This is a genomic window from Microbacterium sp. Ld4 (assembly GCF_045066555.1).
Classification (GTDB): Bacteria; Actinomycetota; Actinomycetes; order Actinomycetales; family Microbacteriaceae; genus Microbacterium.
In genome coordinates this window covers 172288-223122 of the sequence record NZ_JBISHE010000010.1, presented here as the reverse complement: position 1 = coordinate 223122, position 50835 = coordinate 172288, and the positions used below count along the sequence as shown (strand labels likewise).

General features: G+C 68.4%; 76 protein-coding genes and 1 riboswitch (2 of these 77 cut by a window edge). Of the genes, 16 read left to right on the top strand and 60 right to left on the bottom strand.

The annotated features are described in order from the left end of the window. The 44 genes from ACJJV7_RS06925 to ACJJV7_RS06710 form a co-directional block, all read right to left on the bottom strand. Positions 1-587: the beginning of a hypothetical protein gene (locus ACJJV7_RS06925; protein WP_405373436.1), read on the bottom strand. The gene continues 607 nt to the left of window position 1, outside the view; 587 of the gene's 1194 nt are visible here — the first part of the coding sequence; its start codon is at positions 585-587; the stop codon falls past the left edge of the window. A 56-nt stretch (positions 588-643) separates the two neighbouring features. Continuing rightward, positions 644-1726, bottom strand: a complete 1083-nt coding sequence (locus tag ACJJV7_RS06920; protein WP_405373434.1) for a hypothetical protein — start codon at positions 1724-1726, stop codon at positions 644-646. An 8-nt stretch (positions 1727-1734) separates the two neighbouring features. Continuing rightward, entirely contained in the window at positions 1735-2541 is an 807-nt protein-coding gene (locus tag ACJJV7_RS06915; protein ID WP_405373432.1) for a hypothetical protein, read from the bottom strand. Continuing rightward, on the bottom strand, positions 2541-5807 hold the full coding sequence (locus ACJJV7_RS06910) for a tape measure protein (RefSeq protein ID WP_405373430.1): 3267 nt from the start codon (positions 5805-5807) through the stop codon (positions 2541-2543). The genes ACJJV7_RS06915 and ACJJV7_RS06910 overlap by 1 nt, the downstream gene beginning before the upstream one ends. A gap of 40 nt (positions 5808-5847) precedes the next feature. Continuing rightward, complete coding sequence (locus ACJJV7_RS06905) at positions 5848-6210, bottom strand: endonuclease domain-containing protein (RefSeq protein ID WP_405373428.1); 363 nt, start codon at positions 6208-6210, stop codon at positions 5848-5850. 637 nt (positions 6211-6847) lie between these two features. Beyond that, positions 6848-7123, bottom strand: a complete 276-nt coding sequence (locus ACJJV7_RS06900) for a hypothetical protein (RefSeq protein ID WP_405373426.1) — start codon at positions 7121-7123, stop codon at positions 6848-6850. Positions 7124-7227: 104 nt separating this feature from the next. Further along, the gene (locus tag ACJJV7_RS06895; RefSeq protein WP_405373424.1) at positions 7228-7539 is read right to left on the bottom strand and encodes a hypothetical protein; all 312 of its coding nucleotides are present in this window, start codon (positions 7537-7539) and stop codon (positions 7228-7230) included. Positions 7540-7623: 84 nt separating this feature from the next. Continuing rightward, a complete protein-coding gene (locus ACJJV7_RS06890) occupies positions 7624-8166 on the bottom strand; it encodes a hypothetical protein (RefSeq protein ID WP_405373422.1) in 543 nt (180 codons plus the stop codon). Between the two features lie 85 nt (positions 8167-8251). Beyond that, entirely contained in the window at positions 8252-8662 is a 411-nt protein-coding gene (locus ACJJV7_RS06885) for a hypothetical protein (RefSeq protein ID WP_405373420.1), read from the bottom strand. Further along, a complete protein-coding gene (locus ACJJV7_RS06880) occupies positions 8659-8997 on the bottom strand; it encodes a hypothetical protein (protein ID WP_405373418.1) in 339 nt (112 codons plus the stop codon). The genes ACJJV7_RS06885 and ACJJV7_RS06880 overlap by 4 nt, the downstream gene beginning before the upstream one ends. After that, entirely contained in the window at positions 8990-9358 is a 369-nt protein-coding gene (locus tag ACJJV7_RS06875; protein WP_405373416.1) for a hypothetical protein, read from the bottom strand. The genes ACJJV7_RS06880 and ACJJV7_RS06875 overlap by 8 nt, the downstream gene beginning before the upstream one ends. Continuing rightward, a complete protein-coding gene (locus ACJJV7_RS06870) occupies positions 9358-9780 on the bottom strand; it encodes a Gp19/Gp15/Gp42 family protein (RefSeq protein ID WP_405373415.1) in 423 nt (140 codons plus the stop codon). Before ACJJV7_RS06870 ends, ACJJV7_RS06875 begins: the two co-directional genes overlap by 1 nt. Positions 9781-9850: 70 nt before the next feature. Further along, on the bottom strand, positions 9851-10171 hold the full coding sequence (locus tag ACJJV7_RS06865; protein ID WP_405373413.1) for a hypothetical protein: 321 nt from the start codon (positions 10169-10171) through the stop codon (positions 9851-9853). A gap of 17 nt (positions 10172-10188) precedes the next feature. Next, positions 10189-11133 (bottom strand): major capsid protein, encoded by a 945-nt coding sequence (locus ACJJV7_RS06860; protein ID WP_405373411.1) that lies wholly within the window; start codon positions 11131-11133, stop codon positions 10189-10191. A 2-nt stretch (positions 11134-11135) separates the two neighbouring features. Further along, on the bottom strand, positions 11136-11645 hold the full coding sequence (locus ACJJV7_RS06855) for a hypothetical protein (protein ID WP_405373409.1): 510 nt from the start codon (positions 11643-11645) through the stop codon (positions 11136-11138). 91 nt (positions 11646-11736) lie between these two features. Beyond that, positions 11737-12366, bottom strand: coding sequence for a hypothetical protein (locus ACJJV7_RS06850; protein WP_405373407.1), 630 nt, complete (start codon positions 12364-12366; stop codon positions 11737-11739). Further along, a complete protein-coding gene (locus ACJJV7_RS06845; protein ID WP_405373405.1) occupies positions 12347-13798 on the bottom strand; it encodes a hypothetical protein in 1452 nt (483 codons plus the stop codon). Before ACJJV7_RS06845 ends, ACJJV7_RS06850 begins: the two co-directional genes overlap by 20 nt. Then, the gene (locus ACJJV7_RS06840) at positions 13795-15105 is read right to left on the bottom strand and encodes a hypothetical protein (protein WP_405373403.1); all 1311 of its coding nucleotides are present in this window, start codon (positions 15103-15105) and stop codon (positions 13795-13797) included. Before ACJJV7_RS06840 ends, ACJJV7_RS06845 begins: the two co-directional genes overlap by 4 nt. A gap of 127 nt (positions 15106-15232) precedes the next feature. Next, on the bottom strand, positions 15233-15598 hold the full coding sequence (locus tag ACJJV7_RS06835; protein WP_405373401.1) for a hypothetical protein: 366 nt from the start codon (positions 15596-15598) through the stop codon (positions 15233-15235). A gap of 112 nt (positions 15599-15710) precedes the next feature. Continuing rightward, entirely contained in the window at positions 15711-16004 is a 294-nt protein-coding gene (locus ACJJV7_RS06830) for an HNH endonuclease (RefSeq protein WP_405373400.1), read from the bottom strand. Between the two features lie 7 nt (positions 16005-16011). After that, a complete protein-coding gene (locus tag ACJJV7_RS06825) occupies positions 16012-16245 on the bottom strand; it encodes a hypothetical protein (RefSeq protein ID WP_405373398.1) in 234 nt (77 codons plus the stop codon). Then, positions 16242-16451 (bottom strand): hypothetical protein, encoded by a 210-nt coding sequence (locus ACJJV7_RS06820; RefSeq protein ID WP_405373396.1) that lies wholly within the window; start codon positions 16449-16451, stop codon positions 16242-16244. The genes ACJJV7_RS06825 and ACJJV7_RS06820 overlap by 4 nt, the downstream gene beginning before the upstream one ends. Before the next feature lie 10 nt (positions 16452-16461). Beyond that, positions 16462-16734, bottom strand: coding sequence for a hypothetical protein (locus ACJJV7_RS06815; protein WP_405373394.1), 273 nt, complete (start codon positions 16732-16734; stop codon positions 16462-16464). A 372-nt stretch (positions 16735-17106) separates the two neighbouring features. Next, on the bottom strand, positions 17107-17472 hold the full coding sequence (locus tag ACJJV7_RS06810; RefSeq protein WP_405373392.1) for a hypothetical protein: 366 nt from the start codon (positions 17470-17472) through the stop codon (positions 17107-17109). A 199-nt stretch (positions 17473-17671) separates the two neighbouring features. Next, complete coding sequence (locus ACJJV7_RS06805; RefSeq protein ID WP_405373390.1) at positions 17672-17827, bottom strand: hypothetical protein; 156 nt, start codon at positions 17825-17827, stop codon at positions 17672-17674. Continuing rightward, entirely contained in the window at positions 17824-18582 is a 759-nt protein-coding gene (locus tag ACJJV7_RS06800; protein WP_405467836.1) for a hypothetical protein, read from the bottom strand. Before ACJJV7_RS06800 ends, ACJJV7_RS06805 begins: the two co-directional genes overlap by 4 nt. Next, positions 18575-19087: a hypothetical protein gene (locus ACJJV7_RS06795; protein WP_405373386.1), complete on the bottom strand. Its 513-nt coding sequence runs from the start codon at positions 19085-19087 to the stop codon at positions 18575-18577. The genes ACJJV7_RS06800 and ACJJV7_RS06795 overlap by 8 nt, the downstream gene beginning before the upstream one ends. Next, on the bottom strand, positions 19065-19472 hold the full coding sequence (locus ACJJV7_RS06790; protein WP_405373384.1) for a single-stranded DNA-binding protein: 408 nt from the start codon (positions 19470-19472) through the stop codon (positions 19065-19067). The genes ACJJV7_RS06795 and ACJJV7_RS06790 overlap by 23 nt, the downstream gene beginning before the upstream one ends. Beyond that, complete coding sequence (locus ACJJV7_RS06785; RefSeq protein ID WP_405373382.1) at positions 19472-19723, bottom strand: glutaredoxin domain-containing protein; 252 nt, start codon at positions 19721-19723, stop codon at positions 19472-19474. The genes ACJJV7_RS06790 and ACJJV7_RS06785 overlap by 1 nt, the downstream gene beginning before the upstream one ends. Then, positions 19720-20073: a hypothetical protein gene (locus ACJJV7_RS06780; RefSeq protein WP_405373380.1), complete on the bottom strand. Its 354-nt coding sequence runs from the start codon at positions 20071-20073 to the stop codon at positions 19720-19722. The genes ACJJV7_RS06785 and ACJJV7_RS06780 overlap by 4 nt, the downstream gene beginning before the upstream one ends. Beyond that, complete coding sequence (locus ACJJV7_RS06775) at positions 20070-20309, bottom strand: hypothetical protein (RefSeq protein WP_405373378.1); 240 nt, start codon at positions 20307-20309, stop codon at positions 20070-20072. Before ACJJV7_RS06775 ends, ACJJV7_RS06780 begins: the two co-directional genes overlap by 4 nt. Before the next feature lie 1257 nt (positions 20310-21566). Further along, the gene (locus tag ACJJV7_RS06770; RefSeq protein ID WP_405467834.1) at positions 21567-21905 is read right to left on the bottom strand and encodes a RusA family crossover junction endodeoxyribonuclease; all 339 of its coding nucleotides are present in this window, start codon (positions 21903-21905) and stop codon (positions 21567-21569) included. 59 nt (positions 21906-21964) lie between these two features. Further along, complete coding sequence (locus ACJJV7_RS06765) at positions 21965-22477, bottom strand: HNH endonuclease signature motif containing protein (protein ID WP_405373373.1); 513 nt, start codon at positions 22475-22477, stop codon at positions 21965-21967. Then, positions 22474-22608: a hypothetical protein gene (locus tag ACJJV7_RS06760; RefSeq protein ID WP_405373372.1), complete on the bottom strand. Its 135-nt coding sequence runs from the start codon at positions 22606-22608 to the stop codon at positions 22474-22476. Before ACJJV7_RS06760 ends, ACJJV7_RS06765 begins: the two co-directional genes overlap by 4 nt. Beyond that, complete coding sequence (locus ACJJV7_RS06755) at positions 22605-22949, bottom strand: hypothetical protein (protein ID WP_405373370.1); 345 nt, start codon at positions 22947-22949, stop codon at positions 22605-22607. Before ACJJV7_RS06755 ends, ACJJV7_RS06760 begins: the two co-directional genes overlap by 4 nt. A gap of 83 nt (positions 22950-23032) precedes the next feature. Then, entirely contained in the window at positions 23033-23596 is a 564-nt protein-coding gene (locus ACJJV7_RS06750; RefSeq protein ID WP_405373368.1) for a hypothetical protein, read from the bottom strand. Continuing rightward, positions 23593-23814 carry a hypothetical protein gene (locus ACJJV7_RS06745; RefSeq protein ID WP_405373366.1) on the bottom strand — a complete coding sequence of 74 codons (222 nt, stop codon included), beginning with the start codon at positions 23812-23814 and terminating at the stop codon, positions 23593-23595. The genes ACJJV7_RS06750 and ACJJV7_RS06745 overlap by 4 nt, the downstream gene beginning before the upstream one ends. After that, a complete protein-coding gene (locus ACJJV7_RS06740; RefSeq protein ID WP_405373364.1) occupies positions 23814-24626 on the bottom strand; it encodes a PD-(D/E)XK nuclease-like domain-containing protein in 813 nt (270 codons plus the stop codon). Before ACJJV7_RS06740 ends, ACJJV7_RS06745 begins: the two co-directional genes overlap by 1 nt. Beyond that, on the bottom strand, positions 24623-24829 hold the full coding sequence (locus ACJJV7_RS06735; protein ID WP_405373362.1) for a hypothetical protein: 207 nt from the start codon (positions 24827-24829) through the stop codon (positions 24623-24625). Before ACJJV7_RS06735 ends, ACJJV7_RS06740 begins: the two co-directional genes overlap by 4 nt. Beyond that, entirely contained in the window at positions 24826-24963 is a 138-nt protein-coding gene (locus ACJJV7_RS06730) for a hypothetical protein (protein ID WP_405373360.1), read from the bottom strand. Before ACJJV7_RS06730 ends, ACJJV7_RS06735 begins: the two co-directional genes overlap by 4 nt. A gap of 350 nt (positions 24964-25313) precedes the next feature. After that, positions 25314-25847, bottom strand: a complete 534-nt coding sequence (locus ACJJV7_RS06725) for a hypothetical protein (protein WP_405373358.1) — start codon at positions 25845-25847, stop codon at positions 25314-25316. Then, positions 25844-26092 carry a hypothetical protein gene (locus ACJJV7_RS06720; protein ID WP_405373356.1) on the bottom strand — a complete coding sequence of 83 codons (249 nt, stop codon included), beginning with the start codon at positions 26090-26092 and terminating at the stop codon, positions 25844-25846. The genes ACJJV7_RS06725 and ACJJV7_RS06720 overlap by 4 nt, the downstream gene beginning before the upstream one ends. Positions 26093-26157: 65 nt before the next feature. Next, on the bottom strand, positions 26158-26343 hold the full coding sequence (locus ACJJV7_RS06715; RefSeq protein ID WP_405373354.1) for a hypothetical protein: 186 nt from the start codon (positions 26341-26343) through the stop codon (positions 26158-26160). Next, entirely contained in the window at positions 26340-26564 is a 225-nt protein-coding gene (locus ACJJV7_RS06710; RefSeq protein WP_405373352.1) for a hypothetical protein, read from the bottom strand. The genes ACJJV7_RS06715 and ACJJV7_RS06710 overlap by 4 nt, the downstream gene beginning before the upstream one ends. Positions 26565-26656: 92 nt before the next feature. Here ACJJV7_RS06710 and ACJJV7_RS06705 point away from each other — a divergent pair, with 92 nt between their 5' ends. Together ACJJV7_RS06705 and ACJJV7_RS06700 are read left to right on the top strand one after the other, a co-directional pair. Further along, positions 26657-27037: a helix-turn-helix domain-containing protein gene (locus ACJJV7_RS06705; protein ID WP_405373350.1), complete on the top strand. Its 381-nt coding sequence runs from the start codon at positions 26657-26659 to the stop codon at positions 27035-27037. Beyond that, positions 26961-27398, top strand: coding sequence for an ImmA/IrrE family metallo-endopeptidase (locus ACJJV7_RS06700; RefSeq protein WP_405373348.1), 438 nt, complete (start codon positions 26961-26963; stop codon positions 27396-27398). Before ACJJV7_RS06705 ends, ACJJV7_RS06700 begins: the two co-directional genes overlap by 77 nt. On the opposite strand, the gene ACJJV7_RS06695 is transcribed toward ACJJV7_RS06700, so the two are convergent. From ACJJV7_RS06695 to ACJJV7_RS06670, 6 genes are all read right to left on the bottom strand, one after another. Beyond that, positions 27358-28635 carry a tyrosine-type recombinase/integrase gene (locus ACJJV7_RS06695; protein WP_405373346.1) on the bottom strand — a complete coding sequence of 426 codons (1278 nt, stop codon included), beginning with the start codon at positions 28633-28635 and terminating at the stop codon, positions 27358-27360. The two genes, ACJJV7_RS06700 and ACJJV7_RS06695, sit on opposite strands and share 41 nt — an antisense overlap. Before the next feature lie 147 nt (positions 28636-28782). Beyond that, complete coding sequence (locus ACJJV7_RS06690; protein ID WP_405373344.1) at positions 28783-29121, bottom strand: hypothetical protein; 339 nt, start codon at positions 29119-29121, stop codon at positions 28783-28785. Beyond that, on the bottom strand, positions 29118-29618 hold the full coding sequence (locus tag ACJJV7_RS06685; RefSeq protein ID WP_405373342.1) for a hypothetical protein: 501 nt from the start codon (positions 29616-29618) through the stop codon (positions 29118-29120). The genes ACJJV7_RS06690 and ACJJV7_RS06685 overlap by 4 nt, the downstream gene beginning before the upstream one ends. Positions 29619-29859: 241 nt before the next feature. Continuing rightward, on the bottom strand, positions 29860-30702 hold the full coding sequence (locus ACJJV7_RS06680) for an SDR family oxidoreductase (RefSeq protein WP_405373340.1): 843 nt from the start codon (positions 30700-30702) through the stop codon (positions 29860-29862). A 138-nt stretch (positions 30703-30840) separates the two neighbouring features. Continuing rightward, complete coding sequence (locus tag ACJJV7_RS06675) at positions 30841-31047, bottom strand: hypothetical protein (RefSeq protein ID WP_405373338.1); 207 nt, start codon at positions 31045-31047, stop codon at positions 30841-30843. A 147-nt stretch (positions 31048-31194) separates the two neighbouring features. After that, positions 31195-31512: a DMT family transporter gene (locus ACJJV7_RS06670; RefSeq protein ID WP_405373533.1), complete on the bottom strand. Its 318-nt coding sequence runs from the start codon at positions 31510-31512 to the stop codon at positions 31195-31197. Positions 31513-31524: 12 nt separating this feature from the next. Continuing rightward, positions 31525-31589, bottom strand: a riboswitch (guanidine-III (ykkC-III) riboswitch). 108 nt (positions 31590-31697) lie between these two features. On the opposite strand from ACJJV7_RS06670, the gene ACJJV7_RS06665 reads away from it, so the two are divergent. After that, complete coding sequence (locus ACJJV7_RS06665) at positions 31698-31856, top strand: hypothetical protein (protein WP_405373336.1); 159 nt, start codon at positions 31698-31700, stop codon at positions 31854-31856. Positions 31857-31874: 18 nt separating this feature from the next. Here ACJJV7_RS06665 and ACJJV7_RS06660 read toward each other — a convergent pair whose 3' ends face one another. From ACJJV7_RS06660 to ACJJV7_RS06640, 5 genes are all read right to left on the bottom strand, one after another. Further along, positions 31875-32357, bottom strand: a complete 483-nt coding sequence (locus ACJJV7_RS06660) for a pyridoxamine 5'-phosphate oxidase family protein (protein ID WP_405373334.1) — start codon at positions 32355-32357, stop codon at positions 31875-31877. Between the two features lie 145 nt (positions 32358-32502). Beyond that, positions 32503-32652, bottom strand: a complete 150-nt coding sequence (locus ACJJV7_RS06655) for a hypothetical protein (RefSeq protein ID WP_405373332.1) — start codon at positions 32650-32652, stop codon at positions 32503-32505. 101 nt (positions 32653-32753) lie between these two features. Further along, positions 32754-33605, bottom strand: coding sequence for a CPBP family intramembrane glutamic endopeptidase (locus ACJJV7_RS06650; RefSeq protein ID WP_405373330.1), 852 nt, complete (start codon positions 33603-33605; stop codon positions 32754-32756). After that, the gene (gene trmB, locus ACJJV7_RS06645) at positions 33605-34357 is read right to left on the bottom strand and encodes a tRNA (guanosine(46)-N7)-methyltransferase TrmB (protein ID WP_405373328.1); all 753 of its coding nucleotides are present in this window, start codon (positions 34355-34357) and stop codon (positions 33605-33607) included. Before trmB ends, ACJJV7_RS06650 begins: the two co-directional genes overlap by 1 nt. Positions 34358-34405: 48 nt before the next feature. Further along, positions 34406-35239: a DUF3097 family protein gene (locus ACJJV7_RS06640; protein WP_405373326.1), complete on the bottom strand. Its 834-nt coding sequence runs from the start codon at positions 35237-35239 to the stop codon at positions 34406-34408. A 183-nt stretch (positions 35240-35422) separates the two neighbouring features. Between ACJJV7_RS06640 and ACJJV7_RS06635 the strand changes: the two genes are divergently transcribed. The 4 genes from ACJJV7_RS06635 to ACJJV7_RS06620 all read left to right on the top strand — a co-directional run bounded on the left by ACJJV7_RS06635 (position 35423) and on the right by ACJJV7_RS06620 (position 39522). After that, positions 35423-37384, top strand: a complete 1962-nt coding sequence (locus tag ACJJV7_RS06635; protein ID WP_405373324.1) for a TPM domain-containing protein — start codon at positions 35423-35425, stop codon at positions 37382-37384. A gap of 65 nt (positions 37385-37449) precedes the next feature. Beyond that, on the top strand, positions 37450-38184 hold the full coding sequence (locus ACJJV7_RS06630) for a PspA/IM30 family protein (protein ID WP_405373322.1): 735 nt from the start codon (positions 37450-37452) through the stop codon (positions 38182-38184). Positions 38185-38254: 70 nt separating this feature from the next. Beyond that, complete coding sequence (locus ACJJV7_RS06625; protein WP_405373320.1) at positions 38255-39076, top strand: arginase family protein; 822 nt, start codon at positions 38255-38257, stop codon at positions 39074-39076. Further along, the gene (locus tag ACJJV7_RS06620) at positions 39073-39522 is read left to right on the top strand and encodes a Fe-S oxidoreductase (RefSeq protein WP_405373318.1); all 450 of its coding nucleotides are present in this window, start codon (positions 39073-39075) and stop codon (positions 39520-39522) included. The genes ACJJV7_RS06625 and ACJJV7_RS06620 overlap by 4 nt, the downstream gene beginning before the upstream one ends. 31 nt (positions 39523-39553) lie before the next feature. Here ACJJV7_RS06620 and ACJJV7_RS06615 read toward each other — a convergent pair whose 3' ends face one another. Both ACJJV7_RS06615 and ACJJV7_RS06610 read right to left on the bottom strand, forming a co-directional pair. Continuing rightward, complete coding sequence (locus tag ACJJV7_RS06615) at positions 39554-40267, bottom strand: tyrosine-protein phosphatase (protein WP_405373316.1); 714 nt, start codon at positions 40265-40267, stop codon at positions 39554-39556. Continuing rightward, positions 40264-40746, bottom strand: coding sequence for a carboxymuconolactone decarboxylase family protein (locus ACJJV7_RS06610; RefSeq protein ID WP_405373314.1), 483 nt, complete (start codon positions 40744-40746; stop codon positions 40264-40266). The genes ACJJV7_RS06615 and ACJJV7_RS06610 overlap by 4 nt, the downstream gene beginning before the upstream one ends. Positions 40747-40795: 49 nt before the next feature. On the opposite strand from ACJJV7_RS06610, the gene ACJJV7_RS06605 reads away from it, so the two are divergent. From ACJJV7_RS06605 to ACJJV7_RS06570, 8 genes are all read left to right on the top strand, one after another. Next, positions 40796-41764: an alpha/beta fold hydrolase gene (locus tag ACJJV7_RS06605; protein ID WP_405373531.1), complete on the top strand. Its 969-nt coding sequence runs from the start codon at positions 40796-40798 to the stop codon at positions 41762-41764. A 97-nt stretch (positions 41765-41861) separates the two neighbouring features. Next, the gene (locus tag ACJJV7_RS06600) at positions 41862-43370 is read left to right on the top strand and encodes an ABC transporter substrate-binding protein (RefSeq protein ID WP_405373312.1); all 1509 of its coding nucleotides are present in this window, start codon (positions 41862-41864) and stop codon (positions 43368-43370) included. Further along, positions 43367-44317: an ABC transporter permease gene (locus ACJJV7_RS06595; protein ID WP_405373310.1), complete on the top strand. Its 951-nt coding sequence runs from the start codon at positions 43367-43369 to the stop codon at positions 44315-44317. The genes ACJJV7_RS06600 and ACJJV7_RS06595 overlap by 4 nt, the downstream gene beginning before the upstream one ends. Then, positions 44317-45195 carry an ABC transporter permease gene (locus tag ACJJV7_RS06590; RefSeq protein ID WP_405373529.1) on the top strand — a complete coding sequence of 293 codons (879 nt, stop codon included), beginning with the start codon at positions 44317-44319 and terminating at the stop codon, positions 45193-45195. Before ACJJV7_RS06595 ends, ACJJV7_RS06590 begins: the two co-directional genes overlap by 1 nt. After that, positions 45192-45983: an ABC transporter ATP-binding protein gene (locus tag ACJJV7_RS06585; protein WP_405373308.1), complete on the top strand. Its 792-nt coding sequence runs from the start codon at positions 45192-45194 to the stop codon at positions 45981-45983. Before ACJJV7_RS06590 ends, ACJJV7_RS06585 begins: the two co-directional genes overlap by 4 nt. Then, on the top strand, positions 45980-46774 hold the full coding sequence (locus tag ACJJV7_RS06580) for an ABC transporter ATP-binding protein (RefSeq protein WP_405373306.1): 795 nt from the start codon (positions 45980-45982) through the stop codon (positions 46772-46774). The genes ACJJV7_RS06585 and ACJJV7_RS06580 overlap by 4 nt, the downstream gene beginning before the upstream one ends. A gap of 42 nt (positions 46775-46816) precedes the next feature. Beyond that, entirely contained in the window at positions 46817-47875 is a 1059-nt protein-coding gene (locus ACJJV7_RS06575; RefSeq protein WP_405373304.1) for a M4 family metallopeptidase, read from the top strand. Further along, positions 47859-48185, top strand: a complete 327-nt coding sequence (locus ACJJV7_RS06570) for a protealysin inhibitor emfourin (RefSeq protein ID WP_405373302.1) — start codon at positions 47859-47861, stop codon at positions 48183-48185. Before ACJJV7_RS06575 ends, ACJJV7_RS06570 begins: the two co-directional genes overlap by 17 nt. A 36-nt stretch (positions 48186-48221) precedes the next feature. Here ACJJV7_RS06570 and ACJJV7_RS06565 read toward each other — a convergent pair whose 3' ends face one another. From ACJJV7_RS06565 to ACJJV7_RS06555, 3 genes are read right to left on the bottom strand one after another with little or no spacing between them, the layout of a single operon-like run. After that, positions 48222-48845, bottom strand: a complete 624-nt coding sequence (locus tag ACJJV7_RS06565) for a GNAT family N-acetyltransferase (RefSeq protein ID WP_405373300.1) — start codon at positions 48843-48845, stop codon at positions 48222-48224. 10 nt (positions 48846-48855) lie between these two features. Further along, the gene (locus ACJJV7_RS06560; protein WP_405373298.1) at positions 48856-49554 is read right to left on the bottom strand and encodes a uracil-DNA glycosylase; all 699 of its coding nucleotides are present in this window, start codon (positions 49552-49554) and stop codon (positions 48856-48858) included. Continuing rightward, complete coding sequence (locus tag ACJJV7_RS06555) at positions 49554-50054, bottom strand: phosphoribosyltransferase (RefSeq protein ID WP_405373527.1); 501 nt, start codon at positions 50052-50054, stop codon at positions 49554-49556. Before ACJJV7_RS06555 ends, ACJJV7_RS06560 begins: the two co-directional genes overlap by 1 nt. 60 nt (positions 50055-50114) lie before the next feature. Between ACJJV7_RS06555 and ACJJV7_RS06550 the strand changes: the two genes are divergently transcribed. Next, on the top strand, positions 50115-50835 hold the beginning of the coding sequence (locus ACJJV7_RS06550) for an MFS transporter (RefSeq protein ID WP_405373296.1). Its footprint extends 731 nt past the window's final position; the window shows 721 of its 1452 coding nt (coding positions 1-721); it begins with the start codon at positions 50115-50117; its stop codon lies off the right edge, out of view.

The window sequence follows — 50835 nt, the reverse complement described above, 5'->3', positions numbered from 1 at the left end:
CCCTGCTGGATCGGGACGTGAGCGGTCGTGCCAGTGAGACCACGGCGGGTCTTCCACGCGCCGTCGTTGACCGAGTATCGGACAGTTGACGCGGTGGAACCATCCGAGCGAGCCCAGGACACGACAACATCCGAACCCGCACGCGACGCGGCCACATCACCGGGGACGGCAGGGGCGGACGGGGGCGCTGGGGTGCCGGTCTGCCCGAGCACCCACGGGTCCGCGGGTGTCGGCCAGTACAGCAGGACCGTGTCACCCGGAACGGGCACGTAATCCCACAGGTTGTTGCAGATGAACGAACGCCCGTTCGCGGTCACCGTCAACGGAACATCGGTAGACACGTACCCCACAGACGGGAGAGTGACGTCATCCTGATCGTCTTCAGGTGCTGTTGCCGCGCCGGCGAGGCCGAGGCAGAGGAGCGCCTGACCAGTGATCGGGTCCCGCAGCACCCACACCGGGGAGCCGAGATATTTCGACCAGTCCGTGTCCGACAGGGTGTCCATCCACGCACCGTCACCACCAGCGATCGACACCTGCACCGTCCGCGACGCGGCATCCGCCCCGAGGAGCACACCGAGCGCCACAGGGCGAGTGTCAGCGCCCGGGGGCGGCCCCTGAGGGAGGAACGCATCATCCGAGATCATGCGACACCCACTTCGAACGTCATCGGACCGTCAGCGACGGTGAGGGGCAGGACGAAACTGTTCACCCATCCCCACGCGAGGCGCTCCCCGTTGCGGCGGATCTCGACCGGGTCATCGATCTCGACCCGCGGGTCCGGGGCGCACTCCACCTGGTAGGTGCGCGCACCGCGGAGAAGGTCGGTGAGTTTCGCTTCCGCGGCGGCGCGGACTTCCTGCTCCGTCTTCAACGCCGCCGACGAGAACCGGTGCGACACGACCCCGTACGGGCCGTCAACGCGCATCGGGCCGGACAGTTTCGCGACCGTCACCGTCACCGGGTTCTGATTCCCCGACGATTCTGCGGTCACCTGATTCGCAGCCGTCGCGCGGGAGTCCGCTCGAGGCGCGGACACCAGCGTGCCCTTCACCCCGTCCTCGAATACGAGAACCGGTGTCGGGACCTCCGGGAGCGGTGGGAGCATCCACACAACACCGTCAACGTCGGTGCGCACCCGGGCGGGCCACGCATCCGCGATCTCGTACACCGCGCCCAAACGGTCCTCAGACCAGTTGAACGTGTCCGGGCACACCCGGTCGGTCAGCGCCGGCGACACAGCGCCCTGCACCACCGTGGGCAGCAGCTTCCGGAACTCCTGCCCCAGGGTGCCCGTGGGTGACACGGGGGATGTCAAACGGTCGTCGGCTGCGAACTGCAGCACCCCGAGACCGGAGACGGCTACGGACCCGTCGTCGTTCTCCTGCCAGTCCTGAACCGCGAACACACCGATCTGCGTCTGATAGTCCGCGCTGGTGCGGGCTGACGTGACCGTGATCGTCACCGTGAGGCGCTGCCCGAACCGGGCGAGAGGGTGCAACGGGTCCCCACCAGGGAGCCAGTCGAACTGACGCCCATCGACGGTCGAATACCGCGCGACGGTCAGCGTGACCCGTTCCGGGACCTGCTGTGACCGCTCCCCCAACACCTGCCCGCGGATCACAGGGATGTTGTCGGCGAGCATGTCCCCGTCGAGCCAGGACGACACGTTCGGATACCAGCGGGAAGCTACCTCGAGAACCTCAGCGGGTGCACCCTCGCGCATGGGAACTCCTACTCGTCAGTCCACTCGTGCCGATCGAACTCATCCCAGGTACGCCCGGCCCACTCGGAGTCGAACACCGCCCAGGTTTCGTCCTCGTGGACGGCGTCGAAGTCGTCCCACGTGTAGACGACCGCCGCGACACCGGGCTCCGGGTTGTCGGTGAGTATGTACGCCAGATCCCACGACCGCAGATCATCGATCAGGCTCGTGGATTTGATGCTGCTGAACAGCACCACCTCCACCAATGGGAGATCGCGAATGCCGTTCTGCCGGTACACGACCGGAGCGCCCGACTCGAGAACGTCGATCAGCGCTTCCGACTGTGCGGCGTCTGTCGTGAGGGACAGCGAACCGGTGCCGTCCGTGAGGGAGTCGTAACGCACCACGGGGCGTGCACGACCGGGGATCGAGAACGTCGCCTGCCTGATGCCGTAGTCCCGTTCGAACCCACCATCGGCGACCGTCAACGGCACGACCGTCAGGTCCGCGTCGAGCGTCTGCAAGATGAAGTCACCCAACACCTCGACGATGACGGGGTTCGACTGGTACGTCTCACCCGCGACCGTCAGCGTGTAGATGACCTCCGTGTTGATCGGGGGAACGAGGTCGATGAGTACGACCTGTTCCCCCGTCGACACTCCGGTGCCCGCGTTCACGGGCCACACGAACCCGCCCGCGGTGCCCTCCACCACGTACTCAGCACCGACAGGCATGTTCGTCAGAACGACCTGCACGGGTGCCGGATACCGGGAGAGGAGCGTCGCGGTGATCTGCACACCTGCGGGAGCTTCGCTCAGAACGATGGGGAACGCCATCAGCGCCTCCCCCCACGTCGAGCGGCCATACGCGCGGACGCGGCACCAGCCATCTGATGCTCAACGATCGCGCGGACCGGTTCACCGTCGATCAGCAACCAGACCTCCCCCGCACCAAGCCCGGATGCTCCCGAGGTCTCCCCCACACCCGGGACCGAAACGGCCGGCGTGATGGGGTCGAGGTGCAGGTTCTGGTTCCACCCATCGGACGTGTAGCCCGCGAGCTCAGCCATCTTCCGTGACGGGGACTTGATCCCCAGATCCTTCTTGATCGTCGACAGCAACCGCGCCGCCATGTCCTTGTACTGCTGGTTGAGTGCCTTATCCCGCGACTGCAGCCCCTTCAGGAACCCGTCCGCCGCGTCGACACCCGCACCGAACAAGTCCTGCGCGAGATCCTTCGCCCACCCCGACTTGTCCGTACCCGTCAGATCCCCGAGCTGCTTCGTGAGCTCGTTGACCTCACCGATCGCAGTCTTCCCACCAGCGGCGAGGTTCTTCGCGATCGACGCATCACCGGTCGACACGAACTGCCCCAGCAGGTCCTGCAGGGACGTGTCGTTCAGGCCCAGCTTCCGCAGATCATCGATCGCCGCCTTGAACGATCGCGCCTCAGCGACCTGCTTCCGCAGCCCACCGATCAGATCCTCAGCCGACGACATCGACGACACCCGCTTCGTGACCGTGAACAACCGGTCACCCTGCTGGTACATCTCCGTGACGGTCTTCTCCGTCTCCTTCGCGAACCGTGTCAGGTCGCCAAGGTCACGGAACCCGTCGATGATCGACTGTCGGAACGATGACCGCGCCTCAATCGCATCCTGCAACGTCGAGTTCGCGTCCTCGATCTGCTCCGCGATCCGCTCCCGCTCCGTCGCGATCTTCTGCATCGCAACGTCACGGTCCTTGACCGTTTTCAGCATCCGATCCCGAGTCGCCTTAGTGATCGCCTTCTCGGAGTAGGTGTCGTTGATCCGCTCGATGAGGCTCGTCGCCTCCGACGAGAACGGGGACGGTGCCAACCATTCCCGGGCGGTCGCGTACAGCTCAGCCCGCAACGCGGCATAGTCCGCCGCGGTCTTCTTCGCCGCACTCCCCGCCGCAGTCGTGGCCTTCGTCGCCCCGCCCGCAGCTTTCGACACGCCCTTGAACGTGGACGCCACGTACGAGTTCGACGATGCCGCCGCCCGCACGGCTGCGTCGTACTGCGCCAGATACCCGACGACACCACCACGCAACGCACCAGCAGCGAGCCCCAAGCCCGTGTTGTTCGCGACCTTCGCCGCAGCCACCAGAGACCGGTACGCCGCGATGACACGCTGCGCCTCAGCGATCGGCTGCGACCCGTCGAAGAACATCGCCCAACGCCGCCCAGCGACGTTCTGCACCGCCGCGCGCACCGCGCCCATGATGTTCTGCGTGTCGACGCCCTTCGCGTCCAACACCGCCAAAAGATCGAACAGGCGACCGGTGAACAACCCGTAGTCGTCACCCGCGGCCTGAGCCATCGCCGCGATCGTGCCCTGCAGCGCGTTCAGGTTCGAGATACCACCCGCAGTGGACGAGTCGATCGCGGTCCCGTTGTCGATGATCGACTGAGCGAGATCACGGATCGAGTTCGCTTCGTTCCCCGCGGCCGACATCGACGAGAAAGCCGAGTTCACGGCATCCTCGATCGAGTTGAAAACCGGGGGGACCTTCTCCGCCTCACGGGTCGTCGCGGACAACGCCTGCTGCGCGCTCTTCTGCGCCGCCGTCAACGTGCCCGACACCGAGTCAAGCTGACGCAACGCCTCAACCGCAGACTTCGCCACCGAGAGACCCGAGAGCTGACGCTCCTGCTTCTGCTTGTCGATGATGCCCTGCAGCTCACCGCGGACCGCTGCGAGCTTCCCCGTGGGGTCGCCGCTCGCGATCGCCGTGGTCAGGCCGCGGTAGTCGACACCCGCCTGCTCGAGAAGAGGGAACGTCTCCTTGAGCTGATCGTTCAGCACCGAGATCGTGTTCTCAGTGACCGCGCCCGTGTTCGTATCGAACGACCCGGAGAGGGTATCAACGGCTGCCTTCTGGGCGTCCGCGGCAGCCTTGCCTTCTTCCCAGAGCGAGATGAGACCACCGAGCGCAAGGCTCACGCCACCAATGGCCAGACCGACCGGCCCACCGAACGCACCGAGCATGGCCGATCCGGTCGCGCGGGCAGTAGACGCCACCGAAGCGAGGCCGACACGGACACCAGGCATAGCCGCGCCCGCGAGCTGGGCCTCAAGTCGCAGAGTACGGAACGATGCCGCCGAACCAGCGATACCCACACGAGCCGCGTTGAACGCGTTACTCCGCATGGCGACGCTGAGAGCGATAGCCGCGATCGCGGCAGCCTTGACCGGGCCGGGGACCGCGTTGATGACGGACAGGACGCCGCCCAGACCATCGCCCAAAGCTGTGGCCGCGGGGGTCAGCCCGTCGATGGCCTCTGTGAGCTCGGACAGGACGTCCTTGCCCTGGGTGAGGGCCCCACCCGCGAGACCCGCACCCAAGCGCCCGACTGCAGCGAGCATGTTATCGACACGACCCTGGATCGTGGTGCCCATCTCAGCGGCGACAGTTCCGGAGGCGGACGTCATCGCCTGAGCGAAGTCCGCGAAACCGATCTTTCCTGCCGACGCGAGTTTGAAGACCTCGTCGGCTGTCACACCCATCTGATCTGCGAGTGCCTGATAGATGGGCAAGCCACGGTCAGCGACCTGCTGCAGCGAGTCGTTCTGTGCCTTGTTGAGGGACGCGACCTTCGCGTAGATGGAACCCATTTCACCGAGCGAGGAGCCGGACGCGGCTGCCGCGTTCGCAACGGACTTGAGGGTCTGCTCGAGCTGCGCGCCGGCCGGGATCTGCGCGGCAGTGAGCTGCGCAGCAACGGTGACAGCGTCTCCGAGCCCGAAGGCTGTGCCCTTCACTGACGCAAGAGCGTTGCCCATGATCGTGTCGACGCGGGCAGCGTCATTACCAAGGCCACGGAGCTTGGCCTGAGCTGTGTCGATCGCTTTGACGCGGTCGATGCCAGCGAACAGGATCGAACCGATACCACCAGCCGCGACGAGAGACTTCACCGCAGGCGAACTCATCAGTGCGCCCGCGAACGAGTCACCATACTGGCGGCCACCCGTCGCACCGGCACGATCGAGCGCCGGCCCCATGGCCTGTTCGATCTTCTTCGCACCCCCACCGAAGGTGGGTAGGAGGGACACGCTCGCGCTTGCGACTTCCGCCACGATGACTCCTCTCGGTCATAGCGACGGATAGCCGTCGAGGTCAGGTCTGGAGATACTCGATCGCGTTGACGAGTCGATCGGGGTCATCCCGGAACGCGCCTAGGCCGCGGTTGCAGAGCCCGCAGAGGAATCCGCGGACGCAACGCCCGCAGGTGATGTGGCCAGGGCAACAGGAGTGGTCGTGGTCCACGTGGAGTTCGACATCGGTCGTCCTGCAGATTTGGCAGCCTGCTTCGACAGCGGCTCGGTACTCGTCAGGTCGGACCCCGTAGAACCGAAGACGGCGGGCTTCCGGTGACTCGCGGCATTGCTTCGAACAGAACGTCGCGTCGGCGCGGAGAAACGATGCTCGCCCCGCCCGTGAGACGAGGGACACGACTCGGTCGCAAACGGCACATTGCATCGACGTAGGTCGAGGCGTCCCCGCCCTGTTGTTGCGGGACGCCACAGCCTGGCAGGCCTGGGAACAGTACCGGCTCCGAGCCTGGATCGTCCCGCCGCATACACGGCACGATCCGCCAGCATCGGCCCACCGATATCGCACCGGTCGCACCTTGCCCTCACGCTGGTGGATGCCGTAGTGGACGGCGCACCACTCACGCTTCCGTTGCGGGCGCTCGCACCCGTCGACCGCGCAGAGAGTCCCCGGTGTGCGGAAAGTACGCCCGGTGGGTGTTTCCCCTGCGGAGCCCGTTTTGCGTTCGCGCCAGTCGTGCTGCGCGCACATTTCGCGCGCCTGGACCCGCTTCTCGCATCCGCTGACACGGCATGGCGGCTTGGTCTCCGCGAAGTGCTTAGAGCACAGTGGTCGGCTGCGAGTCTGACTGCGGTTGGTGCACCCGTCGATGCCGCATTCGGGGAGCGTAGCCTTGTAGTGCTTGGGACAGAGTCCGTGAGCGCCTTTCGGGCCGACGAGGTTATCGCACTGGGTGTCGTTGCATGGACGTGTAGCCTTGGGCATAGCCCGCCACCTACTTCTACTAGGTCGTCTGGGTCAGGCCCGGCAGGTGTTCCACCACCTGTTCGGGCCGTTTCTGACTCTACCCCTCGCTGCCGACATGCTGACCTTGCACGCGCTGCCGGTGCCGTTGGATGCGCGCCCGGACTTCGTCCGTCACCTTCGGGGCAGCCTTGACCGGCTCCCACGGGCGAGGGATCGGCTTCCAGCGGGAGCGTTCCTTCTCCGGGGTGCTGTCGAGCCGGTGGAGGTCGCGCTGCCAGTACGCAATTTGCAGCGCCTCTGAGGGGGCGTACAGCCACCCCTGGACTGCGGCGAAGGTGTGTGTGGCCCGGTCACGCAGGAACCCTACGGTCATCAGTAGGCGGTCGTGGGGTTCGAGAGTATTCGGGTGCACGGGGGTGCGGGTGAGGAAGTCGTAGAGGACCGCCGCTTGATGCTGCTGGCAGGCAGCATCGGCGGTCAGGATTCCGGGAGGGCCGCCCCGGTGAACTCGCCCCACTTGGTGAGGAGTTCGATGCCCTGGTCCGTGTCGAGGTGATCGAGGAGCATGACGGTGGTTTCATCGTCCTTGACTGCGAGCTCGAGCGCGATCATCGACTTCGTGCCCCAGTCATCATCCTTCACGTTGCGCGCGCTGGCGCGGCGGGATACACCGAACGAACCGATGATGTCGGTGAACTTCGGGATCTCGACACGGTGACCGTCGATTTCGAACAGGAACCCACCGTCCTCCGCTTCGGACAGGTCGGGGAAGGTGAGGGTGGTCTTCATGGTGTCTCCTTGGCAAGGATCAGAGGGATGCAAGGGTGAGGAAGAGGGTGCCCGCGCCCCTTGCCGACGCGGGCACCCGGTCTATTACTCGGTCGCGAACTCGGGAGCCCAACCGATGATGTGAGCCCCGCCGCCGGCAGGCTCGAGGGTGCCGAAGGTCATGCCGTACTGCAGGGCGTCGCCCTCGCTGTTGGCCTGACCAGCGCGGTCCGTGATCTTCGCGCGCTCAGCGACGAACCGATCGTTGGTGTCATCGGAGTACAGGCGGTCGTAGACCATGACGTACTCCTTGTTCGCCGAGCCGCCTGAGATTTCGAACGAACCGTCAGGTGCGACAGTGGTGTCCCAATACGCCTCGAACGTGTCCTTGGTGGTCTCGATGAACGGGAACTCTGCCGTGACGTTCCCCTTCTTCTGACGGGAGATCACGGTCGCGCCGGTGTGGGCGATGATCTCGACCGTGTCGCCGGGGACAGGGGTGAGCGTGGACCCGTCTTCGGCCCAGTAACCCATGTCCTTGTACGCCCCCGGGAGGGTGCTCACCGCGGACGTGGGAAGAGCAGTGCCAGTCGGAGCGAGGTACAGCATACCGCCGACGACGGTCTTCACCTTTGTGGCATCAGCCATCGTGTTTCCTTTCGTGTGAAATGACGCGCAGACAAGGTGCGCTTGGATACGCGGCGGTGCCACGCAGAATGAGGAGACCCGAAGGTCAAGCGGGGACGCCCCGCAGCTGGTACTCGACCGTGAGGAACCGGTACTCGACACCGGCGGGGTCCTGGACTGTGTCCGGGCCAGTGGAGTCGGTCACGGTCGCGACCAACGGGGACTCCTTCGCGAACCGCTCGAGCAGGAGCTGCAGCTGCGCGGCCAACGTGTTGACCGTGTCCCAGTCGGTAGCGCCGTTCGCGAACGTCGCCCACACTTGCGCGCGCACACGGTACAGGCGGTGCACTTCGCGGGTCCGGGGGCCACCGTCGCCGAGCAGCAGCACGAACTTCCGTGGCCGCGTCGCCGGGGTCAACCGCCGCACCTCGACGCCCGTCTGCCCGAGCTCGGCGAACTTGGCGGGCAGGGTGTTGATCAGCGCCGGGAGCGGTGAAGTGAACAGGAGCGGGATCATCCGGAAACCTCCGTGCCACGTCGCGGGAACCGCAAACCAGGACCCCACTGCCTGCGGGGACCCCAGTTCGCACCGACGCGCTCCCGCGACCCTGCCGCGGCCACCATCGAGGCGGCCAGGTCACCGGTCCAGGATTCCCGGAACAGCGCGTCCACGCGGGTATCGGTGCCGCGGACGACAGCGCGCCCAGCAGGCGTGACGCTGACTTCGATCGTGAGGGGCTCCCCGAACGCCCGGGCGACGGCCTGCATGCGGCTCGTGAGGTCGTCGATCACCCCAGGTGAGTGCAGGAGCTCGCGGGCGCCGGCGCGCTTCATCTGGATACGGTTAGCCACCGGTACCGACCCTCCGGAAGGTGGCGACAGTGCCCGGCCGGCGTCCCGTGATGGGGTTACGCCACTCGAACCCGTCGGCCACGGCGTTGAACACGCGGCCACGGATCCGCGCGCGTGCGTCCGCGGGAATGACCGTCCCCGCCGGGAACGACACCACCCACTCGTCGATGGTGCCCTGCACACCGACCTCTAGGTCTTCGCGCGACCCGGACGGCCACACCATGCAGTCCTCGATCGGCGTCTCGATGTCGAACCCGGGGATCGGCTCCCCCGACGAGTCCACCCCGTCCGGGGCCAGCGTCAGCAGCGTGACGACCTCGCCGTGCGGCGTCTCGATCGAGGCGTCAGACAGCGCCAGCATCAGAACCCCACGTAGAACGGAGAAGTCGAGGGGATCAGGTCGACGGAGAACGCGCCGCCCGCCTTCACGCCCTGCAGGGATGCGAGCTCCTCGTCCGTCATTGACAGGATGCCGGGGGTGTTCCCGCCGTACATGATGGACCCGCTGTACGGGCCCTCCGACGACGACCGCTGCCGGACACCTTCTGGATTCCGGAACACGCGCGTCACCATCGCCACGACGACGTCCTTCGCCGCCTCGAGCAGCTCCGTCACCGCTGGGGCGAGCGCACCCTCAAGGTCGATGCGTGTCTGGATGTCGGGCACCTGCCGGCGGACTTCTCGTTCCGCCTTCGCGATCCACGTCTGCAGCTTCGCGGTGTCCGTGGGCGCACCTTCACCGATCCACGCGCCGGTCACGTCGGCCGGGGTTGTCCAGGTCATCGTGTTCTCCTCCGTGTAGATCGGTCAGGGTGGGAGGGGCGACATTGCTGCCGCCCCTCCGCCTGGGGTGTTACTTGGCCGACGTAGCGCCGGTGTCGATGTTGTGGACGATCGTCACCTTGGAGCCGTCGGGCTTGGTGGCCTCGTACTCCTCGATGCGGTGGTCCGCGTCCGACTCGTCGACGGGTTCCGGCTTGGGCGCCGGGATGACCGCGTTGACGGTGCCTTCGGCGATCGCCTTGGGCCCCGGATTCGCCGGGACCGAGACGGCGATCTCCGTCGGGTCGGTGGTGTCAGCCGGGCCGTCGCCAGGTGCGGTGACGGACGGCTTCGTGACGTCGGAGTCGAGGGTCGTGGTGCCCTCGACCTCTTCTGCCTTCATGCGTGCCATGTTCTGTTCCTTCCGGATCAGGCGGCGAGGACGCCGCGGAGACGGGCCGCCGCCTTGCCACCGAAGGTGGCGAGACCGCAGTAGAACTCGATGCGGGTGCGGTATGCGGGCTTCTCCTGCAGCTGGCCCAGGTCATCGACCTGGACGCCACCGTTGGTGAGGCCCGTGACACCCTGCTCGGTCTCGTCCTCGCCGAAGCGGACGGCGTAGACCGAGGACGCAGCGCTCGAGGAGCCCTGCGCCTCGTTCTGCGGCAGGATGTTGGCGCCCGCGAGGTTGGCGCCCGGGTCGAGCACCGGGATGCCGTTGTACGTGAGCACGCGCTTGCGGGTGAGGTCCTCGGTGATGAAGTCCGCGCCGCCGAGACGCCGCAGCGTCGACGTGATCTTCCCGATGACGGCCGAGTTCGCGTAGATCGCACCGTTCTGGCCGTTGATGCCGGGAACGGAAGCGACCAGAGCGTCAAGCGCGTCGAGGAAGTCATGGCCGGCGGTGACCGGGCCGAGGCCGTTGGTCGCTGCGTCGATGACCTGGGAGCCCGTGAGGCGCTTCTTCAGGCCATCGAACGACTTCGTGTCGACCGAGACGTCGCCGTTGAAGAACGTGTCCTGGAACTTGTAGGACGCGGCCTTCACCTTGAGGCGGGTCTGGATCGCTCGCTGGTCGTTGAGGTCACCGCGCGTCTGCACGATGAACCGATCGACGTCGGCGTCGCCACCGAGGATCACGAGGGACTCGGTCGCCTGAACGACGGTACCGGTCGACTCGGTGTAGGCCTCGTTGACGGAGCGGAACGCGACACCGGGGAGGGTCGCTTCCTTGTTGTACGCGTATGCGTTGCCCTCGATGTTCATCAGGGGGATGCGGTCGAGGACCGGCGACTCCTGAACGAACGTCTCGATGACACCGCGCTGGAGGTCGTTCTGCGAGAGCAGAGCGGCCTGGGCGAGGGTAACTGCCATGGCTACTGCCTTTCGGTCTTCGCGTAGGCGGCACGGAGTGTGCCGATCCCAGGCGTGGGTGTGGTGGTTGCCCCGAGGTTGGGCAGGCCGCCCTCCTCGGGAACGATGTACGTCCGCGGTGCGGGGACGTCATCGGTGGGCGTGATGCCCTTGAACTCGATGAGCGCGGTAGCGGAGGCTTCGAGCTCCTCCTTCGTGCTGCCCGAGAGCAGCGCGGCGGGGATGCCCTTGTCCGCGGCGACCTCTGCGCGCAGTGCCCGGAGTTCGACCTCGGCGGCGCGCTGTTCTGCGGCGGCGAGACGATCCTGCAGCTTCTGGGCTTCGGTCTTCTGCGACTCCTCGAACTCAGCGAGGCGCTGTGCAGCTGCCTCGTTCGCCTTCGCGGCGGTCAGGTTCTCCTTCGCGCGGGTCTCCCACTTTCGGGCCTCAGCCTTCCAGTCGGTCTCCTGCGGTGCGGTCTCCTGCGGCGCGTCTGCGCCGGGTTCCCCGTGCGGGGTGTTGTCGTCAGCCATGCGGCCCTCCGATGGATTGTCAGTGCCCCGTGCGGGGCTGTTGAGCGCCCACCGGAAGGCGGGCATGGTCCGACTCGTGCGGGCCGGAAGATCAGTCGGCAGGCTCATCCCGGCCTAGGCCGGATCCGTCCTGGTAGAGCTGGATGAAGTAGTCGAGGTCGTAGTCCTCGGGCAGGTCATCCTGGTTGCGGCCCGAGACCGGCACACAGTCACAGTTGTCGTGCCACTCGTTGCCCTGCCCGGCCGACTCCTCCGAGTAGTAGACGAACCCGCGGGACGCGAGCATCACGCACCACTTGCAGGTTGTCGGCCCCGACGGCACACGCGCGAACGCCCGCGACACCGGGTCCTGCGCACCGGACCGGAAGAACGTGTCCCGCCCGGGCTGAAGAACGAGCCGCTGGGACGCGCCCATCAGACGGCTGAGCGTCGCCGCTGGGTCTGGTTCGTCCGCGAACAGCGGGCCCAGTGCCCAGCGGGCGGAGGACTGAGCCTGCTCGGTATCCACCGGGCGCGCCATCACCGCGCGGAACGAGGCCGCCGAGGGCGGCGCGTCGCGGAGCATGTCGTACCAATCCGCGCCAAGGAGCGCCGCGACGTCGCCGTACGTGGTGAGCAGCTCCGGGAAGAAGTCGAGCAACGCCGACTTCACCCGGAACGGGTCGCCAGCCACGTTCAGCGCTGCCCAGAACTCAGACAGGTCACGCTGCGCCAGAAGCACCAGAGACTGGTTCGCCTGCCGGAACTGTGCCACCTGAGCCGCTGTCGCCATCGTTCACCGCCCGCAATCCTCGTGCCGCTTCCACGAGCGCCGTGAGCCGGTCGCCCGCCCGCCCGCGTTCGCGCTCGGACTGGAACCGGACGATCTGGTCGCGGGACAGCCCGGCGTACTCCATGCCGACTTCCGACGCCCCGAAGCCCTCGATGTCTGCGGACAGCTTCGAGAACGCATCGGCGCGGGCCGAGGGCGACACAATCGCCGGGTCCGTGTGGCTCGCGGTGAGTGCACGCATATCCTCGGGCGGCTCAGAGAGCCCGTCGCGGAGCATCACCCCGAATGTCCCCGCTTTACGGGCGCCGCGGCTCCAAATCCGGTTCGCTTCACGCGTCGTGGTGATCAGCGTCTCCTTCGCCGCGAAGATCGCGTCCGCGCTTGACGGGTTCGATGAGTCCGCGAACTTCACATCCAAGTCCTGGTCGTCGGCGAACAGATTCGCCCACATCCGCAGCTGGTCTGTGTGCGGCTGAGGTGACGCGCCCGTGAACCGCTGCAACGTAGGCTTTTCGTCGGAGTCGTTCGAATCGGTGTCCATCGCCTTCACGCGGCCCATGACGGCCGTCCAGCGGTCGTTTCCGACGAACGATGCGACATCTGCGCCGAACAGCCAGTACTCGGGCGCCGAGTAGAACTCCGACGACACCTCGGCGCGGACGATGGTGCGCAGCGCCGAGTCGGTGAACCCCATCGCGGCGCGCGTCATCCGCGACGACCCGAGCGGCCGGACGAGCTCGTACCCGTACACCAGCGGGGCGACCGTCACGCGGCCGATGGGATTCGGAATCACATCGGCCCGCCACGTCGCGCCCCACACGCGCTCAACACGCGACAGGGTGATGACCTTGTCCGGGGTGTACATGACCATGCGCGTGGGCTGGCCGTAGAACGACTGGTCCACGATCGACAGGAACCCGGCCAGCGCGCGCCGGCGGCGGTCCCAGATCGCGGCGGACGTGTCCGCTGCGCGCGCGATGATCTGCACCTCGGGTTCACCCGCCTGGACATCACCCAGCGACACGGTGAGGAACGAGCATCCGTGCACCGCGGAGGAGACCTTCGCGGCCGGGAACTCGACATCGAAGTCGTTCTCGTCCGCGATCTGGTCGACACCCATCAGCGACTCCGACGACACGAAGCCCTCGAACTGCGACCGATCGGTGACAGCACGGATGCCCTTCGCGGGCCACCCGAGCGCAGCAGTGATGCCACGCATCTGCGGCGGGAGCGAGATCCCGAAGTCCTTCAGCGCCGCCTCGCCGTCGAAGTACACGGACCGCTCGAGGTTGCGGGCACGACGCTTCATCCACACGCGGTACAGCGCCTGGAAGAGGCTGGCGTCCGAGTGGTCCAGAGCGAGATCAACGCCTCCGATCACAGGATCACCGCCTTTCGTTCGCCCTCGCGGGGTGCTTTTGTAGTTCGGGCGGCCCAGTAAGCCAGGCTGATCGCTTCGACCGGCACTTCATCGCCCGTAGGCGTGGAGACGGTCCAGCCGCCCCGCTTGTCCTTCACCGCGACACTCACCGACTCATCGAGAGCTGCCTGACCGTCGCGGAGGTGCGTGACGGTTCCCGCCTTCGCGGCGTCGTCGAGCATCCCGCAGGCCTGCAGGTACTGCCCCGTGTTCACGACAGTGATCCGGCGCTCCGAGACCTTCCGATCGAGGAGAAGCTGCTTCAGCGTCAGTGCGCCAGCCTGCCCCGAGAGGACAATCTGGGAGGCCTTGCGCCACCGCGCCCGCCCGGTTGCGTCTTTCTCCGCGAACCAGTCGGCGAGGGGCCCAAGCCCGCGCTCTCCGTCGTCGCTCCGATCAAGCAGCTCCACGTGCGCGCCGTCTCCCACGGGCACTCCACCGGCAAGCGAGACGCGCATGCCGTCGGCCGAGAACGCGACCGCGTAGCCGGGGGCTCCCCCGTCGGGCTTCACGTCGACCGCGGTGTCTTCCCACGCCTTCTGGCTTATGTCGTGGCGCGCGCCGTTGTCCGACGCCCAGATACCGAGACGGTCGAGCCCGAACTCGTCAGCCGAGTACGTCTCGAGCTCGCCCTGCACGACTTCCTGGTTGATGCGCTGGTTCCACGCCGGGTTGGCGGACCAGCAGACATACTCCACAGCCGGGGACCACTTCTTCGCCGCGAGGTCGTCATACGCGTCCTGGTACTCGGGGGACGCGGGGTCCGCGGACCATTCCGCCCACGCAGCCGAGTCGGAGGCGCCCTTGACCGCCGCGTCACGGACGGACCCGAAGACCTCGCCCTCATCCTCCGGCGTCGGAGGAGTGCCGAGCAACCATACCTGCGGGTTCGGCATCGCCGACATCGTCGAGTTGATCGAAACCCACGCCGACCGCTTCAGGCGCTGCGCTTCGTCGAGCATCAGGCAGTCCGAGGAGAACCCTCGCCCGCCGGCGCCCGTACGCGCCTTGAACTGCACCGTCGCACCGTTCCGGAACCGCACGGCCTCACGGTTGATCGCGTTCATGATCCCGTTCGGGCGAACCCGGTCCATCAGCCAGCCGTTACCGTCAGCCTCGAGGATCTCGATCAGCTTGTTGAACGACTCGCGCGCGGTGTCTGCCTGGTGAGCGGAGACAACGATCTTCCGCTCCTCGAACAGCAACACACCGGCGAGGATGCGGGCGACCATCAACTGCGACTTGCCGTTCTGGCGAGGCACGCTCACCCCGACACGCTTCGCGGCCCACAGGCCATCCCCACGCTCGCCGAGAGACGCCTCGAGGATCGTCTCCTGCCATCCGTCCAACACCACACCCGCACGAGCGGACAGGTCTGCGACGTCCTCCCACGAGTTAGCTCGGGACCGCGCCGGCTCGACGAGAACGCGCGGTGGCGCCTCCCCGAGCAGCGCGACGGGCTGCGATTTGGTCGAGCGGGTCAACGACCTTCTCCTTCGCTGCCACGTCCGCCTTGCCCAGGCCGAGCTGTTGCATCAGGGACTTCAACGCCGCCGCCTGCTGACGAGCCTCGGCAAGCACGCCATCGAGAGTGACCGTCACCGTCTGCGCGTCGTCGTTCTTGACGCGGAAGTGCATCAGCTCGATCCACTCCGTCTTGCCCGTCACGATCCCGTCGATCTTGTCGAGGCGATCCATGATCCGAGCGGCTTCCTCAACGAGCGCCGCGACCGCAGGGTCCGCCTCGGAGGCCTTCGCCATGTGCTCCCGGAACCGCTCAGAGGTCGTCATCGCGTGCCACCACTCTCTGTGTGTGAAAGTCGCAATGCACCGGGAGCGAGCTGGGTGCGGGGGTGGGGGGTGGGTGCCCTGGTCACCATCCGGTTGAGGGTCGGAGGGGTTCGCGTGTGGTGCTGGGGGTGCGTTTCTTGCCGAGGGATTGGTTGCAGCGTCGGCAGATGGTGCGGCCGTTCGATGGGTCGTTGGTTCCCCCGTATGCGTGGGGGATGATGTGGTCGGGTTCGGCGCTGTTGGGCTGGCGGGAGATGTCGTAGTCGAGTTCGACTCCGCATTCGGGACAATGGGTGATGCCGGCCCTACGGTCCCTGGTGAGCACTCGCCGTCGGAAGTTCAGGTGTGGGGTGAGTCCGGTGCGGGAGGCGACCATGGGATGGTCACCGTCCTGCTCGGGCTCGCAGCTTGTCGCGTGCGTTCTCCGCCTTGGGTGTGACGGCGGTGGGTGCGGGTTCGATGCTGTGCAGTGACCCGTGTGCGACGTGCAGGATGGTGTGGCCCTCGTCGTTGAGGAACCAGTATCCGTACTCGTCGATGTCGGCCGTGCCGGTGATGGTGCGGGGTCCGGCTTGGGTGGTGAGTGTGTACTCGCCTGAGGGGAGGCTGCGGGTCACGGGGTGACCTTGCGGATCGTGTACTTGTGCTTGCCGCGGTTGAGGTCGCGGTCGGCGTCGACTTGGGAGGCTTTGTCGCGTTCGGCCCATTCACGGTTGGGGGCGGTGGTGAAGCCTTCGGCGGGTTGCCCGTCACGGTAGAGCTGGTAGCGGGTGGTGGCTCCGGCTTTCCCGTTGGTTGCGCCTTCAGCGGTTCCGATGGTCACGGGGTTCCTCCTACACGAAGCGGCCGGTGAGGTATGAGCCGAGGCCCGCTGATGCGCTGATTGTCTGCTCGTTGGGCATGATGATGTCGCGACCGGCGCGACCCGTGAGCTCGAGGTCTGTGTTCGTCCACTCGGCGGCCACTGCCCATGCGACGACGTAGGGGGCATCGTCGGGGCGGAGGACGTGCAGGTAGTCGTTGATCGCGCGGGCGACGGCATCTTTCGCGGCGCGCACTTCGGGGGCGTTGAAGTCCGTGGTGAAGTCGTCATCGTCGTCGCTCAACGGGGTCCTCCTCGCAGCAGGTGTTGGCGCTGTGCTGACTTGTCCAGGGTTTCCCGCACCAGTCGCACTCGTGCACGGTCGCTCCTTTGGTGGGGCGGCATGAACCCTGCACCGGTCACGGCAGGTCATGTACCGCCCCAAGTGTGTGCGGTGGTCGGCTGGCGCCCGGGGTGTGGGGATGCACCCGGGCGCCGGCCCGTTGACGTTTGGGGATGACAAAGACCCCCCGACGTTGGTCGAGGGGTCTTGATGTCTCTGGGCGTATTCCTACCGCAAGCTCAGCGTACCGCATCTGTTTGACATGGCGGGTATCGAATCGGACAGATTACGGGTGGGTTCCGACATGAGGGTTTCGCTCATGTTCGGGGGATATCAGCCGGACCCTGCTCCCCCCTCTCCGACAGGCACCCGGAGAGCGGCTTCGAGAGCGGCGCGGGTCAGGGCGCGGTACTCGGCCTGGTCCCGCTCGCTGAGGCGCGACTGCCAGTTCGATACGAGCGCCTCAGCAGTTGCTTTCTGCGTGCGGTCGCATTGCTCTTCTGCGAATATCGCCCGCGCCCCCCGCTCGACCATCTCCTCGGTGATCTCGGGTTCCGGGTGCTTCCGGTGCGGCCCGAGCGCTGCGAGGATCGCGTCCGCGTCTTCCTCGTACGGCGCTCCCGAGTGCCAGATCGAACGCTCTCGCAGCGCGCGAATCAGCGCCTCGCGTTCGTCGTCTCGTGCTTCCTGTCCGGTCATCGCTCAACCTCCCGATTAACACGTCCCCACTGACGCCACCACTGGTCAGCGGCACCCACCACGGCGAGCTGCCATCGGACACCGAGGTACTCGACCACGGTCCCTGTCGGGCGCCAGAAAGTTCGCCACCATTCCGGCGGTTTGGGTTCGCGACCTCGCTGCCGAGGCGGCGTGTGGATGACTTTCACCTTGGGCCTGGTCATGGTGTCTTCTCCTTGAGGTGGTGTTCTGCTGCTTCGAGGACGGTGGTCAGGTCCCGGTCGTATAACCACTCCCGCTGATCGGTGACGTACTTCGGGTACGTCCACAACCGGAGCCGGCCGATCGCCTGCTCGAGTTGGCGTGTGGGGGTCACGATGCTTGCTCGGCTTTCACGGTGAGGACCTGGGATAGGCGGAACAGGGCGATCTTCCGACCCCGTTCGCCCGTGATGGTGGTGATGCGGTGGATGAGGCCCTGGGTTTCCCAACGGCGGATGGTGCGGATCTCCCGGTCCGCGTACTTCGCGGCTTGTTCGCGGGATACGAGCCCGTCACCCCACTCGCGGACGGGTGCGATGGGTTCTTCCCCGTCCTCTCCGGGTTCGGTCCAGGTGGTGGGGTCGCGGCGTTCCACACCCCACCGGTCCACCGCATCTTGAACAGACCACGCCTCCCGCACCCCATCGACCATGGGGTGACGGTCGAGGACCATGGAACACATCCACGACACCGCTTCCACATCGTTCGACATGGCGGTGAGGTCCGAACCCCACGACAGGTACGTGCTGTACGTCGCACGGATCGCGGTGACCGCGTCGATCAGGTCCGCCCCGATCGGAGCAGCCGCCTCCACCGGACCACCACCGCCCGACCGGAACGCATCGGTCGGGACCGCTTTCGCCGGGTCAGCGATCGACGCGAGCCGGCCGAGGAGATCCGGGGTGTCGTCGAGGTGACGTCGCATCCTCCCGAAGCACGGATCGCACAGGTACGAGCCGTCACGGCACTCACGCGGCGCGCAACCCCGGCACCGGTCCCCACGGTCCTCCCAACCCGGGCCGCTGCAGGCGCAGGTCGCATAGTGAACGTCTCTCTGGACGCACCCGCGAATACACATCCGGTCACCCATGGAACTGCTCCTCGATCTGGTGGATGGTGTCGGCGTCGAGCCGGCGGAGGCCGAGCGCACCCCGGTACGGGATCGACTCAGCGAGGGGTCGCGGGTTCGCCAGGACGAGATGCTGATACCAGCCCTCGGGCGCCGGGCCCATCGCCCACGGTGAGCAGTGGTGGCGGCATCCGTGCGGGTGATCTTCGCAGTTGTTGTCCATCCGCCCGCACCCGCCGATGACGGAGGCGCTGTGCACGTCGACTAGGTCGACGACGCCGATGATCCTGCCTGAGTGTTCCGGCTCGCCGAGGGGTTCGTATCCGACTCGCACGACCTGGTCGTACTCGCCCACGGTGATTCTTGCCGCTGCCTTCGCGACATGGATCGCGACCGGTCCGCGGTAGTCCCCGGCGATGTTGCGGACGCGGTTCTCGACGTCCTTGCCGCCGTGGATTATCGCCCACGCCCACGGTTGACGGACGGTGAGGATCCGCATCTCGTCAGAACGGGGTGTCGTCTCCATAGCTGCCACCTCCCCAGGCAGGCTCCGGCGTCGCCCACTGGTCGGGCGCCGGTTCGGGCTGCTGCTGCCGTCCCGACTGCCCACTCACCGCTGCCACGCTCGACGCCCACACCACGAGGTCGTAGTACGTCTTCCCGTCCTTGTCGCGACGTTCCGTCTTCTCGTTGCCCGTGAACTCGACCCGGTCACCCTTCCGATACTCGGACAGGCTCACCCCCGAATCGCGGGACACCTTCACCGTCCGGAACGTGCGGGCCGTGGTCTCCCACTCCCCCTGCTCGTTCTTCCGCCGGTGGGGTTCCGACGTCCGCAACGCGAACACGTTCCCCTCACGGTCGGACACCACGTCCTCGACGAACGCGCTCGAGACCTTGATCTCAGCCATCAGATGCTCCCCTCGATGCGCTCGGTGAGCTCGTCGATCAGGTCGGGACGGTACCCGGCCCACGACTCCTCGCCGACGACCACGACCGGTGCGGACGTGTGCCCGAGAGCCTTCGCCGCGGTCAGGTTCCCCTCGTCGGTGAGGTCCTCAGTGGTGAACTCGATGCCCTTGTCGGTGAGGCGCCGTTTCGTGGCGTCACACTGACGGCAGTCCGGCTTCGTGTAGACGCGGACGGTCTCGATAGTGGTCATGCGGTCTTCCTTTCGCTGTGCCCGGTTTTCGGGCTGGTTCTGTGCCAGGTCCGCTCACCACTCGCGATGAGCAGCCTGGATACGTACGAGGTCGAATACCCGACGCGTTCGGCGATCGCCGTGATCGGGAGTCCGCGGCGGCGGAGCTTCCGGATCTCGGTCGTCAGCGCTTCCTTGTGCGCCGAGCGTCGTGAGTCGCGATCGCCCTCAAGCTGCGCGGCGCGGGTCGAGCCGGTCAACAGGCGTGACGCTGACGCCTCAAGCAGAAGAGGGACCGTGATCCCCTGCGCCTCCGCCATGAGCAGCAGACGCGCCCAGACGCGGTCGTCGAACTTCACCGACACGGTCATGACGCCACCCCGACCCGCTCGTAGAGGTGCTGCTCTATTTCGGCTTTCGTGGTGCGGATGCAGTGGAGGACGTACGCCTGCGGGTTGTCGGGCCACTGCTTCGCCTTCTCGAGCAGCAGGGTGCAGAGCTGGAACGCTTGATCCGCGGTGACCGTCACGCCGACCTCACGGCCCACGGCATCGACGATCGACCGCAGGGAGCTGATGCCCTTCTGGCCCGCGAGGCGTCTCGTCATTTCCGACACAGGGATCGCGTCAGTCGAAACTCGCGCACGGTTACTACTGGACTGACTCATGGAAGGTGAGTAGTAGTCCTCTGACTCTGACTCTGACTCTGCTTTCTTCTGGGTTTCGGTGGCTTGCGAGTCGGTTCCGAACGGGAACCCACCAGAAACCGACTCGGTTACCCCTGGGTTCTTCTTCGGGCGGCCGCCCTTCGCACCGTTCGCCGCGTTCCGGGAACGCCGCTCTTCCCGCGCCTGACGGGTCTCCTGGTGCTCCGCGTAGTCACGAATCACGTACGTGTCACCGACGCGTGTGACAAGAGGACGGGTCGGGTGGGACCCCACCAGCGCTGCGAGGATCTCCGTGCCCCACGTGAACTCGGCATCCTCTGCGGGGAACACACCGTCGTTGTCAGCGATGCGCGCTTCACCGTTCATCTCGATGAACGCCCACCGCACCTCCGGGGTGAGCCGGCTGATCTTCGGGTGCCTGTGGATGTCGTTCGGGAACGTCATGTACAGCCTGGAATCGCGCGGCATCAGACACTCACCTCGTCGGTCAGGGCCCGGATGGCGGCCAGGTCGAACGCCTTGTGGCAGCGAACACAACGCGGCACGTACCGCGAGAGATCCGTGGAGTACGGGCCGAGCTCGGAGCGCTTCTCGTCCGGGTCGCTGCGGTCGTAGGACCAGTGAGCCGCTTGTCTCCCGCATCGGTCGACGCAGGGATGCGCCCTCGCGGAGCCGCGGTGCGCTCGTATCCGCTGATGCGCCGCAGAGTAGCTTGCGGCGTCGCCAGACCAGTGAGGGGAACGCTCGCCCTTACGGACGGCGCGCTCCTCCGGTGCGATGACCTTCGTCGGGTCTCCGTGTCGACGAACGCGGGTGTCGTGCATCTTGCAGTGGGCCGCGTTCCCGTCCTGTATCGCATCGCAGCCAACGACGGCGCATGCACGCTTGTGCGGGTTTCGACTCTTCGACGGTTGAGCGCCGCCCAGATCTCCGCTGCGCTTCCACCGCTTGTAGTGCATGAGGCAGACACGACGATCGCCGTTGACGATCGAGGAGCCGTTCCGCTGGCAGTCCTGGACAGAGCATCTGTGGAGCGTTCTCATGTCTCCTTCTTCCGGTGGCAGGGGCAGTCGGTGGTCGGGGTGGTGCGGTTGAGGACGCGGCAGGATTCGTCGCCGCCCCACGCTTTCCCGGGATGGCAGTTCAGGCAGCGGCCGCACGTCGGGAGGACACGAGCACGGGTAGGCGGGATGAAGTTCATGCGGTCACCTCCGTGATGCGGATGATCGCCCCGGGCTTCTCCCCCACGGCCCACTCCTTCGACCATTCGCCGGCGACGATGAACCGGTCGTCGAGGATGAGTCCCCCGGTCTTGAGTGCGTCGAAAGTGGAGCGCAGCAGCTTGTCGCCGTCGCCGACCGTGGGTGCGACGGGGTGCGTCGCACGTGTGGTGCGGGGCTTGGCGATGTAGAACCAGACATCCACTCGGTAGGGCGGGGTCAGCGGTCCGAGGAGGCATTCGGCGTCAGCGGCGATCGCGGCGGCTTGGGTGACGAGGTCCTCCCATGGCTTCACTCGTTGCGAGGACTCGCGCATACCGAACCGGGTCCGAATCTTCGACCCTTTGGGTGCGGGCACGCCTTCCACGTGGAAGTTCACTGAGCTGCCCATGGCCGCCTCGATTCCCATTCGTCTCCTTGCCGGTGTGCTTCTGTGTACGCGGCCTTACAGGTCACGCAGCGTCTCTGCCCGTGCCACTTGCTGAGCGGGTGCCCTTTGATGCAGGTGTCCCCCATGCCGGTTGGAGTGAGGGGCGACCGCGCGAGGTTCTCCCTCGGCGACACCGGCTCGAGGTGGTCCGGGTTCACGCAGTGGCGGACTCGGCAGAGGTGGTCAAGTACCTGACCCGCGTCGGGTTCGCCTCGGAGCAGTCGGAACACGAGTCGGTGTGCCTGGTAGGTCTTGTCGTCCAGGGAGGTCCAGCCGTAGCCATCCCGACTCCGCGATCGCGTCCACAACCAGCACCCGCCCTGGCCTTCCGCGATGCTCCGGCGGATGTGCCGGGGCAGGACTTCGGGAGTGTTCTTGCTTTGCCATTCGGTGAGGGGCGCTCGAGGGCCTCGGGTCGGCGCAGGGGTCCCTTCCACGTGGAAGCTGATCGCGGTCATGCTGCCCACGCCTTGCGTTCGGTCTTGTTGAGGACGGCGCTGCAGTCTTTGCAGATGCGGGTGGTGCGGCCGTTGCGGACGGTGCGGGGGATGCCGCAGCGGGCGCAGGCACGGATCTCGCGGGGGCTCATGCGAGGGTCCAGAGCTGGCGGCGGCGGGCGTCGCCGGGGCGGCGGATGAACCCGTCCCGGCGGAGGATGCCGAGGGTTTCGAGTTCGGAGCATGCGGAGCGGAGGCGGGACTCGGAGTACGGGAGCCCGTACCGGAAGATGCCGAGCTGCTCGACCTCCTTCTCGGTGAGGGGTTTGGCCTGCTGTTCGAAGATGGCGGCGACGGCACGCTGTGATGCCTGCACGATGCTGGTTGTCGCGTCGGCGGCTTCGTGGGATGAGGTGGGGTCGGTGGCTCTGGCTCTGGGTGTGTCGTTGGGGAAGAGGATCGGGACGTTGTGCGGGAGGATGTTGGTGCTCACGGTGTGCTCCTTGAACGGGTGCGAATCGGTGGGTGAGGGGTTGAGCCGTGGACAAGACGGCTCAACCCCGCTTCGGGGGACGGTTACTCGGCTTCGGGTGCGGCCTCCGATGCGAGCTCGGTCTTCCGCTTGTCCTTGAGCGCGACGAGTTCCCGGTTCCCGCTGTGTCCCTGCTGCGTGACCATGTCCCATGCGGCCTTCAGCGCGTCGACCGTGTCGGCGGCGCGGAGGATCTTCACGAGGTGCGTGGCGGGTTCGGTGAGGGGCTTCACGGTGAACGGTGCACGCTTCCCCCGGGTGAGGGTGAGGGGCACGGTGAGGGGTTCGGTGATGTGCGATAGCGCACGGATGCGGATGCCGCCGACAGCGTCTGCGCCGAACTTGATCGTCGGGTCCCCGTAGATTTCGATGCGCCGGCCGACGTACTTGGATGCGTCGGTACCCCACGCGGCGATGAGGACCCGGCGCATGGATTTCCCGGGCTTGTAGGGGCGTCCGGGGTGCTCGGTGTTGTGGAGTTCGACGGGCTGATCGGGGGGGCCTTGCTTGACCCGGTCGATGGTGATGACCATGCCGGTGGCGGCGACGTCGTCGAAGTTGAGCTGGTCGCTCTTCGGTTCGACGGTGGCGCGGATGTCCATGCTCATGAGTCCTCCGGCTTGTCGAGGCGGGTGTGGCTGACCCATCGGATGATGAGTTCTTCGTCGTCGTGGGTGACGGTGAAGGTGTCGGCTGCTTCTGTTCCGGGGACGAGCGTGTTGCGCGCCGCCCGGATGGCCTTCTCGAGCTCGGCGACGTTCGTCGGCCACTCGAGGGCGATCTCTTGGAAGACCTGGGTGCGGGTTCTGCGGGTGTAGGCAGCCATCAGACCTGGATCTCCTCTTCCTCGTTCTCATAAATGGCCCATGTGGGTGGGGTGAGGGTGACGGGTGAGTACCCGGGCCACTCCCCCGCCTCGACGCACGCGCGGTATAACTGGCGGGCTTGCTGGGTGCGTTTCTGAGCGAGGTCTTCCCAGATGAAGTCGAGCCGGTACACGCCGACGAGGTGGGGTGCGGCGGATTCGACGACGATGAACGTGAACCGTTCAAGGGGGGTGCCGGTTTCGGCGCGGTGGACGTCCTCGTACCACTGCTGCTGGATGTGGTATCCGTAGGAGCCGACGGACCGGTTGAAGCCCTTCGGGGACGCGTCGCGGGTGGTCTTCAGGTCGCCGGCGTGGCCGTTCCCGTACAGGTCGAACCGTGCCCGGGAAGGGACACCGTCCACGTCCTGGATGATCGTGACCTCACGGCCGGCGATCGTTTCGAGGATGTCGCGGGCTTGCGTGTCGGCGAGGACCGCTTCGGACATCGCGTCGACCTTCGCGGCATCCGCCCGACCGATCGGGATGAGACCGCGCGTGCGCTGCTCTTGCTCCCAGTCGCGGGTCGCCTGCTTCGTCGACACCGCACCGGACGGGGTGAGGTGCTCGTCCGGGTAGAGGACAATGCTCGCGCCGACGCCGAGGATCTTCGCGTGTGCCGCGGATCCGAGGTCGAACGCTGGCTTGGAGGGTTGGGGGTGGGTGTTCCAGTAGTGGAACCGGGCGGGGCTGTCGAGGAGTCGTCTCGCCCCGGTGGAGGACAGTTCAGCCCGCTGGTGGTACTCGGTGTCGGGCATGTCGGGGGTGATCACGGGCGCACCCCGATCCGAGCGATCGCTTCGCTGTGCAGCGCCTGCGAGTACCGCTTCGATGTCACCCAGCCGTTCGCAGAGAACTGCGCGGCGACGAGCATGTTCGCAGTGCGCATCTCCGCCGCAACAGCTTCCTGAGCTGCCGCGAGGCGGTTGAGTGCTTCCGTGTTCCGGCGGATAGCGCCAGTTCGTGCATCGGTCATGGGGTGTACTCCTTGCAGGTGGGGCAGTCGATGTCGGTGTCGGGGTCGTAGCTGAGTTGGATCCAGCCGCGCCCGTTGCAGTGGGGGCAGGTGCGGGTTTCGTCGGCGACCATCGCATCCCACGTGCCGGTCATGCGTGTTCTCCTGCGTTGTAGATGTGGAGGATCAGGTACCCCACCGTCAGGCAGATGCCGGCGGCGGTGATCCCGCTGAAGTACCCGACTCCCCATGCGAAGGGGATGAGGAGGATGGCGGTGGCGAGGAGGAGCGGGTATCGCGGACGTCGTACCCGAGGGTCCGGTACCGTTCCGCTTCCGTTGGGGAGTTGATCCGCATCCCGAGGCCGCCCGAGCGGGACAGGACGAGGTACCGTTCGCTCATCCACGCCCCACCGCCAGGCTGAGCCCGGTTGGGCGTGCTGCGGTTGCGGCGGGGATGGGCGGGTAGGGCGGGTTCGGGGTCTCATCGACCGTGACATCCACGCTCACGACGCATCCTCCGGCCAGATCCTGCGACCCGATTCGATGACGCCTCGCGTCGTGGTGATCGACTCGGCGTCCGCGACCTGGAAGACGAATGTCTCCTGGAAGGTCTCGACCAGACACGCGATCTCCTCGTCATCGCCGTGGCGACGGATCGCCCACACTTCGCCAGGCTTGGCGTCGTGCCACGCAGGCTTCGGCTCCGGGTGAGCATCGAAGTAGGCGCTCGCAGCAGGACGCCAATACGGCCACGTGTCACTACCCCGGGAGAGTGTGCAGCTACCAAATGAGGGCGCGTCTTCGTTGAAGACAACGACGCCATTTCCAGCGGGATAGCAGACCCAGTTGGGCTCCTCGGGCCACCTCCACCGTCCGAGGCGAGCGTCCTCCCCAGCCCGGTAGAACTCGCGGAGGGCGGCTACGTGGACCCCGGCAAGCGTCACGGTGTTGTCGACCGTCTTCACCTCGAGGGTCGTGAAATATACAAAGTCGGTCTGGGCGACATCTACGCCGTTGCTGGCGGTGAATGTGTTCATGCTGCGGCCTTCTGTTCGGCGTGGTCGATGAGCTTCCGGGCATGGTCGGAGAGGTCCGCGAAGATCAGGACGGAGCGGAGGTCACCCTTCTGCACGGCGGTGACGGTGAGGAGCGCGTAGGACTGTTCCTCTCTCCTGAGCGCGGGGATGTCTCGTGTGGTGGCGAGGGTGTTGAGGTTTTCGCGCCAGTGGTTGGCGAGGGCGTGTGCGCCGGGGGTGATTGGTATCGTGGGTGTCGTAGGCACGTGCTTGCCTTTCTGTTCGGAGATGCCGTCCCTGGCCGGGCGGCATTTCTGCTGTCTGGGATGGGTCAGGCGTCCTCGAGCGATGCGATCCACCGCTCCGCTTCGGCGGCCGGAACGATCACGCTGCGGCCTCTCTTCTTCGCCTTCAGATCCCCGTCAGCGATCGCCTTGTTGATCGCCCACAGGGACATGCCGGATGCTTCGACGAGCTGGTTCAGTCGGAACGAGATCCGGGGTGTGGGGGTGGTCATGCGGTTGCGCCTTCCATGAGGTCGGCCGGCGCGCAACGCAGAAAACCGCCGACACGCACGAGGTCGTTGACCGTGAAGTCGGTGTCTCCGTTGAGACGTGACTGCAGGTCGACCTCGCGCATGTCGGCGGCTTGGGCGATGCTTGCCAGCGATGCGGGGTGGGAGTGAATGGCGGCGCGAACGTTGTCGGCGACTCTTCTGCTTCCCGGGGTGATGTCCATACGGAAAGACTATCTGTCTGTTCAGACATGCACAAGTCTGTAGAGCCGTGCGGCGTGTCGCTTCGGACAGCGTTCACGCATAGAGTGAGGGTGTGAAGATCCCCGACGAGCTCATCAACAAGGCCACCTCGGACGTTCTCCGCGGCGTGATGAAAGAGTCCGGCATGTCGCAGCAGGACTGGTCCGACCGGACGGGCGTATCGCCCACGGTTGTGCAGAAGCTTCTCTCTGGGAAGCAGGCCGTGAAGGTCCCGCAGCTGCTCGCCCTGGTGAGCGCGACACGGTTGACGCCGGAGGAGGTCATGGAACGCATCAGCCGGGCCGTGGACCGGGAGATGTCGGACGCTCCCGTTAGCCTCGACGCTCACCGGGCGAAGAAGCCCGCGGAGATGACACATGACGAACTCGACGAACTGCGGGGGGCAGCGGGACGTGACGCGGAACTTGAGGAAGACGAACCACTCGACACGTAAGGGGCTGCTCTACGATCCGTGGGATCACGCGGAGCAGCTTGGGGTGGAGGTCGTCACGAGACCGTTGCGGACAGCGCACGGGTTGTGGCTCCCCGACCACCGGACGATCCTCATCCACTCCCGGCTCCGGGCGGGCGCGCAACGGTTGATCCTCGCGCACGAGATTGGGCATGCGGACCTCGCCCACCCCGACGACCGGCCGAAGCATGAACGGCAAGCGGATGAGTACGCAGCACGGAACCTGATCTGCCCGCGGGAGCTTGAGGCGGCGTACCGGTGGGCGCCGGACGAGGGTGCCCTGGTCCGTGAGCTGGGTGTGACTACGCGCTTATTTCGGGCGTACGTTCTGTCGGCTGCGTGAGCAGTTCGGAGAGTTGTTCCATCGCGTCGCGGAGTCGGCGGACGTCGGACCGGGATTTGTACGCGCGGGTCATCGCCCGGGTGGAGTGGCCGACGATCTCTTGGATGAGGTCTTCGGGGACGCCGGCGGCGTAGAGCAGGTCGATGGTGGTGTGGCGGATGTCGTGGAGTCGGATGGACCGGTCCTCGCCGAACACCTGGTGCATGAGGGTGCGCCAGTCTTTAGTGTCCTGGTGGGGGTCGCGGGGTTGCCCGTCTGGGCGTGCGAAGACGAGGCCGTACTCGTTGGGGGGTTCGGTGGTGCGGCGTCGTTGGAGGGTTTCGCGGAGGGGTGACACGAGCGGGATGATCCGCCACCCTGCGGACGACTTCGGGCGGGTGAGGTACAGGCCGCCGGTGACGTGACGGTACTCGTAGTCCGCGGGCACCTCGAGGTGACTGTCCGGGCAGGCTGCGCCGAAGATCTTCCCGCAGGGCCACACGCGCCCCGCGACGGGTCCGGTTCCGCACCCGTGGGATTTCGTGAGGCGTTGCAACTGCCACGACATGTCGAGCACATCGGTGACGCGATCCCATTCGAGGCCGATGACTTCCCCGCGGCGTGCGGCGGTGAGGAGGGATGTGCCCCACCGGTCCCGGTCGGGGTGTTCCTCGATGGCACGGATCAGGGTGAGAGCTTCGGGGAGCGTCATCACGTCGAGGTTGGTGCGGGCTTTGCGGGGTGGGGTGACGTACTCGGTGGGGTTCGAGGGGATGCGTCCTTCACCGGTCGCGGCGTGGAGGGATTTCGCGAGCGCGTGGTGAGCGTTGCGGGCGTATGTGGATGAGAGGCCCTTGTCGGTGATGTCGGCGCGGAGCCGTTTCACCATTGCGGGGGTGATCTTGTCGAGCCGGGTCTTCGGGCCGAGGGAGGGGATGATCTGCCGGCGCACCACGGACCGGAGCGAATCCATCGCGGAGGGGCGGAGCTCGGGGAGCTGGTAGGTGCGGAGCCAGTACTCGAACCACACTTCGACGGTGATGCTGTCGGTGGGGAGGTCGCCCCGTTTCCGGAGTTCCTCACGCGCCTCGTGGAGTTTCGCGCGCACGGTCGGTTTGTGCTTCGACCGGATGTACTTCCGGCGACGGTCCTGCTGCCGCCCGGTGGGGTTCGGGAGTTCGACCGTCGCCTGCCAGTACTTGAACGGTTTCGACTCGTCAGCCGGGACTCGGAAGATCGGTTCGCTCTTCTTGGGCATCGGGTCCCCTCCTGGTCGGGTACTTATCGGCGAGCACCTGCGCGATCGCGGTGCTCAGGGGCGTGGTCGTATGCCACTGTTGGCGGGGTTGCGGGGCCTGCCGCGCGGACGGCCTGAACCCCGGCTCGAAGGGAGGGTCCGCACGCGTCACTGCTCCCCCTCCGCACCGGCACTGGCCTCGAATGTCGCCGCGACGAGCACGAGCACGGCCAACATCTCGTCCCACACGTCTTCGACATCGGCAAGCAACGAGGACTCGACCATGTGCTTCGAGATCGACGCGAGACCAGACTTCACAGACCCGGCAAAGTCACCGCTGTACAGATTTCGTCCGCTGTGGTGGTGCTCATCCCAGATGGTGACGTCAGTGGGTCTGATCCAGATCCGTTCGCCATGCCCGGTGGCGAGGGCGTAGAAGTTCCCGCTGATGCGTACGCTCTCAACGCCGACGATCCGCTGGTACCTGCTCAGGTCGAAGGATTTCATCCCTGCTTCCCCTCTCCGACAGGCACCCGGAGAGCGGCTTCGAGCACAGCGCGTGTCCACCGGCCTGGGTCGCTGTGACTCCACGGGCGTCGGGTGCCATAGGTCGCGCAGTCCTCGGGGTAGGTCGCGCACGCGCACAGGTCGTCATGCGTTTCTGCATCGAGCAGACCCTCAGCGGCATTTGCGATCACGTCATCCCGCGCCTCGGTGATCTCGGGTTCCGGGTGCTTCCGGTAGGCCGCACCGATGATGGTTTCCAGGTCGTCCGGGTAGGCGGCCTCTCCTCGCAAGGCGCGGTAGCGCGTTCGAGAGACAGCATCGTCGAGCACTGCGTCCCGCACTTCGCGCCCGTCGTCTCGTGCTTCCTGGAAGGTCACCACACCGCAGCGACAGCCAATGCAGGGCGGTGCGGCCTGCGGCAGGTGGCAGGGACGTGCTCCTGTGGAGCGGACTTCGTTGTCCGCTTGACCTCTTCTTTCGCGTTCGACCTCGGCCACCGCTGCTTCCTTTCCTTGCCTGAATCTGGTGCATCCATTTGGTGCATCCAACCCGGCGTGTTTGCACCGGCTTGTACAGGACTCTACACGCAACTACGGACAGTAAGCAAGTCTGAACAGACAGATACTCTTGGTTTCCGGTACCAAAGGTCGGCCGTTCGAATCGGCTCGGGGGCACAACGAACTCGGCCCTCACCCGTCACGCGGGTGAGGGCCGAGTCTTGTCTCGGGAGGGAGCCGGTCAGACGCCGGTGTCCCGCAGCCACTGCTCGACGCTGCGGGGAGAGAGACCGAGCAGCGTCTGAGCCGACCGGTCCTCCTCGATCACCTCGCCGGGGAACGTCCAGCGGGCGTGGTACGAATCGACGACCGGGCGCGCGCCGGCCTCTCCGAAGAGCGGGATGATCTGCTCCCCGTAGCTCTCGGGCTGCTGAGCCTCGAAGGTGACCGGGATGCCGAAGGCGCGGGCGAAGCCGTCAGCGAGATCGCTGCCGAGCAGCGGCGGCAGCGCACCCGCCTCGACCGTGCCGGTGACCGAGTGGTCGGTCAGCAGCCGCACGGCGATGTCGGCCATGTCGAGGTGCGAGATCCACGAGACCGGGTAGTCGTGCCGGATCGGGTAACGGAGCACCCCCTCCTCGCGGGCCGGACCGAGGGTCACCGGGAGCAGGAGGTTCTCCAGGAAGAGCTTCGGTGCGATGACCGCGGATGAGACCCCCGACGACGCCAGGGCCTCGGCGAGGAGGCCGTGCGTCGTGGGCGCGCCGTCGGGCGTAGCGGTCGGATATCCGCTCGTGGAGAAGACCACGCGTGCGGGGCGTGCCTGCGAGACGGCTTCGCCGATGACGAGGGCGAACTGCTTCTGCTGATCGGGGCTTCCGAGCGGAAGGTGGACGAAGACCCCTCCGGCGCCCGCATAGGCGGCCACCAGGGACTCCACAGATTCGTTGTCGATCGCGACCGCATCGCCCGAGGCCTTCGAGATGTGCCGCACGGCGGCGGTCGCGTCGTGGCCGGCGGCGCGGAGGGAGGAGAGGACGGGGGAACCTTGAGCGCCGGTGGCGCCGTGGACGATGAATGTCATAGTTCATTAGTGCATAGGATGCACCGGTTACGTCAACTGCACTGAAGGCGATGCTCAGGTTCGAGCCGCCCTAGACCCCCTCCGGCGACAGCCGAGGGGGAGCCGGCCACCGACTCCCCCTCTGCCGCACCCACCCGCTCAGGAGCTCTGTTCGTCCTCTTCGGGCTCGAAGGTCGACGCCGTGCCGGTGTGACCTGCTGCGATCCCGTCGGGGTCGCTGGGGATCGTGCCGTCCTGGCCGAGTCCACCGGGCTTCTCCTCGCCGTCGGGGTCGTGCGTGGGAACTTCGACGTCCGGGCCCTCGTAGGCGTTCTCGTCGGTGTCGTGCTGATCGCTCGTCGACATGATCGTGTCCTCTCCGCTCGCGGACGCATTGAGATTCGCGGCGCTCACTCTGGATGGCGTCCTTGACGGCACACGCTACGCACAGACGCCCCCGCGGAGATCAGGGTTGACACACCGCGCACGGCGTGCGGCGGCGCCGGCGGGTCGTCACTCCGAGACGAGCTTCAGCCCGACGATGCAGGCCACGAGCCCGAGAAGCAGCAGAATGCGTACGAGCGAAACCGACTCGTCGCCGCTCACCATCGCGTAGGTGACGGTCAGTGCCGCTCCGATGCCGACCCAGACGGCGTATCCGGTGCCTGTCGGGATCTCCCGCAGGGCGAACGCCAGCCCTCCCATGCTCGCGACGAGCGCGACGCCGAAGACGATCGTGGGCCCGAGCTTGGTGAACCCCTCCGACCGGCCGAGCGCGGTGGCCCAGACGGCCTCGAGCACACCGGAGACGATGAGGACGATCCATGACAACATGACGGCTCTCCTGGCCAGTCTTGTCGCGTTCCGGGTACTGATCCGTCGTCCGGGGGCCCGGTCGGGGCCCACTTTCGAGGATACTCCGACCGGAAGCGGCGCGCCCGGATCATCCCTGAGGATGACCCGGATCACACCCGCGACGGATGCCGACGGGGCGCCGGAATTCATAACGTCGAAGCATGACCTCGACACCTTCTCCCCGGCTCCCTCTCGGCTCGGCGGCCGCCGCCGTGGCGGGAACCGTCGCCGCCATCGTGATCGGCGCGCTCGGCCTTCTCGTGGTCCCCGCCGCCGCCCTGGTCGCCTTCGGACCGGCCCTCCTCGACGCGGCCTTCTAGCACCCTGGACGGGAGCGCTCAGAGAGCCACGCTGTCGTTGCGGCCGTCGTAGGTCTCGCCGGTGAGCTTCGACTTCACCAGGCTGACGATCGACGCGATCGCGCCTCCCGGGCTGCTCCAGTACTCCCCCGACACGGCGTCGATCTTGAGGAGCGTGACGCGGGGGTCTTCGGGACCGTCCGGGAACCAGGCTTCGACGGCCGGCGACCAGAATTCACGCAGGCGGCCGAGGTCTTCGACGATCTCGCCCCGCCCCGCAAGGGAGACCCAGGCGTCGTTGCTGCTGAGGGCGACACCGACAGCCGGACGCGACTGGACGTCGGCGACGACGGACGAATCGCGACCGACGATGAACCAGAGGTCTCCGTCGAACTCGTGCTCCTGGACGGTCAACGGGCGAGCGGTGAGCTTGCCCTCGCCGTCGGCCGTGGTCACCATCGCGAAGCGGAACTTCGGCAGCAGATCGATGAGCGTCTCGCGGGAATCCTTCGTCGTGGCCATGTGGGCCCTCCTTCGTCGTTGCCCTCACCCTCACACCCGGCGGCTCACCCCCGCCCCCCCTTGACAGGCGAGCGGCAGACCGCGCACACACGCCGGCGCCCCGGCATCCGAGGAGGGATGCCGGGGCGCCGGCGGAACCGGAGTATCAGCCGCCCGAAGGGTTGTCCTTGGGTGCGCCGTTCTCGTCGGTCGTCAGGTCGGGCTCGTCGGCGGCGCCGCCGGAGGCCGTGTCGGCCTCGGTCTGGTCGTCGGGCTCTCCCTGGGTGTTGTGCTGAGGGTCGTTCGTGTCGCTCATCGGCGGTGTCCCTTCGCTCGTCGTGCGTGGAGTCCGGACGCTACTCCCGCGGCGGGCGACGACAGAGCCCCTTGACACCGCTCGGACCGCTGCGGGACGGCTCAGGGCGAGGAGACGAGGAAGAGCCCGTCCAGGAGGCCCGGATTGTGCGCGTGGACGAGAACCCCGAACACGACGGCATCGAACAGCAGATGCACGGTCACGACGTAGGCGAGGGACTTCGTGCGCAGGAAGATGACGGCCTGCAGCAGCGCGAACGGGATCGTGAGGGCGGGGCCCCATTCCCGGTAGCCCAGCTCCCAGAGGAAGGAGACGAAGACGACGGCCTGCAGGACGTTGGCCGACCCGTCGGCGAAGTGACGGCGGAGCAAGGCGAAGCAGGTGCAGATGAAGAACAGCTCGTCCCAGATGCCGACCGCGCCCACCCCCACGAAGAGACGGGCGATGAGATCGGGCGTGTCGACGACGGGCCAGTTCTGGTACACCCCGGAGGTGATGAAGTAGAACGGCAGGATCAGCCAGCCGAGCACGAGGACGGCCGCGAGCCATCCCCACTGCCACGCGGTCCAGCGCCCCCCGCCGCGCCAGGGGAAGCGGATCGCGTGGTCGCGGTACACGAACCGGGAGATGAGGTACGGGACCACGACGGCGCCGCCGAGGGCGAGGGTGAACCTCAGCATCGCGAGGTTGTCGAGCTCGGCCTTCAGGGGGATGACGCTCACGATGAGCAGGCCGATCGCGATGAGCGAGAGGTCGCGCGTGAGCGACGGCTCGGCGGCAGTGATCCGGCGCCGCTCGATCGCGGCAGCAGCGGCGAGCCCGGCCGCGAGCAGAAGCCAGCCGAGCCACGGCGTCTCGAGAACGAAGAAGGCGGGTGCGGCGAGACAGACGGCGAGCGCCGGCAGGATGCCGACCGCGACGACCGGCCGGGAGGCGGGCGGAGAGGTCGCCATCAGGCGGTCCGGACCGCGCGTCGGTAGGTCAGGTCGCGGATCGCCCGCCCCTTCTCGAGCCCCTTGCGCTCGAACGCCGTCATGACGCGGCCCTCGAACCGCTCATCCCAGTCGCCGTCGAAGGCCGGCGCGAAGTCGTCCGCCTCGCCCAGCACGGTTCGCATCTGCCTGGCGTAGTCCTCCCAGTCGGTCGCGAGCCGCAGGAGCCCGCCGTCTCGGAGTGCTCGCGCGGCCAACGGCGGGAATTCGGGAGCGACCAGCCGCCGTTTGGTGTGCCGGGACTTGTGCCACGGGTCGGGGAAGAAGATCCAGAGTTCGTCGACGGAGCCCTCGGGGAGGAGGTGCTCGAGCACCTCCGGCGCATTCGCCTCGACCAGTCGGAGGTTTCGCGCGCCCTCGCGCTCGGCATCGAGCATCGTCCGGGCCAGGCCCGCACGGAAGACCTCGACGGCCATGAAGTCGCGCTCGGGGCTGTGCGAGGCCGCGTGCACGATCGCGTGCCCCTGGCCCGACCCGATCTCGACGACGAGCGGCGCCGTCCGGCCGAACACGGTCGCCGGGTCGATCTCCGACCCGGCGAGGACGCTGGTGGCGGCGGCATCCCGCTCCACCTCGAGCACGTACGTGGCGGACAGCTCGTCCCACGCTCGTTCCTGGCCGTCGCTCATCCGGCCGCTCCGGCGGACGAAAGAGACGGGCTTGTCGCGGTAGCGCGGAGTGTCGTCGGACGGCTCGGGATCGGGATCGGGCATGCTCTCAGCGTATCCGGGCGCATGCGATCACCCGGATGCGGGCGCCGGTCAGGTGGTGACGAAGTCGATGAGCTCTTCGACCCGGCCGAGGAGCGCCGGATCGAGGTCGCGGTAGGTGCGGACCGAACCGAGGATGCGCTGCCAGTTGCGGGCGATGTCGACATGATCGGATGCCGGCCAGCCCAGCGCCCGGCTCACACCGGTCTTCCAGTCGATCCCCCGGGGCACCTGGGGCCAGGCGGCGATGCCGACAGTGGCGGGCAGGACGCACTGCCATACGTCGATGTGGGGGTGCCCGACGATCCTCAGGTGCGCGCCGTGCGGACCGCGCAGGATCTGCTGCGCGATGCGCGTCTCCTTCGATCCCGGCACGAGGTGGTCGACGAGCACCCCGTACCTGCGCTCCGCGGTCGGCGGCTCATCGTCCAGCATCTCGCCGAGCAGATCGAGGCCCCGGAGGTATTCGACGACCACGCCTTCGACCCGCAGATCGTCGCCCCAGACCTTCTCGACGAGCTCGGCGTCGTGCTTGCCCTCGACGAGGATGCGCGAGGCGCGGGCGACGCGGGCGCGCGCCGTCGGGGCGGCGAACGACCCCGATGCGGTGCGCGCGCGGCCGGCGGGCGCCGCGGCCGCGGGGGGCACGAGCACGACAGCGGCACCGTCGACGAGGAACCCGCCTCCGAGGGGGAACAGTCGCGCCCTGCCGTGGCGGTCCTCCAGCTCGACATGACCGGATGCCACGCGCGTCACCGCTCCGACGTATCCGTCGCCGGCGACCTCGACGACCAGGTCGCGGGTGGCGGGCACCTTCGGGACCACCGTGCGGTGGGCCTCACGCCACCCGGAGGCGAGCACATCGGCTCCGTGTCGATCGTCCATGGCGGTCCTCTCCGAGCGGGATCGCGCTCCGTGCGCGCGGCTTCTTCCGACCGCGCGAGCCTAGGCGAGGAACACAGGGACAACACACAGGCGCTCCGATCCGATGCGGCTATCGAGCCATGCCCGGTGCGGAATAGACTCGACGCGGGCGGCGTCTCCCGCGCCCCGGAGGAGGTTTCACCGATGCGATCCCGATGGGCCCCCGCGCTCGCGGCGGCTGCCCTGATCGCCCTCTCCCCGCTTGCCCTGGCGTCGTCCGCGGCAGCGACCGAACCGGTGCCGCTCGGCGCCGAGCGGATCCTCGACGCCGCCGGGGTGCTCTCACCCGAGCAGGAGGCGGCGGCTGACTCCCGCCTCGACGCCCTGTCCGCCGACACCGATGTCGATCTCTGGGTCGTGTACGTCGACGAGTTCACCGGTGCGGAGTCGTCGGCGGAGTGGGCCAACGAGACGGCCTCGCTGAACAACCTCGGCCCTCACCAGTACCTCCTCGCGATCGCGACGGAAGGTCGCGCCTACTTCCTGTCGGCCGACACCTCGGGCCCTGTCTCGGAGGACCAGCGCCTCCGGATCGAGCAGGACCGTGTGCAGCCTCTGCTGGAGGCAGGCGACTGGGGCGGCGCCGCGGTCGCCGCCGCCGACGGCCTCGAGGACGCACGCTCCGGAGGAGGCGGCTCGGGCATCTGGGTCGTGGTGCTGATCGCCGCCGCCATCGCCGGGCTCGTCGTCTGGGCGCTCGTGCGGCGCAGCCGGCGGCAGGCGGGGCGCAGCGGCCGCGCCGAACCCGAGATCCCCCTCGAGCAGCTCGCCCGCGACGCGGCATCCGCTCTCGTCCAGGCCGACGATCAGCTCACCGCGAGCACGCAGGAACTCGGCTTCGCGAAGGCCGAGTTCGGCGACGAGGCGACCGAGGAGTACGCCGACGCGATCGTCGCCGCGCGCGCGTCGCTCCAGCGCGCCTTCACTCTGCAGCAGCAGATGGACGACGAGGTCCCCGACTCCCCCGAACAGCAGCGCGCCTGGTACGGCGAGATCGTGCAGCTGTGCGCGGCGGCGGATGCAGCGCTCGACGAGAAGGCCGAGTCGTTCGCGGCGCTGCGGAACCTGGCCCAGAACGCACCCGAGGCGCTCGGCCGCGCGCAGCAGGCGCACGAGGCCGCCGCGGGCCGCATCCCGGGGGCCGAGAGCGAGCTGGACGCCCTCCGCTCCGCCTACGCCCCCGCTGCGCTCGACACCGTCATCGACAACGCCGATCAGGCGCAGGCCCGGCTCGCGTTCGCCGCCGAACGCCTCACCGAGGCGCAGCGCGCCGTCGAGGCGGGCGACGGCGCGGGCGCCGCGGTCGACATCCGGGCCGCCGAGCAGGCCATCGACCAGGCCTCGCTCCTCGAAGACGCGATCGGGAGGCTCACCGCCGACCTCGCCGCGGCCGACACCGGTGCGGCGACGCTGCTGACCGATCTCGAGAAAGATCTCGCGGCCGCAGATGCGACGGCCGACCCGAGCGGCCGACTCGCCCCCGTGATCGCCGCGACCCGTCAGCAGGTCGGCGCCGCCCGCCAGGCGCTCACCGGCCCCGTCCGCAATCCGCTCACGGCGGTCGCCCTCCTCGAACAGGCGAACACCGACATCGACGCGGCCCTCGGCGAATTCCGAGATGCACAGCAGCGCGCCGACCGCGCCCGCGGCATGCTCGACCAGGCACTCCTCCAGGCGGGGGCCCAGGTGTCCGCGGCGGAGGACTTCATCACCGCTCGGCGCGGCGCCGTCGGCGCGACCGCACGCACCCGGCTCGCCGAGGCGGGAGCGGCGCTCGTGCAGGCGACCCAGCTCCGGCAGAGCGACCCCGAGCAGGCCCTCGCCCTGGCGCAGCGCGCCGGCGCCCTGGCGACCCAGGCGAGCCAGGCCGCACAGCAGGACGTCGGCTCGTTCTCCCTCGGCGGAAACAGTGGCGGCGGAGGCGATTTCGGCGGCATGCTGGGCGGGATCATCATCGGCTCGCTGCTCAACGGCGGCGGAAGCGGCGGCTTCGGCGGCGGCTTCGGTGGCTCTCGCAGCCGTGGCGGCGGCTTCGGCGGTGGCTCACGGGGCGGCAGCTTCGGCGGCGGCGGTTCCCGCTCGAGCCGAGGAGGCGGTCGCTTCTGATCTTCCGACGCCGGACCCCCTCTTCGACCACCACCCCACGACTCATCGCTACGAAAGGAAACACGATGGCAAAGCAGTCCATCTTCGGCCGGATCTCGACCCTCATGAAGGCGAACATCAACGCCCTCCTCGACTCCGCAGAAGACCCGCAGAAGATGCTCGACCAGTTGGTGCGCGACTACACCAACAACATCGCCGACGCCGAGGCGGCCATCGCCGAGACCATCGGCAACCTGCGCCTGCTGGAGCGCGACCACGATGAGGACGTCAAGGCCGCTGCGGAGTGGGGCAACAAGGCCATCGCCGCGAGCCGCAAGGCCGACGAGCTGCGCGGCTCGGGCAACGCGACGGATGCCGACAAGTTTGACAACCTCGCGAAGATCGCCCTGCAGCGTCAGATCAGCGAGGAGAACGAGGCGCGCGCCATCGCCCCCTCGATCGCATCGCAGTCGGAGGTCGTCGACAAGCTCAAGGACGGCCTCAACGGGATGAAGCAGAAGCTCGACCAGCTTCGCTCGAAGCGCTCGGAGCTCCTCGCCCGCGCGAAGACCGCCGAGGCCCAGAACAAGGTCCACGACGCGGTCAAGTCGATCGACGTGCTCGACCCGACGAGCGAGCTCGGCCGTTTCGAGGACAAGGTCCGCCGCCAGGAGGCCCTCGCCGCCGGCAAGGCCGAGATCGCCGCATCGACGATCGACGCGCAGTTCAACCAGCTCGAGGACATCGGTGAACTGACCGAGGTGGAGGCCCGTCTCGCGGCCCTCAAGACCGGTGGCAACGCCGGCGCCATCGAGCAGTAAGCGATCGCTCCTCACATCGGCGCCGGACCCACGGGTCCGGCGCCGATGTGCATGACAGAAGGGATGCCCCATGACGAGGTTCGTCGTCGCCCCGCAGTGGCAGGGTTCACCGTCCGCCCGCGCGATGCGCCTCATCGACGGCGCTGACGCGATCGCCGGGGACCTGCCCCGGTCGGCGCTCTCGCGGATCGACGTGCCCGCCGAGGCGGGCGAATCGCTGGGCTCCGGCATCCGCCGTTTCAGCACCCTGCTCCGCGTCCGGGACACGATCTCGGCGGCGCTGGGCGGATCCGACGACCCCGCCGTCGTCGTCGGTGGCGACTGCTCGGTCGCCATTCCGGCCGTCGCGCACGCCGCCGCGAGGCATCCGTCGCTCGCGGTCGTCTGGTTCGACGCCCACGGCGACCTTCACACCACCGAGACCTCGCCGTCCGGCGCCCTGGCGGGCATGGCCCTGCGGGTGCTGACCTCGCCGAGCCCGTTCCTGCCATCGCCGGTGATCGCGACCGACCGGGTCGTCCTCGCCGGCGCGCGTTCGCTCGACGACGCCGAGGCCGCCCATCTGGACGCAGGCGATGCACCACGCCCGCGCCGCATCGGCGTCGACGCACTCGCCGATCCCGATGCCCTCGCCGACCTGGTCGTGGCGACCGGGGCGGACGCCGTCTATGTGCACGTCGACCTCGACGTCCTCGACCCCGGGTCGATCGAGGGGACTCTCGAGCCGGTGCCGTTCGGCCTCGCCCCGGCCGCGCTGACCGAGGCGATCGTGCGGCTGCGCCGGCGGCTCCCGCTGGTCGGCGCCTCACTGGCCGGGTTCGCGCCGGCATCCCCCGAGGGCGCGGTTGCAGATCTCGGGACGATCCTCCGTGTGGTCGGAGCCCTCGCATGAGCCCGAAGACACCTCCCGCGGGCTGGGAGGCGCGCGCCGAGGCCGCGGTGGACCGCGGCGCCCGCCTCGACCGGCTCATCCCGGGCGTGCTCCTCGACTCCCCCGTCAGTCGCGTCGGGGCCGCGCTCGGCACCGCCTTCGGCTGGACGTGGGGCATGCTCTGGTCGACCGGACGCGTCGAGCGTCACGGCGGTCTCTGGGTCTTCCGCGGGATGCCGCCCGTGACCTTCGGTCGCGGCGGCGTCTGCGTGGGGAGCTGCTTCCTCACCGGAGCGGACCGCCTCGACGACCGTGTGCTCGCCCATGAAGCCGTGCACGCGCGGCAGTGGCGCCGGTACGGGCTCCTGATGCCGATCCTCTACGCGCTGGCGGGACGCGACCCGCTCCGCAACCGCTTCGAGATCGACGCCGGACTCGCCGACGGGCGCTACGTGCCGCGGCGTTGAGGCTCACCGCAGCGCTCGGGTGCGCCCCGGTTCACTCGACGAGCGCCTCGCGGAGTGCGGCGACCTCGTCATCGGCGAGGCCGTGGGCTTGGAGGTAGTCGAGCGGCCCGCCGTATCGGGCGTCCAGGTCCTCGAAGACGGCCGCCATGGCCCCGGCGGGAGAAGCAGTGGCCAGATCGGCGAGATGACGCGCGTGCGGGTACCTCCCGCGGAGGTAGGACAGCACGCGGGCATTCCTCTCCGCCGGAAGCGCCGCGGCGGTTCGGGCGTAATCGGCCACGATGGCCTCCCGCTCGACTCCGACGGCGGCCAGGATGAGCGCGACGCTGACCCCCGTGCGATCCTTTCCGACCGTGCAGTGCACGAGCACCGGCTGGGCGGATGCCACGGCTCGGGCGACCTCGACCAGGCGATGGGCCGATCCGTCGATGAGGGCGCGGTACAGGTCGTCGAGAGACAGGTCGTCGTCGAAGAAGGATGCCACAGACCCGGCGAACATCGGCACGCGGACGACCTCGACCTGGGCGTCGCCGATCAGGGACGGCTCGTAGCGGACCTCATCGTCGTCGCGGAGGTCGACGATCCGGGCGACGCCGAGTTCGCGCAGCGCCGTCCGCCCCGAGTCGGTCAGCCGGGCGAGGTTGCCGGAACGGTAGAGGACGCCGCCCCGGGTGGCTCCGCCTGCCGCCGGAAGCCCGCCGACGTCACGGAAGTTGAGCGCGCCCGAGACCTCGATCGCCGTCACGCCGACGCCGACGGTCCGCGCCGGGCGGGGACGGGATACTTGCCCGCGATCGTGATGCGGTTGAACGCGTTGATCGAGACGAGCAACCAGCTGAGGGCGACGTACTCCGCCTCCGACAGGATGCCGCCGACGCGGTCGTAGACCTCGTCGGGGATGCCGTCCTCGTGGATGAAGACGTAGCACTCCGCCAGCTCGAGCCCGGCACGCTCGCGTTCGGAGAAGATCCCCGAGTCGCGCCAGACGGCGAGCTGGCCGACGTCGTCGAGGGTGAGCCCCGCCTTCGTGCCGCGATCGGTGTGGACCCGCACGCAGTAGGCGCATCCGTTGAGCTGCGAGGCGTGGATGAGGACGAGCTCCCGCAGGCGGTCGTCGATGCCCGCGTCGGCCGCGATCGTGCCGACGGTCGTGGCGAACGCGTCGAGGGCGTCGTACGCCGGTCGCGCCGCACGGGAAAGGTGGATCCGGTGCTCGTCGCTCATGACGCCACTTTACCGGCGGCGGCCGGAGGGCCCGGCGGCATCCGTCACAATGGCATGCGTGAGCGACGCCGCCTTCGACGAATTCTCCTTCCTGCCGGGTCAGGCCGCCGCCCTCGGCGTTCCGCTCCCCTCCGCCGAGCGGACGGAGCACCGTCTCGGCGACGGCCGGACGGTCAGCGCCCTGCGGTACGGCGACCCGGGCGCCGCGCAGATCACCTACCTTCATGGCGCCGGACTCAATGCGCACACGTGGGACACCACGGTGCTGGCGACCCGGCTTCCCGCGCTGGCCCTCGACCTCCCCGGGCACGGCGACTCCAGCTGGCGCGGCGACGGCGGGTACTCGGGCCGGCAGCTCGCGGAGGACGTCGCTCCCGTGATCGCCGCCTGGGCGGATCGCCCGCAGGTGGTCGTCGGCCACTCCCTCGGCGGTCTGACCGCCGCCGCCCTCGCCGCGACGCACCCCGAGCTCGTCGCCGCCCTCGTGATCGTCGACATCTCCCCCGGCATCGATCCGAACGGCGGCGCGGCCGGCATCCGGCAGTTCTTCGCGGGGCCCACCGACTGGGCGACGAGGGACGAGCTCGTCGACCGGGCGCTCGCCTTCGGGCTCGGGGGCTCACGGGAGTCCGCGGAGCGGGGGGTCTTCCTCAACTCCCGCGTCCGCTCGGACGGCCGTGTCGAGTGGAAACACCATTTCGCGCACCTCGCGAACCGTCTGGCCGCCGATCCCGCAGCCGCGGCCGCCGTCGACGAGCACGAGCGCGCGAGCTCCGGCATCCTGTCCGCCGCCGGCTGGGAGCACCTGGCCGCGGTGCGCGTGCCCCTCACCCTTATCCGAGGCACACGCGGCTTCGTCACGGCGGATGACCGCGACGAGTACGCGCGGCGCGTGCCGGCAGCCCGCATCGTCGACATCGACACCGGCCACAACGTGCAGGAGGAGCGCCCCGCCGAACTCGCGGAGCTCATCGCGGGCGTCGCCCGGGAGCTCGTGGCGGCGGAAGACGGCCGGTGACCGCACTCGTCCGCGAGGACTCTAGGCTGTAATGCGCACCCGAGCCGGGGCGCCGGCAGCAACGACGCCCTCTGTCCTCGCGAAAGGATCCCCCCGAATGTTTCGCCGCACCGCGCTGGCCGCCACCGCCCTTCTGGCAGCCGGAGCGCTCTTCCTGACCGGCTGCACCGGCGCTTCGCCGAGCCCCACTGAGCCGGCCGGAGAGCCCGACCCGTCGGCATCCGTGGCCATCCGCCTCGTGCTCGAGCCGGGAAACCTCGACATCCGCGAGACCGCCGGTGCCGCCCTCGACCAGATCCTGATCGACAACGTGTACCAGGGACTGGTCTCGCGCACCGACGAGCAGGAGATCGTTCCCGGCCTCGCGAGCGACTACGAGGTCTCCCCCGACGGCTTGACCTACACGTTCACCCTCCGAGAGGGCGTCACGTTCCACGACGGCCAGGAGCTCACTCCGGAGGACGTCGTCTGGTCGCTCGGTCAGGTCAAGGAGAACGAGGCGTATCGCGACTCGGCCCGTCTGGCCGGCGTCACCGACATCTCGGCTGAGGGCCAGACGATCACCCTCACCCTGGCCGAGCCCGACTCGACGCTCCTGTGGAACCTCACCGGCCGCGCCGGCCTCGTCCTCAAGGAGGGCGACGACATCGACCGCCAGACGGCGACGAACGGCACCGGTCCGTTCGCCCTCACCGACTGGAAGCAGGGCGACAGCATCACGTTCGAGCGCTACGACGACTACTGGGGCGAGCCCGCGCAGGTCGCCGAGGTGGTCTTCTCCTACGTCAGTGACAACCAGGCCGCCCTCAGCGGCGCCCTGGCCGGAGACTTCGACGTCCTCACCGGCTTCGACGCGAACCTGAAGGACCAGATCGAGGCCGGCGGCGATTTCGCCCTCGTCCTCGGGGAGTCCACCGACAAGGCCACCCTCGCGTTCAACGCGACCGAGGGGCCCCTGGCCGACGTCCGCGTGCGCAAGGCCATCCGCCAGGCGATCGACAAGGACGCGCTCGTCACGGCCGTCGGCGCGGGAACGACCCTCTTCGGCCCCATCCCGTCGCTCGACCCGGGCTACGAGGATCTCGCCGAGGTCGCCCCGTTCGACCCCGAGGCCGCGCGCGCCCTCCTCGCCGACGCCGGCGCAGAGGACCTCGCCCTCACGCTGACGATCCCGTCGGCGTACGGCACGACGGTGCCCCAGGTGCTCGTCTCCAACCTCCGCGATGTCGGTGTCACCCTCACGGTGCAGCCGGTCGAGTTCCCTACCTGGATCAACGACGTCTACGTGAACAAGGACTACGAGCTCAGCTTCGTGCTCCACACCGAGGCCCACGACTTCGAGAACTGGGCGAACCCCGACTACTACTTCACCTACGACAACCCCGAGGTGCAGCGGCTCTACGCCGAGTCGGTCGCGGCGACCGATCCCGACGAGGCGTCGAGCCTCCTCGCGCAGGCCGCGCGTCTGGTCTCCGAGGACCACGCCGCCGACTGGCTCTACAACGGCGCCTCGGTGCTGGCCGTCGCGACCGACATCGGCGGGATGCCGTCGGTCTCCGTCAATGAGCGTCTGAACCTCGCCGAGCTGGCCAAGAGCACGGAGTGATCCGCTACGCGCTGACGCGAGCAGCCCTGCTTGTCCTGGGTCTGTTCGTCGCCAGCGTGCTCATCTTCGCGGCGCTGCGGGTGCTCCCCGGCGACATCGCACAGCTCATCGCCGGCGTGAACTCGAGCCCCGAGCAGGTCGCCGCGATCCGCGACCGGCTTGGGCTCGACCGGCCGCTGCCGGTGCAGTACGGCGAGTGGATCGGTGGCGTGCTCACGGGCGACCTCGGCCGGTCGCAGCTCACCGGGACCCCGGTGGCCGCCGAGCTGGCCGAGAAGGCGCAGGTGACCATCCCGCTCGGCATCCTGGCCCTCGTCGTCGCGCTCCTCGTGGCCATCCCCTTCGGCATCCTCGCAGCCGTCAGGCGGCGCCGGTTCGACGGCGCACTGCTGTCGGTCGGCTCGCAGGCCCTCGCCGCGGTCCCCGTCGTGTGGGCCGGCATGATGCTCGTCGTCGTGTTCGCGGTGTGGCTCGGGTGGCTCCCTGCGCAGGGATTCCCCCGGGCCGGCTGGGACGATCCGCTCGCCGCGTTCCGCGCCCTCATCCTCCCCGCCGTGACGATCGGCGTCGTCGAGGGCGCCGTCCTGCTGCGGTTCGTCCGCTCGGCCACGCTCCAGGCCGCCGAGCAGGACTTCGTCCGCACCGGAGCGGCCAAAGGCCTCACCCGCACGCAGGCACTCCTCCGCCACGGCCTGCCGAGCGTGGGCCTGTCCGTGATCACCGTCCTCGGGCTGCAGATCGCGGGGATCATCGTGGGAGCCGTCGTCATCGAGGAGCTCTTCAACCTCCCCGGAATCGGACGGATGCTGGTGGAGGACACCGGAAGGCGCGATCTCGTCAAGGTCCAGGGCGAACTGCTCGTCCTCACCGGATTCGTGCTCGTGGTCGGCTTCGTCGTCGACCTCCTCCACCGGTCGATCGACCCCCGGCAGCGGGAGGCCGAGTGATGCGCAGATCATCGTGGTTCGCCCGGCTGTGGGCGTCGGGAACGGGACGCTTCGGCATCGCCGTCGTCCTGGTCATCGGCGTGACCGCCCTGGTCTCCGTCTTCTGGACGCCCGTCGACCCTCAGCGCGTCGACATCGCGAACCGGTGGGCGGCGCCCGGTGCGGGCCACCTGCTCGGCACCGACAACTCGGGCCGCGACATCCTGAGCCTGCTCATGGCCGGCTCCCGCACCACCGTGTGGGTCGCCGCGGGCGCGGGCGCGATCGCGACGGTGATCGGACTCGTCCTCGCCGCCCTCGGGTCGCTCACGCCGCGGCCGGTGCGCGAGACGGTCGCGGTCGCCGTCGACATCCTCATCGCCTTCCCCGTCGTGCTGCTGGCGACGATGCTGTCGGCCGTCTGGGGCGGGTCTCTCCTGGTGGTCATCGTCTCGGTCGGCATCGGGTTCGGGGTCAACATCGCCCGCGTCACGCGGCCCGAGCTCCGGCGCGTCCTCCGGAGCGACTTCGTGCTCGCGGGACGCGCGAGCGGCCTGACCCCGTGGCAGAACCTCTGGCGCCACCTCCTGCCCAATGTGGCGCCGATCTTCATCGTGCAGCTCTCCTGGGGCATGGCCGTCGCCGTGCTCGCCGAGGCGGGGCTGTCGTACCTCGGGTTCGGCGCACCCGTGACCGAGCCGTCGTGGGGCCTGCTCCTCGCCGACCTCCAGCAGTTCATCACCGTCCATCCCGAGTCGGTCGTCTGGCCCGGACTGGCCATCACCCTGACCGTCCTCGGTCTCAACCTCCTGGGCGACGGTCTTCGCGACGCGACCGACCCGACCCTGTCTCGTCGCGGAGCCGCCGCGGCGACCCCCGCGCCGGTGGTGACCTCATGAGCCTCGTCGTGCGCGACCTCGTCGTCGAGATCGGCGGGCGCCGCGTCGTCGACGGCATCGACATCGACGTCCCGGCCGGCGCTCGGGTCGGACTGATCGGCGAATCGGGGTCGGGCAAGTCGCTCACCTCCCTCGCCCTGCTCGGGCTCCTCCCGGGCGATGCGGTCGCGACGGGGAGCGTGACGTGGAACGGCCGGCAGCTCCTCGGGCTCCGCGACCGCGATCTGGCCTCGGTGCGCGGCGACGAGATCGGGATGGTGTTCCAGGAGCCGCAGACCGCGCTCAACCCGATCCGCACGGTCGGCTCGCAGATCGCCGAATCGATCCGCATCCACGAGCGCGGCATCCGCCGCAAGGATGCCTGGGCGCGCGCGGTCGAAGAGGCAGACCGGGTGCGCCTCCCCGACCCGGAGTCCATCGTGCGGCGCTACCCGCATCAGCTCTCCGGCGGCCAGCGTCAGCGCGTCGCGATCGCGATGGCCCTTGCCTGCCGCCCTCAGCTGCTGATCGCCGACGAGCCGACGACCGCGCTCGACGTGACCATCCAGGCCGAGATCCTCGAACTGCTCCACGGACTGGTCGACGACGCCGGGATGTCGCTGCTGTTCATCACCCACGATCTCGCCGTGCTCTCGCAGATCGCGACGGAGGGCGTCGTCCTCGAGGCGGGGCGCGTCGTCGAAGCGGGCCCCGTCACCTCGCTGCTCACGGCGCCGCAGTCCCCGGTCACGCAGGGGCTGCTGCGCGACGCGACGGCGACGGTCTGGAAGCCGGGTGGCCGCCCATGACCGATCTCATCCAGGCACGCGGACTGAGCCGCCGGCACCGCGACGCCCGTCCCGGTCTGTTCCAGCCGCGCCGCGAGACGATCGCACTCGACGACGTCGACATCGACGTGCGCAGCGGCGCCGCCCTCGGCATCATCGGTGAATCCGGATCGGGCAAGTCGACCCTCGTGCGTCTGCTGCTGGGGCTCGACACCCCTTCCGCCGGCACGGTGACCTTCGACGGGCACGCCGTCGACGGCGCGGCGTCCGCAGCATCCCTGCACTGGCTCCGCCGGCAGACCGGCATCGTGTTCCAAGATCCGTACGCGTCGCTCGACCCCAGGATGAGCGTCGGACGCATCGTCGGCGAGCCGCTGTGGGCGCTCGGGATCGAGGGCGACAGACGCGCGCGGGTGGGCGAGGTGCTCACGCGCGTCGGGCTCCCGGCCGATTCCGCCGACCGGTTCCCGCACGAGTTCTCCGGCGGCCAGCGGCAGCGCATCGCGCTGGCCCGCGCGATCGTCCATCGGCCGAGAGTCCTCTTCGGCGACGAACCGCTGTCGGCGCTCGACGTCACCGTCCGCGCCCAGATCCTCACCCTCCTTCGCGAGCTCCGCTCCGAGGAGGGACTCACGCTCGTGCTCGTCTCGCACGACATCGGCGTCGTTCAGAACCTCTGCGACGACGTCGTGGTCATGAAGGACGGCCGCGTGGTCGAGGAGGGCCCGACGGAGAAGGTGCTCCTCGAGCCTCAGGCCGCCTACACCCGCCGATTGCTCGCCTCGGTCCCCGTCATCGATCCGCGCGGCTGACGACGCCGACCGCATGTCCATGCCACGGGCTAACGTGGCCGCATGCACGCGATCGTTCCCCCGTACCTGCTGGCACGTCTGGCCGCCGCCCCGCTCGAGCGGTTCCCGCTCGCGGTCGCCGCCGCCCGCTCGACGCTCGCTGCGCCGCGCGCCTACTCTCCCGTCCGCGCCCACATCGACCTCACCGTCGACGGCGACAGCCTGGTCGTCGCGGCGAGTCCTGATCCGTCGCGCCTCATCTCCGACGCCGAGAACGGCGAACTCCTTCCCGGGCGCCCGGTGCGCAGCGAAGGCGCCGCGCCGACCGGCGACGCCGCCGTCGACGAGGCGTACGAGGGCCTGGGCGCGACGTTCGCCTTCTTCTGGGAGGCGTTCGAGCGCATCGGGCTCGACGGCGCCGGCGGCCGCCTGAACGCGTCGGTGCACTACGGCCGCGACTACGACAACGCGTTCTGGGACGGCGAGCGGATGGTCTTCGGCGACGGCGACGGCGAGGTCTTCGCGGGGTTCACCCGGTCGGTGTCCGTCATCGCGCACGAGCTCGGACACGGGGTCATCGAGGCGGCCGGCGGCCTCGACTACTCCGGCCAGTCGGGAGCCCTCAACGAGTCGATCGCCGACGTGTTCGGCGCCCTCACCGAGCAGCACCTCCGCGGGCACACGGCGGATGCCGCCAGCTGGCTCATCGGGGCCGAGATCTTCACCGACGCCGTCACCGGGTCGGCGCTGCGATCCCTCGCCGCGCCGGGCACGGCCTACGACGACGACGTGCTCGGCCGCGACCCTCAGCCCGCCCACATGCGGGGCTTCGTCGAGACGTCGGGCGACAACGGCGGCGTCCATGTCAACTCCGGCATCCCGAACAAGGCGTTCCACCTCGTCGCGACCTCGCTGGGCGGCTTCGCGTGGGAGCGCGCGGGACGCATCTGGTACCTCGCCCTGACCAGCGGCGACGTCCCCGCCGCGGCGACCTTCCGCCAGTTCGCCGCCGCCACGACGGCCATCGCCGCCCAGGAGTACGGTGAGGATTCGGAGGAGGCCGGCGCCGTCCGCACCGCGTGGTCGGACGTCGGGGTCACAGGCGATGGCGGAGCCGACTGAGGAGATCTCGATCACGGTCGTCCGATCCGGCGGCATCGCCGGGATGCGGCGGGCATGGCGCGTGATCGCCGCCGACGGGGATGCCGCGGACTGGGCGATGCTGGTCGAGGCGTGCCCCTGGGGCTCCCCCGCACCGGTTGCGGGATCGGCCCCGCGCGGAGCGGACCGCTTCTCCTGGGAGGTCGCGACGATCACGGGCACCCGCGATCAGCGCGCCGTGCTCGGCGATGCTGACCTTCAGGAGCAGGACGCCTGGCGACGCCTCATCGACGCCGTGCGCACGCGCGGGCAGGTGTGCACTCCGCGCTGACGGCGCCGGCGGCGCGCTCGAGGACCGCGTGCGCGGTCAGCGCGTGCGGATCCGTGACAGCAGCGATTCCTTCTTCTTCGGCGACAGGTGCTTCTGAAGGTAGATCGTGCCGAGCGACCGGCCGAACTTGAACCCCACCCTGCCCATCCGTCCGACCTCCACGAAGCCGAGCTTCTCGTGCAAGGCCATCGAGGCCTCGGCGCCCTTGTCGCTGACGACGGCGACCATCTCGCGGATTCCCTTGTCCTCGCACGCGGCGATCAGCGCTTCGAGCAGCGCGCGGCCGAGTCCCTTGCCGGTGGCCGCCTGGCCCAGGTAGATGGAGTTCTCGACCGTGTAGCGGAACCCGCTCTTGCCCGTCCAGGGGGAGACGAGGCCGTACCCGAGCACCTGTCCCGCCGGCGAGACCGCGACGATGAACGGCAGCCCGAGACCCGTCAGGTAGTCGAACTTCTCCAGCCACTGCCGGTGCGACCAGCGCTTCTCATCGAAGGTGACGACCGAGTTGGTGACGTAGTAGTTGTAGATCTCCCGCACATCGGCCATGTCGGTGCGCAGCGCGGGGCGGATCGAGAAGGAGAACTCCTGCGCCGCCTCGCTGCGCCGCCGGAGATGACGGGGAAGGCGACGACGGTCGCGGTCGTATTCGTCTTCCAGCATGCACGCCAGCTTACGACGCGGCCGGCAGGCGCCAGTCGATCGGATCGCCGCCGGCGGCCTCGAGGAGGGCGTTGACCCGGGAGAACGGCCGAGAGCCGAAGAAGCCCCGTCTAGCGGACAGCGGCGACGGATGGGCGGACGCGACGACCGGCGTCTCGCCCAGGAGCACCTGGGCCGATGCGGCATCCTTTCCCCAGAGCACCGCGACGAGGGGCTCGGGGCGGGACGCGAGTGCGCGGATGGCGTGCTCGGTGACCTTCTCCCACCCCCAGCCGCGGTGGGCGGCGGGACGGCCCGGTTCGACGGTCAGCACCCGGTTGAGCAGGAGGACGCCCTGATCGCTCCACGCCGACAGGTCGCCGTGCTCCGGACGGGGCAGCCCGAGATCGGATTCGAGCTCGGTGTAGATGTTCGCGAGGCTCCGCGGCACGGGCCGCACGTGAGCGTCGACGGCGAACGAGAGCCCGATCGGATGCCCGGGCGTCGGATACGGGTCCTGACCGAGGATCAGGACGCGGACGTCGGAGAACGGCCGTGAGAAGGCGCGCAGCACGTGATCGCCGGCGGGGAGGTACCCGCGGCCGGCGGCCGTCTCGGCGCGAAGGCGATCGCCGAGGGCGGCGATGTCGCCGGCGACCGGAGCGAGATGCTCAGCCCATTCCGGGTCGATCAGTCCCGCCGCGGCGAGCTCGTCGAGGCTCCTGACCATCAGGCGCTCGGGGACAGGCCGGCGTCCTCCTGGGCGACGGTGCCCTGGAACGACCACGGGAAGTCGATCCACCGATCGGTCTCGCGCCAGGAGAAGTCGGGCGAGGCGATCGAGCCGGGCTTCGTGTAGATGCAGACCGAGCGCACCGACGCTCCGGCCTCGCCGAGCATCTTCACGGCGAGCGCGAGCGTCTTGCCGCTGTCGGCCACGTCGTCGACGAGCAGCACGTTCTTGCCCCCCAGGTAGCCGAGATCGAGGTCGGGCGGAAGGAGGGCGGGAGCCGCCAGCACCGTGCCGATCCCGGTGTAGAACTCCACGTTCAGCGCGCCGCAGCTCTTCACCCCGAGGCCATACGCGATGGCCCCGGCCGGGAGCAGTCCGCCACGGGCGATCGCGACGACGACGTCGGGCGCGAAGCCGTCCGCGACGATCGAACGGGAGAGCTCGCGGGTGGCGTGGCCGAACCCGTCCCAGGTCAGTGTTTCGCGCTCGGAAGTCACCGGCATCCCTTCGATGGTGGGCTCCCAGACTAAAGCGTCACCGACGATAGGCTCCCCCTCGTGACCCGCACCCTCCGCACCACCGCGCTCGGCATCACGGCCGGGCTCATCGGCTGGTTCATCGTCGTCGAGATCGTCAGCGGCATCCTGCAGGGGTTCTACATCCCCCTGTTCAGCGACATCGTCGTCGAGCTCGGCATCCGCGACGCCGACGTCAACTGGTTCGAGGCGGGGCAGCTCCTGCTTTCGGCGATCGTCGTGCCGATCCTCGCCAAGCTCGGCGACATGTTCGGCCACAAGCGCATCCTCCTGTTCGCGGCAGTGCTCACCGCGCTCGCCTCCTGGGGCCTCGTGTTCGCCGACTCGTTCTGGACCTTCCTGCTGTTCTGGTCGCTGCAGGGCTTCTACGTGGTCTGGCTGCCGCTGGAGATCGCCCTCATCTTCGAGCGCGGGCGGCGTCAGAACCGCGGCGTCTCCCTCACGCGCCGCGCCGCCGGGCTCCTCGTCGTCGGGCTCGAGGCGGGCGCGATCATCGGCGCCCTCGCCGCGGGGCGCATCTACGCCGCGACCGGCGACCTCGCCCTCACCCTCACGGTTCCCGCGATCGCCGTCTCCCTCATCGTCGTGGTCATCGCACTGTTCGTGCCCGAATCGACCCCGTCAGGTGCGCGCAAGATCGACACCCTGGGCACCGTGATCCTCGCCTGGGGTCTCCTGCTCGTCACCGGTGCCCTCGCCTGGATGCGACTGATCGCCGAGCTCGAGCTCGGCGGCGGCGCAT

Excerpts from the sequence above, each read along its gene's own strand:
- ACJJV7_RS06760 (WP_405373372.1), bottom strand. The coding sequence starts at position 22,608 with ATGAGCCCCCGCGAGATCCGTGCCTGCGCCCGCTGCGGCATCCCCCGC.
- ACJJV7_RS06735 (WP_405373362.1), bottom strand. The coding sequence starts at position 24,829 with ATGACCGATGCACGAACTGGCGCTATCCGCCGGAACACGGAAGCACTC.
- ACJJV7_RS06690 (WP_405373344.1), bottom strand. The coding sequence starts at position 29,121 with ATGAAATCCTTCGACCTGAGCAGGTACCAGCGGATCGTCGGCGTTGAG.
- ACJJV7_RS06680 (WP_405373340.1), bottom strand. The coding sequence starts at position 30,702 with ATGACATTCATCGTCCACGGCGCCACCGGCGCTCAAGGTTCCCCCGTC.
- ACJJV7_RS06795 (WP_405373386.1), bottom strand. The coding sequence starts at position 19,087 with ATGGAGACGACACCCCGTTCTGACGAGATGCGGATCCTCACCGTCCGT.
- ACJJV7_RS06695 (WP_405373346.1), bottom strand. The coding sequence starts at position 28,635 with ATGCCCAAGAAGAGCGAACCGATCTTCCGAGTCCCGGCTGACGAGTCG.
- ACJJV7_RS06610 (WP_405373314.1), bottom strand. The coding sequence starts at position 40,746 with ATGAGCGACGAGCACCGGATCCACCTTTCCCGTGCGGCGCGACCGGCG.
- ACJJV7_RS06860 (WP_405373411.1), bottom strand. The coding sequence starts at position 11,133 with ATGGCAGTTACCCTCGCCCAGGCCGCTCTGCTCTCGCAGAACGACCTC.
- ACJJV7_RS06920 (WP_405373434.1), bottom strand. The coding sequence starts at position 1,726 with ATGCGCGAGGGTGCACCCGCTGAGGTTCTCGAGGTAGCTTCCCGCTGG.
- trmB (WP_405373328.1), bottom strand. The coding sequence starts at position 34,357 with ATGCCCGATCCCGATCCCGAGCCGTCCGACGACACTCCGCGCTACCGC.
- ACJJV7_RS06750 (WP_405373368.1), bottom strand. The coding sequence starts at position 23,596 with ATGAGCATGGACATCCGCGCCACCGTCGAACCGAAGAGCGACCAGCTC.
- ACJJV7_RS06650 (WP_405373330.1), bottom strand. The coding sequence starts at position 33,605 with ATGGCGACCTCTCCGCCCGCCTCCCGGCCGGTCGTCGCGGTCGGCATC.
- ACJJV7_RS06635 (WP_405373324.1), top strand. The coding sequence starts at position 35,423 with ATGCGATCCCGATGGGCCCCCGCGCTCGCGGCGGCTGCCCTGATCGCC.
- ACJJV7_RS06765 (WP_405373373.1), bottom strand. The coding sequence starts at position 22,477 with ATGACCGCGATCAGCTTCCACGTGGAAGGGACCCCTGCGCCGACCCGA.
- ACJJV7_RS06725 (WP_405373358.1), bottom strand. The coding sequence starts at position 25,847 with ATGAACACATTCACCGCCAGCAACGGCGTAGATGTCGCCCAGACCGAC.
- ACJJV7_RS06660 (WP_405373334.1), bottom strand. The coding sequence starts at position 32,357 with ATGGCCACGACGAAGGATTCCCGCGAGACGCTCATCGATCTGCTGCCG.
- ACJJV7_RS06630 (WP_405373322.1), top strand. The coding sequence starts at position 37,450 with ATGGCAAAGCAGTCCATCTTCGGCCGGATCTCGACCCTCATGAAGGCG.
- ACJJV7_RS06790 (WP_405373384.1), bottom strand. The coding sequence starts at position 19,472 with ATGGCTGAGATCAAGGTCTCGAGCGCGTTCGTCGAGGACGTGGTGTCC.
- ACJJV7_RS06775 (WP_405373378.1), bottom strand. The coding sequence starts at position 20,309 with ATGACGAGACGCCTCGCGGGCCAGAAGGGCATCAGCTCCCTGCGGTCG.
- ACJJV7_RS06800 (WP_405467836.1), bottom strand. The coding sequence starts at position 18,582 with ATGGGTGACCGGATGTGTATTCGCGGGTGCGTCCAGAGAGACGTTCAC.
- ACJJV7_RS06915 (WP_405373432.1), bottom strand. The coding sequence starts at position 2,541 with ATGGCGTTCCCCATCGTTCTGAGCGAAGCTCCCGCAGGTGTGCAGATC.
- ACJJV7_RS06590 (WP_405373529.1), top strand. The coding sequence starts at position 44,317 with ATGCGCAGATCATCGTGGTTCGCCCGGCTGTGGGCGTCGGGAACGGGA.
- ACJJV7_RS06785 (WP_405373382.1), bottom strand. The coding sequence starts at position 19,723 with ATGACCACTATCGAGACCGTCCGCGTCTACACGAAGCCGGACTGCCGT.
- ACJJV7_RS06600 (WP_405373312.1), top strand. The coding sequence starts at position 41,862 with ATGTTTCGCCGCACCGCGCTGGCCGCCACCGCCCTTCTGGCAGCCGGA.
- ACJJV7_RS06570 (WP_405373302.1), top strand. The coding sequence starts at position 47,859 with ATGGCGGAGCCGACTGAGGAGATCTCGATCACGGTCGTCCGATCCGGC.
- ACJJV7_RS06565 (WP_405373300.1), bottom strand. The coding sequence starts at position 48,845 with ATGCTGGAAGACGAATACGACCGCGACCGTCGTCGCCTTCCCCGTCAT.
- ACJJV7_RS06605 (WP_405373531.1), top strand. The coding sequence starts at position 40,796 with ATGGCATGCGTGAGCGACGCCGCCTTCGACGAATTCTCCTTCCTGCCG.
- ACJJV7_RS06855 (WP_405373409.1), bottom strand. The coding sequence starts at position 11,645 with ATGGCTGACGACAACACCCCGCACGGGGAACCCGGCGCAGACGCGCCG.
- ACJJV7_RS06700 (WP_405373348.1), top strand. The coding sequence starts at position 26,961 with ATGACGAACTCGACGAACTGCGGGGGGCAGCGGGACGTGACGCGGAAC.
- ACJJV7_RS06640 (WP_405373326.1), bottom strand. The coding sequence starts at position 35,239 with ATGGACGATCGACACGGAGCCGATGTGCTCGCCTCCGGGTGGCGTGAG.
- ACJJV7_RS06830 (WP_405373400.1), bottom strand. The coding sequence starts at position 16,004 with ATGGTCGCCTCCCGCACCGGACTCACCCCACACCTGAACTTCCGACGG.
- ACJJV7_RS06575 (WP_405373304.1), top strand. The coding sequence starts at position 46,817 with ATGCACGCGATCGTTCCCCCGTACCTGCTGGCACGTCTGGCCGCCGCC.
- ACJJV7_RS06865 (WP_405373413.1), bottom strand. The coding sequence starts at position 10,171 with ATGGCACGCATGAAGGCAGAAGAGGTCGAGGGCACCACGACCCTCGAC.
- ACJJV7_RS06585 (WP_405373308.1), top strand. The coding sequence starts at position 45,192 with ATGAGCCTCGTCGTGCGCGACCTCGTCGTCGAGATCGGCGGGCGCCGC.
- ACJJV7_RS06730 (WP_405373360.1), bottom strand. The coding sequence starts at position 24,963 with ATGACCGGCACGTGGGATGCGATGGTCGCCGACGAAACCCGCACCTGC.
- ACJJV7_RS06620 (WP_405373318.1), top strand. The coding sequence starts at position 39,073 with ATGAGCCCGAAGACACCTCCCGCGGGCTGGGAGGCGCGCGCCGAGGCC.
- ACJJV7_RS06745 (WP_405373366.1), bottom strand. The coding sequence starts at position 23,814 with ATGGCTGCCTACACCCGCAGAACCCGCACCCAGGTCTTCCAAGAGATC.
- ACJJV7_RS06895 (WP_405373424.1), bottom strand. The coding sequence starts at position 7,539 with ATGAAGACCACCCTCACCTTCCCCGACCTGTCCGAAGCGGAGGACGGT.
- ACJJV7_RS06710 (WP_405373352.1), bottom strand. The coding sequence starts at position 26,564 with ATGGACATCACCCCGGGAAGCAGAAGAGTCGCCGACAACGTTCGCGCC.
- ACJJV7_RS06900 (WP_405373426.1), bottom strand. The coding sequence starts at position 7,123 with ATGACCGTAGGGTTCCTGCGTGACCGGGCCACACACACCTTCGCCGCA.
- ACJJV7_RS06560 (WP_405373298.1), bottom strand. The coding sequence starts at position 49,554 with ATGGTCAGGAGCCTCGACGAGCTCGCCGCGGCGGGACTGATCGACCCG.
- ACJJV7_RS06780 (WP_405373380.1), bottom strand. The coding sequence starts at position 20,073 with ATGACCGTGTCGGTGAAGTTCGACGACCGCGTCTGGGCGCGTCTGCTG.
- ACJJV7_RS06770 (WP_405467834.1), bottom strand. The coding sequence starts at position 21,905 with ATGCGCGAGTCCTCGCAACGAGTGAAGCCATGGGAGGACCTCGTCACC.
- ACJJV7_RS06715 (WP_405373354.1), bottom strand. The coding sequence starts at position 26,343 with ATGACCACCCCCACACCCCGGATCTCGTTCCGACTGAACCAGCTCGTC.
- ACJJV7_RS06655 (WP_405373332.1), bottom strand. The coding sequence starts at position 32,652 with ATGAGCGACACGAACGACCCTCAGCACAACACCCAGGGAGAGCCCGAC.
- ACJJV7_RS06625 (WP_405373320.1), top strand. The coding sequence starts at position 38,255 with ATGACGAGGTTCGTCGTCGCCCCGCAGTGGCAGGGTTCACCGTCCGCC.
- ACJJV7_RS06890 (WP_405373422.1), bottom strand. The coding sequence starts at position 8,166 with ATGGCTGATGCCACAAAGGTGAAGACCGTCGTCGGCGGTATGCTGTAC.
- ACJJV7_RS06810 (WP_405373392.1), bottom strand. The coding sequence starts at position 17,472 with ATGACCGGACAGGAAGCACGAGACGACGAACGCGAGGCGCTGATTCGC.
- ACJJV7_RS06885 (WP_405373420.1), bottom strand. The coding sequence starts at position 8,662 with ATGATCCCGCTCCTGTTCACTTCACCGCTCCCGGCGCTGATCAACACC.
- ACJJV7_RS06870 (WP_405373415.1), bottom strand. The coding sequence starts at position 9,780 with ATGACCTGGACAACCCCGGCCGACGTGACCGGCGCGTGGATCGGTGAA.
- ACJJV7_RS06835 (WP_405373401.1), bottom strand. The coding sequence starts at position 15,598 with ATGGCGAAGGCCTCCGAGGCGGACCCTGCGGTCGCGGCGCTCGTTGAG.
- ACJJV7_RS06665 (WP_405373336.1), top strand. The coding sequence starts at position 31,698 with ATGACCTCGACACCTTCTCCCCGGCTCCCTCTCGGCTCGGCGGCCGCC.
- ACJJV7_RS06675 (WP_405373338.1), bottom strand. The coding sequence starts at position 31,047 with ATGTCGACGAGCGATCAGCACGACACCGACGAGAACGCCTACGAGGGC.
- ACJJV7_RS06875 (WP_405373416.1), bottom strand. The coding sequence starts at position 9,358 with ATGCTGGCGCTGTCTGACGCCTCGATCGAGACGCCGCACGGCGAGGTC.
- ACJJV7_RS06905 (WP_405373428.1), bottom strand. The coding sequence starts at position 6,210 with ATGCAATGTGCCGTTTGCGACCGAGTCGTGTCCCTCGTCTCACGGGCG.
- ACJJV7_RS06580 (WP_405373306.1), top strand. The coding sequence starts at position 45,980 with ATGACCGATCTCATCCAGGCACGCGGACTGAGCCGCCGGCACCGCGAC.